Genomic DNA, 57,537 nt, shown 5'->3' with positions numbered 1-57,537 from the left:
TACCTTTTGTTTCCGTACGTAATCACACGTTCGTGAGCATGCAAGTGATCACAATGTATTTAATCATTGTAAATAGGAAAAGACTACTTGCACTCATTCCATTTCCTGCTTAAGAGTAGCTCATATTATTCACTTACTTCCCTAAAGCGTATAATTTCTTTTCAAATGCGGTAATTGTTGTTTCGGCAACATAGATTGTACCATCAGGTCCAATTGCAACAGGAGTGTTGAATTGGGAATGTCTATGGGACTCTAATTTGTACATCACCTTACCTTTAGGATGTACTACATACATTGCAGAGTTGATATTATTCCTATCCCCTGGTGTGGTTAAATAAATGCGATTATTTGCATCAACAAGTGGAGTATTAAACTCGAACTCTGAATATTCATTGAAAAGCAACTCCCACACTTGCTTACCAGCTGAGGATACCGCAAATAATTGACTTTTATCTGTGCCAAAGTAGATCGTGCCGTCTTTGCCTCTTACAGGTTGAGATATGTTTGAATCAATATGTTCTATTTTAAAAGACCATTTGTCTTTTCCACTTTTGTCCAATGCCAGTAAATAGGTATATGACCCTTTATCATCTTCGATGTAGATGGTACCATCAGCGCCTAGTAATGGAGTATGTTTCTGATCAATATGCATTGGACGATTCCATTTTTCGGAACCATCTGAATTTAATGCGTACAATCCAGGGATATCTCCGAATCGTCCCATAATATATATGGTTCCATCATTACCTATTGCAGGATTGCCCCCATCAATAATTTTTTTAGTCCATATTACTTTACCCTTAGAATTGATGGCTATAAGTTTGTAATTATTATAATTAATCTCTGAGATAGTATACATCGTTCCATCCTTACCAATTACAGGGGGAGTCAAGATACGTGATAAAGGTTCCGAAGTCCACTTTAGCTTACCATCGCTATTATAAGCATGAATGTTGCTATTACTAGTGACGTAAATGTTTCCTTTGGAATCAATAAATGGAGCATTTCTAAGGATGTTCTTTATTTCTTTTTTCCATATGATCTTTCCATTAGCATCTACACGATAAAAATTGTTTTTGTTGGGGCGGTCCCCATAATGAGTGTCATGTACATAGTAGATTTCGCCTTTCGATCCAATAACAAAAGGGGTATTAATGGAAGCATCTAACTCCCACTTCACTTTCAGATTGTCCTTGCCTTTAAATCGAGTATTACCCTCCCAATTGTGGGCTGTTGGTTGGACTGCTTTTGCATCATATCCATTGAAGTACCCTTTTCCTGAAGAAAATATTCCGCTGGCATGCGCTATATTTCCTATAAAAAAAATAATTGCTATTGAAGACCAAATAATAATTTTTTTCACAAGAGTTCCTCCTCTATTTAATCTCAGCACTGCCAGTAAGCAGAGCATATTACCCGTAATCTCTTTGATTTACTTAGTGGTTTTATAAACGTATTCGTTGAAGAGGGATGACACCTATAAGTGCCTATGCTTAATTTAGATCTAGTTGCCCTGCCTGTTCAGTGACAGAAGCAAAACTCTCCCCCTGAGATAACGTAAGCCTAAGTAAATGCTATCATCACTGCCTTCCTACTGGAGACAATGAGAATCCCAAGCACAAACCGTTTCAAGATATGTCTAACAATTCGAATATACAGCCCTATTAAAATTGAAATATTTACCATTTTTCTATAGTGGACTCGAATTATTAAATTTTCCCAGGCCCAAGTATTATGTAATAAAAAGAACGCTTAGCTTTCAAAGTGGCCACCCGCTCTATTCTCATGAATTACATTTCGGTTTGAATAGGTGTCCTCCAATTGATTGCCTTCCAAACCATAAACCAATCCCTATAAACCTCTTAACAATAAGACAACAAGCATTAGTATTATTACTACAATGATTACTACGGCAATTAGGCAGCCTCCCAAAAAAGATCCTGCTGAAGAACTGTCAGAGGCACTCTTTTCCTTAGACAAACTATTGATGACCCAGACGATTAGTGGTGCTACCACTAGAAAGACTATACCTGAGGCGATTCCTGCGAACATACTTTTTCCTCCTATAAGTAATAAAATAAGCTAAAGGTGCAAGCACGAACAGAATATGTGTTGATGTTTATATCATTCAGATTGATCTATATCGTTTATGTAAAATAAAGGCCTACTATAGCATCCTTTCTCCACAGATTGGTAGTTCTTCCAGACTATCACCAAAGTCACGCACTGTATATATTTATACCACAAACTATCTATATACGGTATATTTCGATCAAATTAATCCATTCATAATCTTGGTTATGTTGATTCTCTGCACTATCTTTACCATTAGGGGTGATGTTATGAATAACCTAATGGAGATTGTCGGAAATAAAATACGGGATATTAGAAAGCAAAAGCGATGGAGCCAAGAGGAACTTGCCAATTCGTCAGGTCTGCACTTTACATACATTGGAAAGTTAGAACGCGCTGAACACCAGATTACTCTGGAAAGTCTAGAAAAGGTCACAAGTGCTCTAGGCGTAACTCTTGAGGAATTCTTTCATCTTATACAGCCTGTCGCAGGTGGAAGGTTTGATAGCACCCTCGACCAGATTATCAGCAGACTACAGAACAGAAGCATTGAGGATCAAAAAAAGGCGCTTCAACTGCTAGACTTGGTTTTTGATTGGAAAGACGAATAGCAACATTGTGGAATCTGACCCGCGTTTATCCGAAAGGATAGACTGCGGGTCTTTTTGTGTTCAATGACATGACAGCGATAAAAAATGGGGAATGTGAGATGAACCCTAAAAAGGAGGTGAACTAGACATGATAATTTCTGATGGATTCTTACTGCAATCGTATAAGATGGCTCTGGAATTAAAGCTTGATGATGAATTCATTGAGCAACTAAGAAAGGAAATCTCAAGAAGACAATTAGGGATTGAGCCTGAGGGAAAAGAATAGCGAGAAAGGGTGATCTCCCTGCAAAAGAAACAGGTATTCAGAAAGACCAGTCCGTTTGTCAGAACGGATGAGTACGGCAAGGTTAGCTATTACGAGTTTATAGGCTACTATGACAGTAAGGAATACTTTGTCCCATCATTAGTCATTGGGAAAGAAACGCATTGCGGAAACGCTGTGGTCAAGGGATGGGGTTTAGTCGTCAAGGAGTATATCAGCTATCGAGGTACCAAAGTTAATTTATTCGATATGGGTTTATTGAATACTAAATCCTATTTTCTCAAAGATTTGGTGCATAAGCTATGTCAGATTGATCTTCAAGGTATACCTCATATTCATTGGGTTATTGATGAACAAGTCACACATTGGATTCAACACCATGGAAGCCCCTTTCGTACAGTCGCGGAACAGCGATTGAGAGAACAGATTCGTAAGAAAAAATGGTCAGAAATCAATCTTGATGAAATGACAAATCGAGAACGAAGGCTGTTCCTAAATAATCCATTTAGACCGAAGTAGCTCTGTGTCCGCCATCAACGGATTCAGAGCTCTTTTTGTTTGACAGGGATATTCGGCGGAGTGAGATCACCGCCAACAAGGAGGAGATTATCATCAAAGATTTTAAATTAAAATTGATAGTAGCAACTAGTGCGTTAATTCTGTTAAGTAGGGAATTCGAGCGACTGGAAGTAGATTATTCTGATCTGCTTGCGATGAACTATCCATTCGATAGCGATTTGCATGAAATAATTCGCAAAATGATGGAATGGGAAGAAAAGATTACAGAGGATTGTGAGGTTGCCCAATATGGAGAAAACACAACTAATTGCTAACGAGATGACAGTACTGCTTCGTCAGCTTGTAATGCAGAATCAGCTTATTATGGCGGCACAAGTGCTTAAAGCTTACTTCCTTCGTCAATGGAAAATCGATGAGGAACTGGCTACTCGGTATGTGCGCTATTATTTTTCCAAGCACTATCCAAAGCAGTTAGAACGGCATATTGAGCGTCAAAATCGAGCCAACTAAGGGGGTTTAACACGCAATGCTGAAGCAATTACAAGAACGCAAAGAGGCGCTACAACAGGTCAAGAAGCGTCTAAACGGCAAAGCATCAATTCGAGCACATCAGAGGATTCAGTATATCCGTTGCCTGGCACTGCTCGTAAGCACGGAAATGCAGATCATAGAGATAAACGGCCGCTCTGCGAAAGCGACCGCACGTAACACTACTTCGATTCAATAATAACCCAATATCTATACCTATTCAATGGGGAGTAGCTTCGGTTGCTCCTCTATTTCATATTCCATTAAACCATTTGGAGGTAACTAACCATGACGAAAATGTATTCATATAAGAACCTATTAGCTGCTTCTCTTTGTGAAAAACCAGGAAGCTACACTATCGAAGAGATATTTAAACGCTTCTCCTCACCGCACGAACTGCTTCAAGCTTCAGAGCATGAATTGATGGAGATCAAAGGAATTGGTAGGGCAAAGGCAAACCAGCTCCTCGCTTCATTACGGCTCGCCAAGATGCTTAATACACCTAGACAAGCACCTACAATAATAAGGTCACCTCAGGACATTTACGACCTTCTGAGAGACGAATTGGAGTACCTACAGCAGGAATTTTTTAAAGTAATCTTTCTTAACACTAAGAACCATATCATTGCAGTTGAAACCCTGTCTCAAGGGAGTCTAAACGCTTCAATTGTGCATCCAATGATAGTTTTTAGAGAGGCCTGCAAGCGCTCATCAGCCAGTATTGTGTGCGCCCATAATCACCCGAGTGGCGATCCTACTCCAAGTCCAGAGGATATTTCTTTAACAAAACGTTTAGTAGAGGCGGGCACTCTCATTGGAATTGAAGTGCTTGACCACATCGTCACAGGACATCAACGCTTTGTGTCTCTTAAAGAAAAGGGATTGATGTAGTACCAACGAGGAGTCGAATCATGACTCCCTCTCATATTTACTCAAATAGGAGGCCAAAACATGCTATTTTCATTGATTGATTATGATAATCCATCGAACTCATATGATCGTTATTACATTTGTGTTCGTGGTTATAAGATCGGTTGGATTTATATCCTAGGTTTTGTCGGTAATCACCTGGCTCTTATCAACGATCTTATTCCAGGCGATTACATCCCATATATGAAAGGTAATCATGGGTTCCAAGAGATTACCTGCGAGCAGTACAAGTCTATCTATGATGCATTATGTGATGGCAGAGATCAAGCCGCTGACATTCAGAGAGTTCTACAAGATTTAAAACCAGTAGGTGCTGACCACAAGAAAATGATATTACATGAGGTTAATGAGGCACTCACCCATCTATTAAATGACAGCAATCAAAGTGTCATAATCGAAGACACTGATTCAGCTTATGCGGAGGAGGTAATCCGCTACTTATCTCAGATGTTTGACGGATTGAAGTGCCCTTATCGTGTCGCTCGGCTAACAGATCACTCATATGAAGTCATCTTATATCACTGATTTTGGCATGAGGAACTCTGCCATGCCCCATTAAAATAATCGGAGGAATATACCCATGAATAACGCAGCTTGCATCGGATATGCGCTTATAGCCTGTAAGAAACTCGGTATGAAACAGCAAGAATTGCTGGAACTGGAATCGATCATGCGTTCTGTTCTTGATCAATATACGATTGACGAAGCCACGGAAAACTACAGGAAGAATTAATAGCACTTTCGGCGGCGCTCAGGTGGATTGACCTGCAACACCAAACAATGGTTGGGGAGGAATGAAATGTTGTCTCCCCTTCCAGTAGGATATAATTTAGAGAGGTTAGGAAAATGACACATACCCGTTGCAAAAGATGCCAAAACGATGTATCCGACAATGAAATCATAATCCTTACTGACAACATAACCAAGGAAATCATTTGTAGTGAATGTCATAATCGTGAATGGCTGACATTATGGGGATATAATTAGACCCTGTTTGGACCAAAGCAATAAGTATACATGACACGGATGTCATTGTACATCAATTCAACATTCGTCGTACGATCTATCCCACTGGGATTGGATTGGATGCTATAGAAGTAATGGAAGACAACGAGTCTGGATACCATTTCGCCGTACTGGGGGAACATGAATGTAATCAGGTGGAGCTTTATAAGAGATTAAACCGTAAGGTAAAGGAGCAATTGTCCATGATGTACATTGGTCAGGAAATATTTCAAGGAAGAAACTATCTGACCATTAAAGGAAATATCGTCGTTGGGAGGATAACATAGATCCTTAGCCTGAACAGCACCACTTTGCTTGTTATTGATGGCTAGGAATATACATGGGAGGAGTTCGGCAGGCTACTAATAAACTTCAAATGATGAATATCTCTGTGGCATTATATAAGAAGTGTGCATGACTCTATAATATGCTTTAATCGTAATAATTACACATAGACGCCTTGGAATAATCTTAGATGTGGTGTAAAACCCGTGCCACATAAGGACTTTTCATAACTCTACTACTTGCTGCAAATCAATGTTTTCATTGTTCACCCCTAGTGGGAGAAGCTATATCCCCCTCACCTTCGGCTAAGGTTAGGCAGCCCGCTATCGCATCGCTGCCTTCTGCCTACGGCATCCCAAACTCAGCTAACTTCTCCATCGTCTATTCATCCTCCCTAGTATCGAATTCTGCAAAGATAGCGTCCACGGCTTGTTGGGTACGCTCAATTTGCTCTTGTGTTGGAGGCTTCCATCCTATCTCTCTCTGTAGCTCTATAAGGTGCATCGCCTTACGCTTTGCTGCTAGCTCTTCCTTCGTAGGCTGATCAGCATCCATATTTGCTTTCATTACTAATGCCTGTTCCTTCTGACGAATCTTAAGTGCTCGGTAGTTGCATTGACGTTCAAGCAGGGTAGCTCGTACCTCGGATAGATTCAGCGTCTGTAGGAAGTGGTGACGAGCGTAGTTAATGTCTGCACTCATGTTATCTGTCGTGAACGTTTTCTTCGCCACTCGGTAGTAGTCTACATCCAGCTTCTCCTTCATTCCGAAGCTGTACAACGCATGCCTCTCTTTGTAAATCAGCTTCGCGGGCACCTCAGTGGCGCTGGGCTCGATCTCTTTGTAGACACTTAGCTTCTCATGGAAGAAGCGGTACCAGTGTTCACGCGCTTGCTTATCGTACAGGAGTGCCTCGGTTCCAGTCACCCAGCTCTTATCCAGTACCTTCTTGACTCGGTGCGTCTTCTCCGCACTCTGTACTTTCAGGCATATATAGTCACACTCACTCAGATAGTTACGTATGCGAATACATGTAGCTTCTACCGCCTCGTACTTCGCACCAAACTGTGTAGCTAATTCAGCATACATCTCACTACCGAACTTAACTAGGATCCCTTCTGCTGTATTCAGCCTGTCTTTGCCATCCAGCAACATATTGATGTACTCAGCACCGATGAGAGAATAATTCATACCATCTATAAGTAGCATCCTCCAGAATCCAGATGGTATACAGATAATGTACTGAGCACTCTTACCTTTACCCTGTACAGTGACGGACTGCGCACCCATCTTCTTTAACTTGCCTACTCTATCTGTAACTGTCTGCTTCATACAGTGGCTGTCACTCCACCCCGTAAAGCTAAGGTACTGCTCATGATTCAATGTAACGGTATCCATCTATGTTCCTCCTATTGTATGTGCTGAATCGTTACTGTCTGCTCCCCCCCCTCTGATTGCAAGTTATAAATAAAAGTAGCTAAGCCCAGCTGATTCGTTACTATACATTATAATAACTTGCAAAGTGAGGGGTTCTGCTAAACTCATCCTATGTGCATCATCCATGGGATAAATAAACCCCACGCTTGTAACTGTGGTCTATATCACTACATAGCAAGGGACTAGTCGCCTAAAGACTAGTCCCTCTATATATATTCCAATGTATCTTACTTAGTATTACTTAGTATTACCTATGCACTAAAGTAACTTCGCAGTGGTGTAAGGAGCTCAACTCAGGATAGTTAATATCTATGCTTGAAGTAGCTTCTTAAAGCCACAATAGGTACTAATAGCTACTTAGCATCTATTGTGGGTTCTCTTGTCTACCTGTTCTGCTTCTATCTATATAGCAAAGGGAAGGGTTTTCCCCCGCCCGTCGTGGCAACCATTATACCCCGATATCTGTGACTGGTAGGCACAAACTGCTAACGGTGGACGTTGGTTGTTAGATGGCGTGCGCGAACGGTTTGCTACTGCCTCGCAGGGTAATGGCTTTCCTTCATCTTGGTAACTAGAACGATTGGTTCTAATATGTAATTTGTGTCAAGTGACAACGTTCATAGTCCCCGTGTCTTCTTTGCACCTCTACATGAGCTGCATAGTATCTCTGAAACTTATCGTGCCAATCTGTGGAACTCCTCACGTAATGATATAAGTCCAGCATCGGTTAGCACTTGATTTGGTAGGGGCCGAGGTGTCCACTTGATCCATTCCCTTACCTTGTTTCTGACCATTACATCTGCATTCCTAAAGATTTTGGCACCGTTTCCTTTACAGTAGTAATTCGCCCAACCCCTAATGATGGGGTTGATAAGAATGACTACCTCTTCCAGCGCGAGGCTACCCTTCTGATGGATTCCGAAATTCTTCCTAAGTTTCAACTCCATTCCTGATAGGAGTTTAATAGGCGTTTTGTTAGAAGGTTTGATACCTTCTTTATAGAACGTATAGCCTAGGAAGTTGAAACCTCCACTCAAGTGGGTGACGCCGCCGTGACCATCCTTATCCTTGGACTGAAGACTTAGCTGATTGGTGAGGAAGGACTGACTAATTAGTGAACATGCCCGCGCCTCATCCTCATTCTTAAATAGAATAACGTAATCATCTGCATACCTTACAAGGTTAGCTCCAGCTGAGAGCATGTACTTGTCGAACTCATGAAGGTAGATGTTCGCAAGAAGGGGACTAATGACGCTGCCTTGCGCTAAACCCTCCAAGCATTCACCGTTTAAGGGAATGTCATACCCACCTAACATTTTCTCTATGAGACAAAGGATATTCTCATCCTTGATAACTGTATCTACCTTTGCCATGAGTTTATCGTGGGGAATCGTGTTGAAATAATTGCTAATATCCCCTTTGACCACCCAGTGATAACCCTCTCCAATGTATTGGAGGACCTGTTTGATTGCATCGTGCGGCCCCCTTCTACTCCTAAATCCATAGCTGCAGTTCATGAACATGTTTTCGAATGGAGGTTCTACAATGTTTAGCACCGCTTGTTGTGCTACTCTATCTATGACCGTGGGTATCATCAGTGTTCTGTACTCGTTATCACCTTTAGGAATGTTAACCTTCTTTGTTGGCTTAGGCGTGTAACTTCCCGTAACGAGATCCTGCTGTAACATGGTAAGGTATTCGTCGAGATTGGATTTCAACATCGCTACGGTGACATGATCGGAACCGTGTATTCCTTTATTAGCGATTACCTTCAGGGCAGCTTCTTGCAGGTTATCCATAGCATAGACGTCTCTAGCCCTCGGATGATGAGCTGGGATCGCGTTTAGGCCGCTCTCCAGTTTATTCCTTAGTACCGATCTCGTCATTCCTGTCTCCTCCTTACTGGATTTGAGGGGTTTGATAAGATGGGCCCCGTTCTTGTGAAGCGCCTGAGTTGGTTCCGTAAATCCCCTCTTGCTGCTCATACTGTCTAGGTCACCTGCGGTTATTCCGTCTGGTGCCTCTTACTGCATCGAGCTGATGTCGTGTTTCTATAATGAGTATACTCTGTCCGAATAATTAAATCAAGAACTATATTTATATTTATGGTCATTTATTTTAATTCTAAATTGTGATATAATAAATACGAGGTGATTGATATGAATGGCGGAAGATTAATCCATATTAACGAACTAGAACAGTTGTCTAGAATGAACAACGCTCAACGATTAAAGACCATTAGGGAACTACTGAATGGTATTTGCCCAAAGGAATACACAAAGAAAAGGGTTGCAGAGAAATGCAACGGAATAACATATCAAGGTCTTCATTTCCTAGAGGAACAGGGAGCAGAACCAAGAGCAATGACGATTTCAGTATTAGCTAATTTTTATGGCGTTCCAATTGAAGTGTTTTCTGACGATTATTACGAAGGTTCTCCAAAACAATTCATTTTAGGAAAAGAATCATTACACATAAAGTCCGATGAACTAGATATATTCGCACCACACTACGAAGTTGAAGTCACAATCCGTGTAACGAGAAGGACCAACGAAGCAAACGATTACAATGAGACAAAAAGCAAGAGATTAATTAAAGCTACTGCTAATGACATAGAAGAACTCGATAAGCGTATTGATCAAGAGATTCAACATATGGTAGCAAGGAATGAATGGAACAAGCGAGCGCGTGACGCCTTCTTACTATTAAAAGCAAAATCAACACAATCAGGTGACCAATGATCGACTTAACAAAAGGCGTAGATTTATCTTCACTACAAATAGAACAGATCGTCTGTTCCCACCCTCCCCGCTTCATTGAGATTAAAGACGATTCAGTGGAATACGCATTTGGCTTTCCAAACATGATGAACTCATTGTGGGCCTATATTTGTACCTTCCGTCGCTTCCCAACACAATCTGAATTTCTTGAGCATTACATGCGAGTCCATGATTCAGTAATACACAATTTCGATCAAACGGGTGTGATGGCTAGGGTTTTAAGATCATATCCATCCTTAGCTCGTGAAATTCACTTCTATTCACTAGCAAAGGAATCGAATATATTCTCTTCAGTGGCTTATTCTGCATATCACGATGTGGAGTTGGGCGTTGATGTTCGAGTCGGTTTAGGGGGACAGATCTATAATGTCTCATGCTTCATATTGACCAAGCGGGCCGTTCAATTTAGGAAGAGTAAGCGGACACATCGACATGCTCCTCAATTCAATGCAATTGACAGCACTCTAGATTTAAAAACAGGTAAGCATATTAATGGATGGATATTCTTTGATCAAACACACGTTAATAAATTGTTCAACCAAATCTTAAATTATGCATGGGTACAACATGGTCAACATCCGTTGGATTTACTAGGATAAAAAAGGGGGGGCTAAGCTGTGTCAGTGAAAGTTTATTCATTAGCCGACAAGAGACTACTTAATGAAAAGGAACTGGAACAAATCCAAAAACAGATTGTTAGGGAACTTTTAGCGACTGGTCAGAAAACGTTAGCAAGAATGGTTAACAAATGCGAAATAAAGACACCTTGCATCATCGGTATTGATAGTACACTCTTGCGCTACGATTTTGAATTAATAACTTATAATAATTATGATTATGATTATGAACTCTTGCATGAAAACAAGGACTATCTTTCTTGTTTGATTGATGAATTTACCCCAAAGAAAAAAATAAAGCCTTATCAATTCGATATTATATTAGATGGATCAAAAGATGAGATGTGGAATGATATAATGATGATTTTATAGAGATCCCAGCAGAATAATGTTTTAAGTTAGATCATGTATGCGTAATCTACGATGATATGGAATAAATATTGGAAATACGCGTTCTGGAATACGAGGAATTTATCGAGGAAGTGAACTCCTCAATTGAAAGGTAATGATTTATCATAATACCTTGCCGTAATGGCATTTATATAGATTCTACAACTGCCTGAGTCCCTTGCTGGATTCGGGCTTTTTTGCGTTTTCTAATGCTCTACAGCGAATAAACCAGCGGTGAGATGCGCTGGAACAAAGGAAGGAGGATAGACGGCAATAACCCGTAATTCACAATTGAGAGGAGTAGCCCCAAATGAAAGTAGTTATTTACCTTCGAGTATCATCCGAACAGCAAGCAGAACGCCAATTGTCCATTCCAGCTCAAAGAGAGGCTCTAGACACCTATGCATCCGAGCGTGGATGGCAGATCATCGATGAATACTTAGATGAAGCCAGATCTGCCAAGACGGATGAAAGACCTGATTTCTTACGAATGATCGGTGCGGCGCAAAAACCAAACAGAGAATTCCAAGCCATCCTCGTGCATAAGTTCGACCGATTCAGCCGCAGTAGAGCTGATCACACCATCTATAAAGCATTGCTTAAGAAGCTGGGTATCACCGTTATCTCCGCCACAGAGCCTACAGAGTCAGATACACCGCATGGAATGCTATTGGAAGGGATGCTTGAGGTCATCTCTGAATTCTACAACGTCAATCTCAAGCATGAAACGCTCAAAGGAATGAAGGAGAACGCCATACAGGGATTCCACTGCGGCGGCCGCGCTCCATTCGGTTATCGGCTAGTTAGGACAGGCAGTAAGGTGAATTATGAATTAGGTCCAGATGAGGAGGTGAAAATTATCAAACAGATATTTAGCTTGGCGGCAAAAGGTTTGGGTGGCAAGAAGATTGCCCGTATACTCAACGAACTGAACATTCCAATTGGCCGCAAATGGCTCCCTTCAACCATCTTAGCTATGCTTGGTAACGAAGCTTATCTCGGTCATCGGGTATGGAATAAGAAGTCAGAGGTGAATGGTCGCAATAGACCACAAGGCGAATGGATTATCACAAAAGGTAGCCAAGCAGCAATTATTGATAAGAAGTTATGGGATTCGGCTCAAAAGGAATTGCAATCGCGCAAGCAGAATGCATGAGCTGATTCAATTCATAATGTTGTTCCACGCAGGTATGCCCAAGCGGTTTACCTGTTTTTTTTATGCCCAAAAACGACTATACGAGGAGATGTTCATCAATGAAAGTAGCAATCTATGCACGCGTATCATCAGACCGCCAAGCCGAGAAGGAGCTTTCCATCCCAGCGCAAGTCAAAGCCATCCAGCAATACTGCCAAGAGCGCGGACACATCATCGTCAGTGAATTCATCGAAAAAGGTAAGTCAGCAAAAACTGATGATCGTGAGGAGTTCCAGAAGATGATCGCTCTTGCCAAGCGCAGTAACCGACCATTTGAAGCGATACTCGTACATAAGTTTGATCGCTTCTCAAGGAAGCGTGATGACCATGTTATCTACAAAGCCCTGCTTGCCCAAGTCGGCGTTAAAGTCATATCCGTAACCGAACAGACCGACAAAGATATGCCTCAAGACAAGCTCCTAGAAGGTATGCTAGAGGTCATGTCTGAGTTCTTCAACGCAAACCTCGCAACTGAAGTTCGTAAGGGTATGACACAGAACGCCAAGCAGGGATACGGCAATGGCGGAACTCCCCCATATGGCTATCGGACCGAACACATTGCGTTCGGCGCACAAAAAACAAAGGCAGTATGGGTACTCGGTCCAAGAGAAGAAATCGACATCATTCGTTGGATATTCAACCAATATGCCTACGAGAATGCTGGATACAAGAAGATCTCTAGCAACCTAAACGAGAAAGGAGTACCGACGCAGAAAGGAGGTCAATGGTCGGCCAGCACCATCCGAGCCATCATATTCAATGAGTCTTATATCGGACGCAAGATTTGGAATAAGCAAGATTATCAGGTGAAGGGAAAGAAGTGGAAGGATCGTTCGGAGTGGGTAATTACTGAAAATGCCCATCCTTCGATTATCACAGAAGAATTATTCAATCTATGCCAGGAGAGAACTAAGGCGCGTAATAATGGTGGCGGGGTAGCCCATAATCCATTCCAAGTGAAGTCCAACTCCCCATTCTGGTTGCGAAGCTTCTTCTTTTGTGACAAATGCGGTTCCAAGATGCTGGGACACTCCACATCGACAACACGCAAGTATGGTGGTCAGCGTTACTATTTGTGCGGAGGCTATATGCGGAAGGGAAAGGAATTTTGTGAATACACTAGTTGGCGAAAAGAGACTATCGAAAGAATAGTAACAAACAAGCTCCGTACCACATTACTACGACTTACTTTGAATGATCAACTAGAGGATGAGATCAGTAAACATCACAACGAGGAACACAAACAGGCTCAAGCCGAGATATCCATATTGGAGAAGGAAATACACTTCCTTAGGAACAAAATCCAATCAATGCAAGCAGATATCGATTCTGGCCTCGCTAAATCCTTCTATAACGAGCTACTCCAAGAAATGAAGATTGAATTGGACGAAAAGGAATCAGAACACTCAATAGCCTTTAATGGGTACAAACCTGTGAGCCTTGAGATTGCTGAATTGCAATTAATTCAGAATGAGTTAAAACAATTGATTAGATTGCTGGATGATGAGGTGCCAAATCCAGAACTCTTGAATCAGCTTGTCGGTAAGTATGTATCGAGAATCATTATTCAGCGTGAAACTAAGACGGTGCATGTCGTATTTCAAATCAAACTTCATGATATTGTGCTGTATCAAAAGAACATTAATGCTGACTGGGATATGAATAAATAGAAAGTAGAGGGGAGTAAAGTCTCCCCTCTCTCATTAGATCAATCGCATTAGAATACTACTCAGCATGCTCCCCAGATGTTCATATATTTTTAACTGCGCCTGTTTCCACTCACTAGTGTTTCTAGGTCGAGGTTGGCCAATGAGATTCTTGAATACTGCTCCACCTTGCATCAACTTTTTTGATATATCTTTTCCATGCTCTACATCATGTCTGAAGTTCAGTCTGAGATGCTTCAAATTCCAAAGTGGTAACAGCAAATCATCATTATTTGTTAGTCCCACTAATCTTTTTGCATCTCCTGAACCTTCGTATAACATAAAGTATAGATGGTCTACTATATCAGCAAAGAGCATTTCATTGGAAGAAATTGTATTTGGGATCTTTAGGAAACCCATCATCATTTTTTGCGTCAATGTAAACAGAGCTACTCCATGAGCTGCTTGATGGATTTCATTAATGTTACAAATGAGTTCAATCAACCTACAACCAAGTTTGTGTATAACAACAGGTAGTGTATTATTTATATCGAAATCAGAAGTGCTAATCCTGCCCGCATAAAAAGGTGCTAAATGACTATTTAATGACGGAAAAAGATTAAACGTAGAATAGTTCGCATCAATATCATCATTGGTATCAGAAATATTTCCCCACGCAATACCCTCAACTAACAACGTGCTATCTTCAATCATTGTACTAGCAGATTCTAATGTATCTTCTATAACATCAATAAGAGGATGTCTTTTATCTTCAATTCTTACTAGCCTGTTTATTTGTCTTTCAGAATAACTTGCATATGCTTGAGGAAGCTTTGTTACTTCTAAAGCTATATTAGGTCTGAGTTCATAAGTTTTTATCATTGCTACCATAGATGCAAGGCTGTCTCTTAAGATAATCGAGGGTAACTTCATCGTTTCTGATAAACTAGAAAAGCTACTTTTCATGACTATCTCCATTTGAATAATTCGCTCCAAATGTCTGAATGGAGTTGTGTCAATCATGGGGAATAGTTTTCGCATGTCTTTTGTAACAGAGTATATTCCTGATAAGCTCTTCATCTGATCCTGTAGATTAAATATTGATTGTTGAAGCTGAAACGGCACAGATATAGAAGCTGCGGTAATAGAAAATGCGTTCATTTTCATTATTTTTCTAAACGGGTCTAATGAGGATTGGAGTTCTATAGAAGCAAGAGAAGATGCCACTCCCATCTGTTTTATCTGTGCCTGGACTAAAGCTGATGATAATGGTGTAATCAATTTTTTCTTATCATTCACTATCAATCCCACCCTATATAATTCTTTACTATCTAGGTTATCATGAATCCATTACATAATCTACCAATGTCAAACACACTCACATAGGTTGTGTTTATCTATGTACCCCGTGAGAGACTGTCATGCTATTTAGCAACATCGACGGCCGAAAGCTCAATGGTATCAAGGCTTTCTAACCGCCACAAACCCCCATAAAAATCCTGAACATAAAGAAAGAGAGTACCTAACACGGTACTCTCTCACATGGTTGGTGGAGGCGAGGGGATTTGAACCCCTGTCCGAAGATCACGCCACACAGGCTTCTACGGGTGTAGTCACAGTTTTGATGTCACCCGAGTATCGCCCCGTAACCGGCTATACGTTGGGTCAGCCTGATTGTCTTCTTCAGCTCACCGCAGGCGGAGATGAGACAGCGTATTCCACTACTTGTTAGCCCCTATTCCAGTCACATGGACGATGCTGGGTAGAAGCACGCACACAGTTTCTTAGGCTGCGAAAGCGTAGTTTGTTTGTTGTTTGCCGTTTAATAGGCTTTAGCGTTGATGAAGCAGACGACTCCCTGCTACCCGCAACCCGCGCTCGTACAATCCCCGTCGAATCCATAAACGCCCCCAATTTTGCATAAACGGTTAGCTGCCGACCTACACCCGTAAGAGTGACGCTCTGCACTAACGTTTAGCTCAATTGAAGCTTTAGGATTAAGGCGCAGCATCCGTCAGATTGATCATCTGTCAGGCTGTACCGATTGTCTAGCACGATTGCACTTGCTTTGTTTGTGTTGCCTTTGCTACTGCTTTAGTATACCACGAATGGACAGCACTCGTGCACAAATGTTACTGGCAGCATTGGTTGCTATCTTCCATGGCAATCAAACAGCTTAACGTGCAACCTTCTGCTTCTCGCGAAGGACACGCTGGATATCGCGCTGAGCATCACGCTTAGCTGCCGTATCCCGCTTATCGTATTGCTTCTTACCTTTACCGAGTCCGATCAACAGCTTCGCATATCCATTGCGCACATATATCTTCAGAGGCACAATTGCATAACCTTCTTGCTTGGACAAGCCAAACAACTTATGAATCTGAGCCTTATGCATCAACAGCTTGCGAGCACGCGTTGGATCAGTAGGATTATGAATGTTCCCTTGCTCGAACGGGCTGATATGCATGTTGTGTATGAATATTTCTCCGTTGCGAATCGTCGCAAACGCATCGCTTATGTTCGCTCGACCGTTACGCAGCGATTTAATTTCAGTACCCATCAGCACCATGCCTGCTTCGAACGTTTCCTCAATGAAATAGTCATGGGAAGCCTTCTTGTTCTGGGCGAGCTGCTTGCCGTCACTTTTCTTACCCATGCTAGTCACCTCGACTTTGTTAAGCTAAAATATTGTAGAAGATACACTGGTGTTCATTGTAACAACTTCTGCAGTGGAAATCAAGGCGGTGGCGGCGAGCCTTTCTATAGGCTGTATTTATCAGGATCGAAAGTATTCTTACTTGGAAAAAGCTCAAACAGCAAACAGTTATTCAAATGAACTGATTAATCAAGCAAATTAAGGACATGCTATTACTAAATAATGGAACACACCCATTGAAACACAAAAAAACCGCCTTCAACCCATAAGGTCAAAGGCGGTTTTATCAACGTTCGTAAGCTACTACAGCTTTACAACGTTTTCTGCTTGTGGTCCACGGTTGCCTTGAACAACGTTAAATTCTACGCGTTGTCCTTCTTCAAGAGTTTTGAAGCCTTCGCCAGTGATTGCGGAGAAGTGTACGAATACATCGTTGCCGCCTTCAACTTCGATAAAGCCGAAACCTTTTTCTGCGTTAAACCATTTAACTGTACCTTGTTGCATGTGTAAAAACCTCCAAAAAAATAATATTAATATGCGCCTGGTTTGTCTTTAAACAAAAAATTCACACATTGGAAAGGGTTTCATGACTATAATGACACCCTTTTCAATATGTGAATTCAGGTTCATATTATCGATTGATTTGAGTGTACTATACCCAGAATTAAAAAGCAAGTGACGAGCTTAAATATCTTTTCCCATATCATCCAGAACTCGGCGACTTCCAATTATGCCATAGAACGGAAGTCGCCGACCCCCTATTTATTTACGATTTTTGCGTACAAAAGCTGCTGTAGAATTCCCGTCTCCGCTTTTCTTCTTCCGCTTGCTCTTGCCTTGGCCGCCGCCTTCACTGCCTTCCATGCTCGGTGTTCCCGCTTTCCGCTCGCCGCCATTAAACACACCGCTCGGCGCCGCATTCTTCCGCCTCGCGCCACCATCCTCGCTCCGCCGCTTCTCGGCTCCTCCACGGCCATTGCCGCCTTGCCCGCCGCCTCCGCGGATGGGCAAGCCCCACATATCCGTGCGCGCACCGCGTCCGCTTCCGCGCGGCTGCTCACTGCCTTGGCCCGGCGACATATTCGCCTCTTGCCCCGGCCCACGCTCCGCCGACGAATGCCCGCCGTCGTTCGCGCCATCTCCGGCTTCGCCTGCGCCGCCCCGGCCGCGCCGCTTGCTTCCGCCGCGCCCGCTGTCAGGTGCATCGAGCCTCCAAGGGTTCGATTGCTCTACAATACCAACTACGCTGCGGTCCACGCCGCCGCCAAATCCACCGCGGCCGCCGCCGTTTTTGCCGCCTCGGCCCTTGCCTCCGCGATTTCCTTCGCCTGCTGCTCCTTGGCTATTCCCGCCATGGTCTTTGCCTCCGCGATTTCCTTCGCCTGGCGCTCCTTGGCTATTCCCGCCACGGCCCTTGCCTCCGCGATTTCCCTCGCCTGCTGCTCCTTGGCTATTCCCGCCACGGCCCTTGCCGCCGCGATTTCCTTCGCCTGGCGCTCCTTGGCTATTCCCGCCACGGTCTTTGCCTCCTGCACCAGCTGTACGCTCGTCCTTTCCTCCGCGACCTCCAGCTGCACCAGCTGCACGCTCGCCTTTTCCGCCGCGGCCTCCAGCGGCTGCTCCGCCTCTGCCGCCTTTGCCCCGATCGCCGCGAGAGTCGCCACGGTCGCCAGAGCCTCCGCGCCTCTTGCCGCCGCGATCACCGCCGCCAAAACCAGCTCCAGGTACACCCTTAAAGCCGCTGCGCGGCATCATATCAACAAGCTCAAAGTCGATCGTATGCTCTGTCATGCTGACGCGCGTTACACGAATCTTCACTTCATCGCCGATTCGGTACACTTTAGACGTACGCTCGCCGACTAAGATCATATGCTGCTCATGGAAGTTGTAATAGTCATCAGACATATCGCTCAAGCGAATGAGTCCTTCGACCGAATTCTCCAGCTCGATGAACATCCCGAAGCTCGTTACGCTGCTAATAATGCCCTCGAACTCCTCGCCGACCTTATCAAGCATAAATTCGCATTTTTTCAGCTGTTCCGTATCGCGCTCCGCATCTACCGCCACTCGCTCGCGCTCCGATGAATGCGTAGCGATTTCCGGCATACGCGCAGTTAAAGCCTCGTGACGAGCTTCCGTAAGCTGTCCTCTGCCATCCAGCACCTCGCGGATCACGCGGTGGATAACTAAATCGGGATAACGACGGATCGGCGACGTAAAGTGCGAATAGAATTCAGCCGCTAGGCCGAAATGCCCTAAGCTCTCTGCATCGTATTTAGCCTGCTTCATCGAACGAAGCATAACGGTCGATATAACAGTTGCTTCCTTCGTGCCGCGGATTTCCTCAAGCAGCGTCTGAAGCGCCTTTGGATGAATCGCATTGCCCTTGCCCTTCACCGTATAGCCAAAGTTTGCCGCGAACTGTACGAAATTAAGCAGCTTCTCCTGATTCGGGTCCTCGTGAATACGGTAAAGGAAAGGAACGCGCAGCCAGTGAAAATGCTCGGCAACCGTCTCGTTCGCTACAAGCATAAATTCCTCGATAATTTGCTCCGCCACCGAACGCTCACGTTTTATGATGTCAATGGCCTTGCCGTTCTCGTCGACGATAACCTTCGATTCCTGAAAATCAAAGTCGATTGCGCCTCGCTTCATTCGCTTGCCTCGCAAACGCATGGCGAGATCTTCCATGAGTCCAAACATGCCGAGCAGATCTGCATACCGCTCTTTAAGCTCCGTTTGCGGCTCCTCTTCCGTTGCCGTCAAAAGCTTCTTCACATTCGTATACGTCATCCGCTCTTTCGTACGGATCACACTCGTAAACACATCATGGCGTACACGCTTTAACGTATCCGCATCAAATTCCATCTCGCAAGAAAGCGTTAGACGATCAACCTGCGGATTGAGCGAGCATATGCCATTCGACAAACGATGCGGCAGCATCGGAATAACGCGGTCAACCAAATAAACGCTGCAGCCTCTCCTGTATGCTTCTTGGTCAAGCTGTGAATTTTCTTTTACGTAATACCCGACATCTGCGATATGTACACCAAGCAAATAGTTGCCGTTCTCCAGACGCTTCACATGCACCGCATCATCAAGATCCTTCGCATCCTCGCCGTCAATCGTTACGATAACCTCGCCCCGAAGGTCACGTCTGCCCTGCTGCACAATTTCTTCGTCCGTTATTGAGTCGGGCGCAGCTTCAGCCTCAGCCATTACTTCATCCTGGAAGCCCTCTGGCAGCTGATGCTTGCGAATAATCGACAGGATGTCGACACCAGGATCATTCTTATGTCCCAAAATTTCGACAATTTCACCTTCAGCAGCATTGCGGCCTTCTGGATACGAAACAATTTTTACGACGACCTTCTGCCCAGATACAGCCCCTTGGTAGCCACCCTTTGGTATAAAAATATCCCGGTTAATCCGTTTATCATCCGGCACGACGAAGGCATATACCTCATGGTCCTCGAACGTTCCGACGATTTGCGTAACGGCGCGCTCTACAATTCGGACGACCTCGCCCTCCATGCGCCCGCCATGCTCGCTTCTGGAAGTGACACGAACGAGAATAATATCGCCATTCATCGCGCTCTTCAGATCATTGGCATGCAAATAGACGTCGCCATGCTCCTTCTCATCCGGAATCAGGAAGCCGAAGCCCTTCGCATGGGATTGCAGCTTGCCGCGAAGCAGATTCATTCGTTCCGGCACGCCGTAATGATCATTGGGCGTACGAATGATCTTGCTCTCGTCCTCCAGCTTATTCAGCAGCTTAAGGAATTCCTTGAACTCCGCTGCATCTTCGATACCAAAATGCTTTTCCAGCTCTTGGTATGTCATCGGCTTATAAGCCGTTTCTCTCATAAAATCAAGCAGTTGCTGCTCGTAGATGGTCATTATTGTTTTTTCTCCTCATAAACCTGCGACTGAACACGATTGTCTTTTGCAACAGGTTGATAGATTATCATATACCATGTAGTATACACGAAATGTCAGTCGCGCATCCGCGAATATGATGAAAATACAAAAAAAGCGAGGATTATCCTCGCTTTCTGCTTGTGTATTGATTATTGTTTTACGAAGTAAGAGACAACAAGCGCCAATATGAAGAAGCCGATTGCTAAAACAACTGTTAAACGCTGCAAGAACAAATCCAAACCGCGCGCTTTCTGTTTGCCGAACAGGTGCTCAGCGCCGCCCGTAATTGCTCCGGACAAGCCTGCACTCTTACCTTTTTGCAACAAAACAACCGCAATCAGGCCGACAGAAAATATAACGAGCACGATCTTCAATAAGATTTCCATTTATTCCACCTCCAGCATAGGAGCTCCGTAAAAACACGTAGTCTGAGTGTACCATAGCTAGGCGCTTTTTACAATAGGACAACCTGCAAATACCATTAATTATGCAAATCCGAACGACTTTAGATATTGATAATTGTTTCCTGCGCTCTTCAGAGAGCTCACGTTAAACTGCTCTTGCTCCACGATCAGATATGCTACTCCCGCTGGCTCCAATTCTTCCATAAGCCGATCGAAGCCAACCTCACCCTTGCCAATCTCCGCATCCTTGCGACCTTTTAAGAAATCCTTCATGTGCACCAAGGGGACGCGGCCTTTATATTTCTTTAGATAATCAGCCGGCTTATAGCCAGCCAAATACATCCACCCCAAATCAAATTGCACCTTCATAAGGTCAGGTGATACCCGTGCCAGTATATGATCGATAATCGGCATTTTATCAACCAGCTTAAACTCAGCATCATGCGTATGGAAAACATACTGCATGCCCGATGCCTTTACCTGCTTGCCGCATTTCGTGAAAATATCGACCAAATGCAGCACATCATCCATCGACGGCTTCTCCGGAAGAGGTGCCCACGGTGTAATGATATATGGGATGCCAATCTCCTTCGCATATTCGATCTGCCCTGCAAAATCAGATTCCATTTGCTTGGAATCGCTATAATTAAGAGGCACATGCGCGGAGCTAGCGATAAGACCAAGCTCGTCCAGCTTGCTCTTCAGCTCAATTGCCGGTGTTTTGAAATAGCCAACAAACTCCACTGCCTTATAACCGAGCTCCGCCACTTTTTCAAGCGTCCCCAAGAAATCAATCTCGGACTGATCTCTAAGCGAGTACATCGAAATGCCTATTACCGGTTTCGCCACGCTTGCCACCGCCTAATCGCTTAATGCTTTGCTTTCTGTTAATGTGAGGCGATTGGCTGCGATCTATTCCCCATAAAAAAAAGAAGGGCGTGCCCTAATGGGACACACCCTTCTCGATAAGCCGCTAACTAGCGTCTTATTTGAAGTTTTTCAAGTTGTAGAATGCTTGTTTGCCTGCGTATTGAGCAGTTGAACCAAGTTGGTCTTCGATGCGAAGCAATTGGTTGTATTTTGCAACGCGGTCCGTACGGGACGGTGCGCCTGTTTTGATTTGACCAGCGTTTGTAGCTACTGCGATGTCAGCAATTGTGCTGTCTTCGCTCTCGCCTGAACGGTGAGAGATAACAGCTGTGTAACCAGCGCGCTTAGCCATTTCGATTGCGTCAAACGTTTCAGTAAGCGTACCGATTTGGTTAACTTTAACCAGGATCGAGTTGCCTACGCCTTTGTCGATACCATCGGAAAGACGCTCTGTGTTCGTTACGAACAGATCGTCACCAACGAGTTGTACTTTGCCGCCAAGCTTCTCAGTAAGCAATTTCCAACCATCCCAATCGTCTTCGGAGCAGCCGTCTTCGATTGTAAGGATTGGGTATTTGTCAGCCCATGAAGCAAGAAGGTCAACGAACTCAGCAGGTGTGAACGATTTGCCTTCGCCTGCAAGCACGTATTTGCCGTCTTTGAAGAACTCAGTCGAAGCAACGTCCATACCAAGGAATACGTCAACGCCTGGCTTGTAGCCTGCGCGCTCAATAGCGGAGATGATTGTTGTGATTGCTTCTTCGTTGGAACCAAGGTTAGGAGCGAAGCCGCCTTCGTCGCCAACAGCTGTGTTAAGGCCTTTATCGTGCAATACTGCTTTAAGGTTGTGGAAGATTTCAGCACCGATACGAAGCGCTTCTTTGAAGTTTTCAGCACCAACAGGAAGAACCATGAATTCTTGAACGTCGATGTTGTTGTCAGCGTGCTCGCCGCCGTTGATGATGTTCATCATTGGAACTGGAAGCGTCTTAGCGTTGAATCCGCCAAGGTAAGTGTAAAGAGGCACATCAAGCGCGTCAGCAGCTGCGCGAGCTACTGCCATCGATACAGCTAGGATCGCGTTAGCGCCAAGCTTAGCTTTGTTTGGCGTACCGTCAAGCTCGATCATTTTACGGTCGATAGCTACTTGATCAAGAGCATCTAGGCCAATGATTTCAGGAGCGATTTCAGTGTTAACATTTTCTACAGCCTTCAAAACGCCTTTACCAAGGTAACGGGATTTGTCGCCGTCACGAAGCTCAACAGCCTCGTAAGCGCCAGTGGAAGCGCCGGATGGAACGATTGCACGGCCTTTGCCGCCGGACTCAAGGGAAACTTCTACTTCAACAGTTGGATTCCCGCGGGAATCCAGTACTTCGCGTGCGTATACATCAACGATAATTGACATGAGAGAAAACACTCCTTTAATATTTTTTATTTGTTAATTAGAGTAACGCCAGTCATTTCAATCGGCTTAGCCAGCTCAAGCAAATCAAGAAGCGTCGGCGCGATATCGGCAAGAATGCCGCCTTCGCGAAGCGTTTCTCCTGCTTTCGTTACGATAAGCGGAACCGGATTCGTCGTATGTGCCGTAAACGGACGACCATTCTCGTCGAATACCATGTCTGCATTGCCGTGGTCAGCCGTGATGATGCAAACGCCGCCTTTGGCGAGCACCGCTTCAACGACTTTGCCAAGGCATTCATCCGTCGCTTCAACCGCTTTGATCGTTGGCTCCAGCATGCCGGAGTGGCCAACCATATCCGGGTTAGCGAAGTTTAGAATGATTGCATCATGCTTGTCTGATTCAATCTCGCGAACGGTCGACTCGGCAAGCTCATACGCGCTCATTTCCGGCTTCAGGTCGTACGTTGCGACCTTAGGGGAATTGATAAGCACGCGAGTTTCGCCAGGAAGCTCATGATCGCGTCCGCCGCTGAAGAAAAACGTTACATGCGGATACTTTTCGGTTTCTGCAGTACGCAGCTGTGTCTTGTTGTTTTGCACGAGCACTTCGCCAAGCGTATTGTCAAGGTTCTTCGGTGAATACGCTACGAAACCGCCAACGGTTTCACTGAATAGCGTCAAGCAGACGAAATACAGATTAACCGGATGGTTCTCGCCGCGGTCAAAACCGCGGAAGTCCTCATTCGTAAACACTTGCGACAATTGAATCGCACGGTCAGGACGGAAGTTGAAGAAAATAACAGCGTCCTCGGATTCAACAAGACCAACTGGCTTGTTTTCCCCGTCTACGATAACCGTTGGCATAACGAATTCATCATAAACCGATTTCTCGTAGGATTCAACTACCGCTTGAATCGGATCGAAATATTGAGGGCCTTCGCCGTACACCATGGCGCGGTAGGATTTCTCCGTACGCTCCCAGCGCTTGTCGCGGTCCATCGCATAGTAACGGCCTTGGACCGTTGCGATGCGGCCTACGCCAACCTCTTCGATTTTCGCCTGCAGACGCTCTAGGTAACCCTTCGCACTGTCCGGAGACACGTCGCGACCGTCTAGGAAAGCATGAATGTATACTTCCTCAAGCTCTTCCTTCTTCGCTAGATCAAGCAAAGCGAACAAGTGCTCAATGTGGCTGTGTACGCCGCCGTCCGACAGAAGGCCATACAGGTGAAGCTTCTTGCTATTTGTTTTCACATGACGTACGGCGCCAAGAATCGTTTCATTCTCGTAAAACTCACCGTCGCGAATCGACTTGCTGATACGAGTCAAATCCTGATACACGATGCGGCCTGCACCGATGTTCAGATGGCCAACCTCAGAGTTGCCCATTTGACCTTCCGGCAAGCCAACTGCTTCGCCAGATGCCGTCAGTGTCGTATGCGGATAAGTTGACCAGTAACGGTCATAGTTCGGTTTCTTTGCTTGTGCGACCGCATTGCCTGTCACATCATCGCGCAAACCGAAGCCATCAAGAATAATAAGCGCTACAGGTTTCGGAGCAGACATCTTACTTGGCCCCCTCGACCAGTGCGATGTACGATGCTGGCTCTAGGCTAGCGCCTCCGACAAGCGCGCCGTCGATATCCTTTTGACCCAAGTACTCAGCCACATTGTTAGGTTTAACGCTGCCGCCGTATTGAATGCGAACCGCGTCAGCTGTAGCTTGATCATAAAGATCTGCAACCACGCCGCGGATATAACCGATAACGTCCTGTGCATCCTCGGAAGTTGACGATTTGCCTGTTCCGATTGCCCAGATTGGCTCATATGCGATTACAACTTCAGCTGCTTGTGCTGCGGATACGCCTTGGAAAGCCGCTTCCGTTTGCACTTTGCATACGTCCTTCGTTTGTCCTGCTTCGCGCTCTTCAAGCTTCTCGCCTACGCAGACGATTGGCAGAAGGCCGTTTTTGAATGAAGCATGGACTTTCTTGTTCACGATCTCATCCGACTCTGCAAAATAAGCGCGACGCTCGGAGTGGCCGATAATCACGTATTTTACGCCAAGATCCTTCAGCATAACGCCGCTGATTTCACCTGTGAATGCGCCGTTGTCCTCGAAGTGAACGTTTTGAGCTCCAATCGCGATCGAAGTTCCTTTTGCAGCTTCAACAAGTGCCGGAAGCGTTGTGTATGGCGCGCAAATAACGCTCTCTACGCCGTCTACCTCAGCCTTGCCTTTAATTTCGGAGAAAAATGTAACAGCCTCGGATACCGTTTTGAACATTTTCCAGTTACCAGCAATAATTGGTGTTCTAGTGCTCATGCGTAATCCTCCTCATTTCATGTATAGGGATAAAGCTATTATTTATCGTTAAGAGCTACAACGCCTGGAAGCACTTTGCCTTCCATAAACTCTAGGGAAGCGCCGCCGCCTGTCGAGATGAAATCCATTTGGTCAGCAAGACCAAACTTCTCAGCTGCTGCAGCAGAATCGCCGCCGCCGATAACCGTATAGCCAGTTGTTTCTGCGCATGCGCGAGCAACCGCTAGAGTACCGTGGGAGAATGGCTCGATTTCAAATACGCCCATAGGTCCGTTCCATACGACCAATTTGGAGTTTTTGATGACATCCGCATAAAGCTCGCGTGTTTTCGGTCCGATGTCGATGCCTTCCCAATCAGCAGGAATGCTGTCAACGTCAACGATTTGCGTGTTAGCTGTTGCGCTGAAATCGTCAGTAACTACGATATCAACCGGGATCAAGAAGTTTTTGCCGAGCTTCTTCGCTTTTTCTATGAACTCAAGCGCCAAATCAAGCTTGCTGTTGTCAACGAGCGATTTGCCGATTTCATGGCCTTGTGCTTTGAAGAATGTATAAGACAAGCCGCCGCCGATGATTACATTGTCTGCAATTTCAAGCATTTTGTCGATAACCGCGATTTTGTCTTTTACTTTGGAACCGCCAACGATAGCCGTGAAAGGACGCTCAGGGTTGTTCAGCGCTTTGCCTAGTACTTCAAGCTCTCTTTCCATAAGCAGACCAGATACAGCCGGAAGAACATGCGCAATGCCCTCAGTTGAAGCGTGAGCGCGGTGAGCAGCGCCAAAAGCGTCGTTTACGAATAGGTCAGCAAGCTTAGCGAATGCTTTTGCCAGTTCCGGATCGTTCTTCTCTTCGCCCTCGTAGAAACGTACGTTTTCAAGCAAAAGCACATCTCCGTTATTGAGTGCAGCAACTTGAGCTTCTACCGCTTCACCGATTGCTTCATTTGCTTTCGTTACTTGCTTGCCAAGCAGCTCAGACAAGCGTACTGCGGAAGCCGTGTGGCGAAGCTCTTCTACTACTTGACCATTCGGACGGCCAAGGTGGCTTGCAAGAATGACTTTAGCGCCTTTTTCGATCAGGTAGTTAATTGTAGGAAGCGTCTCGCGAATCCGTTTGTCATCCGTTATCTTGCCATCCTCTAGCGGCACGTTAAAATCAACGCGAACAAATACCCGTTTACCAGCTAGCTCTGCTACATCACGTACACTTTTCTTGTTCATCAATGAAACCTCCCGAGAATGTGTTTATGGAAAGGTATAAATAGAGGACCACAAAAAAAAGAAGGGCGTTCCTTCAAAGAAGAAACGCCCCCATGATTCACGACTCCTAGAAGCCGCAAATCAAAGACCTTGTGCTCCGCATGCGCGAAAGCCGAGGTCCGTCCGCCTTCTTTGCTTACAGACCTTTGCTTGCAATATAAGCAGCAAGATCAACTACGCGGTTCGAGTAGCCCCACTCGTTGTCGTACCAAGAAATAACTTTAACCATGTTGCCTTCAACAACCATAGTCGAAAGACCATCGATTGTGGAAGAAGCAGGATCCGTGTTGTAGTCGCTTGATACAAGCGGCAATTCGTTGTAGTTCATGATGCCTTTAAGAGCGCCTTCTGAAGCTTCTTTGAATGCAGCGTTAACTTCTTCAACCGTTACGTTAACTTTAAGCTCAGCAACAAGGTCAGTTACGGAAACGTTAGGCGTAGGAACACGCATAGCCATACCGTTCAATTTACCTTTAAGCTCTGGAAGAACTAGTGAAACAGCTTTCGCTGCGCCAGTTGAAGAAGGAATGATGTTTTCTGCAGCTGCACGAGCGCGGCGCAGGTCTTTATGAGGAACGTCTAGAACGGATTGGTCATTTGTGTATGAGTGAATAGTTGTCATCATACCTTTGACGATTCCGAATTTGTCGTTCAATACTTTTGCGAAAGGAGCAAGACAGTTAGTTGTACATGAAGCGTTGGAAACAATGGTGTGTGCCGCAGGGTCGTATTTATCTTCGTTAACGCCGATAACTACTGTAATATCTTCGTTCGTTGCCGGAGCGGAAATGATAACTTTTTTAGCGCCGCCTTGCAAGTGAAGCTCAGCTTTTTCTTTAGCTGTGAAAATACCAGTTGATTCAACTACGATCTCAACGCCAACGGATCCCCAAGGAAGATCTGCAGGGTTGCGCTCTGCGAAAACTTTGATTTCGCGTCCATTAACGATAAGCGCGCCTTCTTTTGCTTCAACAGTACCGTCAAGTTGACCGTGTGTTGTGTCATATTTCAGAAGATGTGCTAGTGTTGCAGTATCCGTAAGATCGTTTACTGCTACGATTTGAACATCAGGATTGTTCAGTGCTGCGCGGAATACGTTACGGCCGATGCGACCAAAACCATTAATACCAACTTTAACCATTTTTGTTTCCTCCTAAGCATTTTTAAAAGATTAATAAATATATTTCAAGATGTTTTGCTGGTTTGCTGGTTTGCGAGTATAGCACCTTGCAAATCATCATGATTCCAATAGCTTCTTTGCTGCTTAATCCTTCTCTTGCTCGATTAAGGCTACTATTTCCATTGCTGCCGCTTCATCTGTTACGAGTACGTCATTGTGTCCGAAGCGCATAATCGCCGCTATAGCCTCGCCTTTGCTCTTGCCGCCGGCTACGCCAATAACAACCTCAGTGTTCACAATATCCTCAAGCCGTAACCCCACCGTCTGCATTTTGTGCACGACAGCGCCCTTGCGGTCAAAATAGAATCCGAACGACTCTGCAAGCACTTCTTCAGCTTCCATAGCATCGATAATCTCGCGGTCAAGCCGCCTGCGCCTTGCCATGACCATAGCATCTCCGATTCCATGTACAACGATGCGAGCACTGCGGATGACATCCACGATTTCCTTAATGTTAGGCTCCTGCATGATAGACGCGAACGCTTCCTCGCCCAAATGATCAGGTACGTGTAGAAGCCTGTATTGCGCTCCTGTACGTTTCGCCATCATAGATGCAATCGTATTGGCCTGATAGTCCAAGCTCTCTCCAAGGCCGCCTCTAGCTGGTACAAACCAGTTCGTTTTGAGCTGCGAGGAGCTTACCAATTGATTTGCTACCTGTGCGATCGTCGTTCCGCCTGTTACCGCGACCACGTCATGTGGCTGCATAACCTTGTTAAGCACCTGACTTCCTGCACGGCCAAGCTCTCGCTTCGTCTGAGCAGACGTCTCGGAATCGCCGGCTACAATGACGACCTGCGACAATCCATAATGATTGCGGATCGTTTCCTCGAGCTCGGATAGTCCGAACATCGTCTTGTAGAAAGGCTCAAGCTGTTCTAATAAAAGCTTGCCTGAATCGCTAATTCGCATGCCCCCCGAATGAATCTCGAGCAGTCCCTGCGATTTCAGAAAATCGGTCTCCGCACGAAGCATGCGCTCCGTCATCGATAATGTTGACGCCAATGTGCGACGTCCGATTAAATCCGACAGCATCACCTGATGCAGGATCGAATACCGTTTCTTCATGACGTCGAGCAGATCAGGCACAAGCTGCTGCTGCAGTTCAACGATCTGACGCATCTCTCATCCTTCACTCCATCGGCCTCTAGCGTATTCGGTTCAAATGCATTGGACTCATTATGTCCCGCGGTATCATTTCAAGTCCCACCCTTAGTTTATCGGAAATTGGTGATAGTAGCAATAGCCGATTTCCTATTGAAAACGGTTACCGTCACATTTTTCACAAATTTAATTTTTGAACGCCCCTTGCTTTAACATCTTTAATATCATATAATCATTTTTGCGACTATTTTAACCATATGCGCCCGTGGTCCAATGGATATGACGCAGCCCTCCGAAGGCTGAGATCTAGGTTCGATTCCTTGCGGGCGCGCCATTACAACTAATCAGCCGTTCAGGCTTGCAACACCTATAATGATACAGACTAACCGTTCCTATACGCAGGAACGGTTTTTTTATTGGATGGATAGAATTGTTTGACTATCTTTGACTTTTGACTATTCATCCGTTATTATGAGAATACGATTTAACCATTCATTGTTTTTGAGGAGGGGGCTTACGTTGGATATGAATTTCGTTCCTATGGTTATTGAGCAAAACAATCGAGGTGAGCGTGCGTATGACATTTACTCTCGCCTATTGAAAGACCGCATTATTTTTCTAGGATCAGGTGTAAATGACGTGGTGGCCAACTCCATCATCGCTCAATTGCTTTTCCTGGCAGCAGACGACCCAGAGAAGGACATTTCTCTTTATATTAACAGCCCGGGCGGCTCGATTACGGCAGGCATGGCTATCTACGATACGATGCAGTACATTAAACCGGACGTGTCCACCATTTGCGTTGGCATGGCCGCATCCATGGGTGCTTTCTTGCTTACTGCAGGCGCGATCGGCAAACGTTACGCGCTTCCGAACAGCGAAGTAATGATTCACCAGCCGCTTGGCGGCGCAGAAGGCCAAGCAAGCGATATTGCCATTCGTGCGAAACGCATCATCGGCATGCGCGACAAGCTGAACGGCATCTTGGCAGAACGCAGCGGACAGTCGCTGGAGCGTATCGAGAAGGATACGGACCGCGACTACTTCATGAGCGCAACTGAAGCCAAAGAGTACGGCTTGGTCGATAAAGTAATCGAGAAGCTGGCCTAATTGTTAAGTTAGCGGATAAGCAAAAAGAGCAGGTCGGAGGAATCTCCGGACCTGCTCTTTTTACTGTTTGCATTTCATGTATGACTTTTTTGTACCCTGTATACAAAAAAAAAGAGCTGTCGCCGCAAGCTCTGATCGAACCTGCGTGACTTCTCCCTTTTTCTTACTGATTCTCCAACTCTTCTTTGCTTACCAAAGCGACTAAAGCGTTTACAGCCTGTTCTGCGTCCGAACCCTCTGCACTAATGGATACTTCAGTGCCAGAGCTGATTGCTAAGCTCATAATTCCCATTATGGATTTCGCATTCACTTTTTTGTCGTCTTTCTCTACAAATACTTCGGAGGAAAATTTGTTCGCTTCTTGTACGAATAATGCTGCAGGTCTTGCATGAAGTCCCGTCTTAAGACGAACAACAACCGGAAGCCTTGTCATGGAAACCATACCCCCTATATTTTACTCAATCATTAGCATGCGGCAAAAGCGTTAACGGCTCTAATTTGCCGTCTTCTGGCTGCAAAAGCTCGTTTCCGATCAAAGATAAGTATAGCTTGGCTTCCTTATCTTTTTTAAATTAAGTCTTTTGAATTATTATATCATTATACCAGCTCATGCACTAGGATAAAAGCTCAGACCCCACGGATTTTTTCCGCAAGTTCGTCAATTTTGCGTAAACGGTGATTCACGCCTGACTTGCTGACCTTTCCACTAAGCATTTCGCCAACCTCTGTCAGATTCATATCCGGATGCAGCAGCCTGATTTCGGCTACCTCCTTCAACTTATCAGGGAGGCTATCGAGGCCAACCTCACGCTGCAGCAGCTTGATGTTCTCGATCTGACGAACAGCTGCTCCAATCGTTTTGTTCAGATTGGCTGTCTCGCAATTGACGATTCGGTTTACCGAATTTCGCATATCACGCATGATTCGGACATCCTCAAACTTGAATAAGGCTTGATGCGCGCCAATAATATTGAGAAGCTCGATTATTTTCTCGCCCTCTTTGATGTAGAAGATAAAACCCTTTTTACGTTCAATGCATCTAGCGTTTAGATCAAATTTGTTCGCAAGGTCAACGAGCGCCTCGCAATGCTCCTGGTACATCGACGATATCTCCAAATGATAAGAGGAGCCCTCCGGGTTGTTAACGGAACCTCCCGCAAGGAACGCGCCGCGCAAATAGGAACGCTTGCAGCATGGCTTGCGAATGATTTCCTTGTCGATGCCAAGATTGAACATAAAGCCTTCGGATACAATTTTGAGCTCGCTCAATAATTCCTGTACGCCTGCTGGAATACGGACAATATATACATTATTTTTTTTGAGCCTCATCTTCTTGCGGACGAGCAGCTCAACATGCAGCTCATAATGTTTTTTGAGCAGGGAATAAATTCTTCTGGCGATCGCGGCATTTTCCGTTGAGATGTCCAAAACGACTTTGCGGCTAGATACGCTAACCGAACCATTCATCCGTATGAGCGCGGATAGCTCCGCTCTCTCACAACAGCTGTCCGCTTCAATCAATGTCAGCTCTTTCTTTGTTTGTGCCGCAAACGACATTGTGTATCACCTCTTTCGTAACATCCAATTCTCTACCAGCTTATATATATGATGGCTTAAACGTTCAGCATCATGCCTTAAAAAAGTACGGAATAAAACAAGTTTATCCGCAATGACCTCATAACCCTTTTGCGTAACCGCATCTAGATCCAAATAAACGGCTTTCGCGCCCATCTCTGCATACTTGCTTTCGATTTGCGGCGGAATTTCGCCGTCATTCACAATGACATAATCAAATAAATGATGACCGATATGAGCATGAATCGCATCCAAATGATCGCCAACCGAGTAATTATCCGTCTCGCCGGGCTGAGTCATCACATTGCAAACAAATAGCTTAACTGCCTCTGATTCTACAATCGCATTCGCAAGCTTTGGAACGAGCAAATTGGGAATGATACTTGTATACAAGCTGCCAGGCCCGATCAAAATAGCGTCAGCCTGCTCAATCGCCTCAACTGCTTCTTGCAGCGGCTCCACATCGGCAGGCTCCAGAAACACCCGCTTGATTACCTTGCCCGCCTTCGGAATCATCGATTCCCCGGTAACAAAGGAACCATCGGCCATTTCCGCTTTAAGCACAATCGATCGGCCCGCTGCTGGGAGCACTCTTCCTCGAACGGCAAGGACACGGCTTAGCTCGCGAATGCCAGTGACGAAGTCACCTGAAATATCGGTCATCGCTGCAAGCATGAGGTTGCCGAGACTATGTCCCGCAAGCCCTGGCACCGTTTTGAAACGATACTGCAGCACCTCGGTGAGCAAAGGTTCCGCATCAGCCAGTGCCATAAGCACGTTTCGAATATCGCCAGGAGGAGGGATCTGCAGCTCATTGCGCAAAATACCCGAGCTGCCTCCATCGTCGGCTACCGTCACGATAGCCGTAATATCGAGCGGCTTTTCCTTCAGCCCTCGCAGCATGACAGAGAGTCCGGTACCGCCGCCAATTACGACGATCTTCGGACGTCTCAAAATTTTGTGTCTACTCTGCATTCTCTCACCCCGTCAATGCTTGTCACGTTCGGCATCGCGATGGCTGACACGCACACGTTCCGTATCACTGCTGCCGAGCATGCGTCCCAGATATTCAGCAATAGCAACGGAACGATGCTTTCCACCCGTACAGCCAATGCCGATAACAACCTGACTTTTCCCTTCTTTGCGATACAGCGGAATAAGGAACTGCAGCATGTCTAGCAGCTTTGTAAGAAACTGCTGAGTTTCGGGCCATTTCATGACGTAATCGTAAACATCGGGATTTTGACCGGTATTCGGGCGCAGATGCTCGATATAATGCGGATTAGGCAAAAAGCGAACGTCGTAAATGAGGTCAGCATCAATCGGAATGCCGTATTTGAAACCGAAGGAGGTTACGTTTATCGACAGGCTGTTTTGCTCCAAATTCGTGAAGTGGGAAATAATCCGTTCCTTCAAGTGAGCCGGTTTTAAAATACTCGTATCGATAACTTGTGACGCCCAGCCCTTCAAGTCCTCAAGCAGGCGGCGTTCATTGCGAATGCCTTCAAGCGGCATTCCGTCAGGGGCAAGCGGATGGCGACGACGGCTTTCTTTGTAGCGCTGAACAAGCACAGCATCGGTTGCATCCAAAAATAATATTTCGCAGCTAATCGTATAATGCTCTTTGATGTAAGCTAGCGATTCGGACAGCGCCGTAAAAAATTCTCGTCCGCGCAAATCAATTACAAGCGCAACGTTTCCGATTTTACCGTTCGACTGCTCTATCAGCTCTGCGAATTTAGGTATAAGAACAGGCGGCAAATTATCTACGCAGAAGAAACCGAGATCTTCCAGGCTTTGAACAGCAATGGTCTTGCCCGCGCCAGACATCCCGGTTATTATGACAAGCTTCGCTACTGTTGCTGTCGTTTCCATGAATAAACCTCCTAAAGACTTTGCGAATGCAAAGTCACTTCGTAAGGATATACTTAGACTTTGCGAATGCAAAGTCACTTCGTAAGGATATACTTAGACTTTGCGAATGCAAAGTCACTTCGTAAGGATATACTTAGACTTTGCGAATGCAAAGTCACTTCGTAAGGATATACTTAAGGTTTGCGAATGCAAACCTACTTCGTAAGGATACTAGCCTCTTAGAATAAGACCTGCTGCACCAACGACACCAGCGTTGTTGCCAAGCGTTGCCGCAACGATTTTCACGTTCTCTTTAGCTTGATCTTGCGTATACTTTTCAAATACTTCGCGAATTTGATCGAACAGGAAATCTCCCGCTTTCGATACGCCGCCGCCAATAATGAAATATTGCGGATTAAGCACGATCGCGATCATCGCCATCGATTTGCCCAAATAATAAGCTGCGCGATTAACGATACGTTTCGCTACTTCGTCTCCAGCTTTTGCTGCATCAAGAACGTCCTTCGCCATAATATCCTCTACCTGCGAGAGCGATGTGCGATCGCCGCGTTCTACAGCATCTTTCGCCATACGGATAATGCCCGTTGCCGAGGAAACGGATTCCAAGCAGCCCATCTTCCCGCAGCCGCATTGAATAGCTTCCAGATCAGGCACAATGGCCATATGACCCAGCTCGCCTGCCATGCCCATGTAACCCTCAACGATTTTACCCTCTATAATAATACCGCCGCCTACGCCTGTTCCGAGCGTGTAGCATACGCAGTGCCCAATGCCTTTACCCGCTCCGCCCCAAGCTTCGCCTAATGCAGCAACATTTGCATCATTATTAACCTTTACTGTCTTGTTCAGCGCTTGCTCCAAGTAAGCCTTCAAATTGACATTTTCAATTTTCAGGTTTGGCGCAAATTTCACAATTCCGTTTGGAATGTCCAGGAAGCCTGCAATACCGACGCCTACCCCGTCAACCTGCTCCCAATCATAATCTGATTCGACTACGATTTGCTGCGTGTATTTTGCAATATTTTGAAGGATAGTGTCCGTTCCTTTACTCGCTTCCGTCGGACCTTCATACGTATGAAGCAATTGTCCATCCGCATTGCAAATGCCAACCTTAATAGCAGTTCCGCCGACATCGACTCCAACGTAAATCTTTTCAGACATCACTAGTCCACCTCATCAATATGTTAATCTTCTCTGTAACACTATAAGCGACCTTCACACTCTGGTCAAGATAGCGCAATGCTTGTAAATCAAGCGCTCTCGGCTATTGAAAAGGCTATACCGTCAAGCGTATCGCTCTGCTGGTATAGCCCCTTCTTTATCCTATGAAGCAGGTCCGCCAATCATTAAAGCGATTTGCTCCAGTCATGCGTAACTGCGCCTTCAAGGAATCTTTCGCAATCCAGAGCAGCCATACAGCCGCTTCCCGCTGCTGTGATCGCTTGACGGTATTTGCTGTCTTGCACATCGCCGCATGCGAATACGCCCGGTATATTCGTTTCGGATGTGCCCGGTTTCACGACAATGTAGCCATGATCGTCTGTATCAATTTGTCCGGCAAGGAACTTCGTATTCGGCGTGTGACCGATTGCGATGAAAATACCGTCCGTTTCAATAACGTCCTCTTCACCTGTTGCATTGTCACGTACTTTAAGTCCCGTAACGCCCATGCCGCTTGCAACAACCTCAACCGGCGTGCGATTCAGGCTCCAGCTGATTTTCTCGTTCTCGCGAGCGCGGTCCTGCATGATCTTGGATGCGCGAAGCTCATCCCGGCGGTTAACGAGCTCAACGTTCGTGGCAAAGCGCGTAAGGAAGCTTGCTTCCTCCATCGCAGAGTCGCCGCCGCCAACAACGATGATCTTCTTGCCGCGGAAGAAGAAACCGTCGCAAGTCGCGCATGTGCTAACGCCGCGTCCGACATTTTCTTTCTCGCCTGGAATGCCCAGATATCTAGCCGATGCTCCCGTAGAGATGATAATGCTCTCCCCAACCAGCTCGCCGTGACCTTCCACTTGAAGCTTGAAAGGACGCTCGGACATATCAACGCTGTTCACCCAACCGGTAATAAACTTAGCGCCGAAGCGCTCCGCTTGCTTGCGCATGTTCTCCATAAGCTCTGGACCCATAATGCCTTCCGGAAAACCAGGAAAGTTCTCGACTTCTGTCGTTGTCGTCAGCTGTCCGCCTGGCTCAGGACCTTCAATAATAAGCGGGCTCATGTTGGCGCGAGCCAAGTAAATAGCCGCTGTAAGACCGGCAGGGCCGGTACCGATAATAATGGATTTGTACATAACCTTCACCTCGTAAAAGTTTATTCGTCCTGCATTTCCTGTGTAGCGAATACATTGCTAATTGATTTCATCTTCTCTTTGATGCCGCAAACCTCGTCAATCATCTTGACGTTCTTGCTGACTGTAGCAATCGAAGTGCCATAGCGCACCGAAACCTCGTGGTAAGAAATTGCCCGGCGATGCATCTTTGCCGTCAAATATTCCAAAGCAGCAGCCCAGCCCTCCGGCTTGGTCAGCTTCGGAACGTCCGGATACACGCGCGACAGGAACTCTACCCACAACGTCATCAGATCATGCTGCTGAACCAAGTCATATTGCTTGCTCATGCGGCCCAGTGCCGTCTCGACGACAGCTTGCCATTTATCTTCCCATACAGGCAGTCTTGAAGGTACGCGATTCGGCTCGATGACCGTTTCTTTCCCTTCGAGCACCACGCGCAAGGGCTCCTGAACGCCCATCGTTCGAAGCACGAAAATGGCTATGCGCTTTAAGTAATCATCCTCATCCCGCTCCAGCAGGAAGGTCTGAAGCACATCCTTCACTTCGCTGTCGGCAATCATGCCGAGCGCTTGAATGACCTGCAGCTTCGTATGCTGGTCGCCATGGCGCAAGGCCCAGAAAAACGACGAGCGTACAAGCGGATCGCGCTTGAGATGATCGGGAATGCCGTCCGAGGACTTCTCCCATAGCTTGAACTGCTCCTCAAAGGGCAGATGGTAGTGATAGCTGATGGACGCCGTATGCTCTCCGCTGCGGACAAGCTCCAACTGCTCCATATAATAATGTGGAATGCCCGATGTCGGATCGAGCTTGATCGTTTGCTTCCACAGCCGCTCGGCTTCCTGCAATCGCCCGATATTGCAAGCGGCGACAGCCGCATAATGATACAGGCTAGGATCCTGAGTCAGCTCCGAGTCTTTCAGCAGCCTGGTGAAGTGCTTATGAGCAGCTCCGTGCTCTCCTAAGATGCCCATAGTGGTTGCCAGTTTAAACACATGCTCCTGATGAAACGGCACCGTCTTCGTAAGCAGCTCAACAAGCGGCTGCAAGCTTTGCTCATCATTCTTATGCTGATAGAAAATAGCAAGGTTGCAAAGCGCATGCAGATTGCCGGATTCGATCTCCAGCACCTCATGAATCGTATCCATCGCTTTATCGAACATGCCCATATAGTAATAGGCTAATGCCAAATTGTTGCGCGCTGCTAGAAAGTCCGGCTGGCCTTCGATTATTTTTTCCAATATGCGAACAGCCTCGGTGAATTTGCCTTCCTCAAGAAGGGTCCGGGCCAGGTCATGCTCAACCATGCCTTCACGCGATTTAATGTTCGTCAGACGCGTAGGGCGCTCCAGCTCAAAATGCAGCAGATCCATCATATCTTCCGCTTCATCAAGAAATTGCCCTTCAGAATCCTCTTCCAAATATTTAATAAGCGAGCCCTCGGCCGCTTCATATTGCTCCATATTGGCAAAATTGTTCGCCATATAGAAATGGCACTCCGTCATGGTTGGATCAAGCTCATCCACAATCCAGCCTAAAATACGATTCGACTCTTCATAATTGCCAAGCTCAGAAAGAATGCCTGCCATATTGCAATGGTTTACCGGGTTTTCCGGCTCGTATTCTACGGCGCGACGAAAATATTTAAGTGCCTTGTCATAATGGAATCGATCAAGCGACCGAACCGCACGTTCGAAAAAAAACGTAGCGTCCCATTGAACCGGTATGACTTTCGTCTGTTGATCTACGGCAACACGATTCTTCTCTTTCACTGTCAAGGCACCTCCCGTTACTTCCGATTTTCTACGATTATACCATAGCCATACCCAACAAAACACGAAAGAAATGTGGGAAAATCGCGGATGGCAGAAGCGCCACCCGCGATTTTCGCGGCATTACTATTCATTTCGCATGCTAAGCAATCAAGCTGAACGCTTAAACGCCATTGTTTTTGAACAACGTACTGATGGAGCCGCCTTCCAAAATAATGCGAGTCGCCTCTGCAAGAAGCGGCGCAACGGAAAGCACTTTGAATCGTTCCGGCGTCGATTCAGGCAAGCTGATCGAGTCGGTAACAATGATCTCTTTAATATGGGGATGATCCAAACGCTCAATGGCCGAGCCGGAGAATAACGGGTGCGTAGCGCATACGTATACATCCTCTGCACCGCGCTCCTTCAAGCCTTCAACAACGTTGACAATCGTAGATCCCGTGTCGATCAGATCCTCGATTATAATCGGAGTCTGCCCTTCGACATCCCCTATTACGTGTGTAATAACCGATTCATTGTGTGCCGGACGTTTCTTGATCATGATCGCAAACGATGTATCCAAGTAGTTCGCTAGCTTCTCTGCAGTTGAAGCACGGCCTGCATCCGGCGATACGACAACCGGGTTCTTGATGTTTTTGGACTTCAAATAATCGCTGATTAGATCAAGCGCAGTCATATGATCGACTGGAATGTTGAAGAAGCCTTGAATAGCTGGAGCATGTAGGTCGATTGTGATAACGCGGTTCGCTCCAACTGTCGTGAGCACATCCGCCAGCATTTTCGCTGAAATCGGCTCCCGAGGTGCTGCCTTGCGCTCCTGACGCGCATAGCCGTAATACGGCATGATGATGTTGACCGTTCTTGCGGAAGCACGCTTCGCCGCATCAATCATAACAAGCAATTCGACAAAATGCTCGTTGATCGGATGCGAGAATGATTGCACGAGGAAAACGTCGCAATTCCGAATCGTTTCTTCGTAATGCACGTAAATCTCACCGCTTTTGAAACGGGACATTTTAATCGCGCCTAGCGTCAGACCAAGCTCCGCACTAATTTTCTGAGCCAATACCGGATTAGACGAACCCGAAAAAATACGCACCTTGTCGCTTAACATGATACCCTCCTGAGCGTTAAAACCAATTAATTTTACGGAACAAGTACTCGTCCTTGTCGGATCATTCGACAAAGCTTGTTTGATCATCTATATTATACATGGAATTTGCGATATTTCAAAAATCAATCATCACTAATTTTCGACAATTAAATGTCGCTAGCTGCGTATATCCGACTTCTTTGAGCACAGTGTACGCTTGATCCAGATATTGACCCAGCCTTTCGGGCTGATGAGCGTCCGATCCTACCGTCAGCGGAATGCCTAATTCCCGTGCATATTCAAGCATTCTACGGCTCGGAAACATCTCAGCGGCAGGCGTCCGAAGCCCGGATGCATTAAGCTCGATCGCAAGCCCATTCCGCTTAACCGCCTCCAGTGCAGCATTTTCCAAATGAATGACGTCGCCCTCTGGCTGATAGCCAAAACGCTTGATTACGTCAATATGCCCGATGTAATCATAGAAGCCGCTCGCAGCTGCCTTGCCTACTGCATCGTAGTACTGCTCATACACCGCCATGCGATCACGGCCTTCCCAGCCTCCGGTTTGACGGAAATCGGTAATATCCCATTCGCCTAAAAAATGAACGGAGCCGATCACATAATCCCAAGGGTAAGCATTCACGATCGATCCGATCTGCTCCTCGCAGCCTTCGATATAATCGCCTTCAAGACCAACTCGGATGTCGATTTGGCCTTTATACTTTTCTTTGAGATTTAGGCATTCTTCCACATAACGCGGGAGCTCATCCATCGGCATTGCCATTTCGGGATAGTAAGTTGCTGGATCAACATGGAGCAGCGGCATATGATCGGAGAGGCCGAGCTGCACGAGTCCGATCTCAATCCCCTTCTTTACGTATTCCTCCAGCTCGCCGACGGCATGACCGCAGCGGGCGTGGTGGGTATGATAGTCGATAAACATGTGCATACCGGCCTTTCTATATTGATATTTAATAACAAATGTATATTTATCTCATTTTGTTAGTCGTTGGCTTGCCATGGCGGCTGCTGATTTCGCTGATGACATCATCAAAAGGCAGACCGCGCTCGCGGAGCAATACCATCAAGTGGAAAATCAGATCGCCAACCTCGCTGCGAAGCTCGTCGTTATCTTGATTTTTTGCTGCGATAATGACCTCCGACGCTTCCTCGCCAACCTTTTTCAAAATCTTATCTACCCCTTTGTCGAACAGGTAGGTCGTATAAGAGCCCTCAGGGCGCTCTGCGTAACGCTCGGCAATGACGCTCTCCAGCTGGCCCAGCGTAGCGAAGCGGTCACTGGATGCGCCCGCAGCCTCTGAGGATGCTTCTGCATTGCCGCTAACTTCAACCGAATTAAAGAAGCAGCTATAACGTCCTGTGTGGCAAGCAGGTCCCTTCTGTTCTACCTTAACGAGCAGTGTGTCGCCGTCGCAGTCGTAAGCCAACGAGACGATGCGCTGCGTATGGCCGCTTGTCGCGCCTTTGTTCCAAAGCTCGCCCCGCGAACGGCTCCAAAACCACGTTACGCCGGATTCCACGGAAAGCTGCAGCGACTCCTTGTTCATGTAAGCCATCATCAGCACTTCTTTGCTCTGCGCGTCCTGCACAACGGCAGGCACAAGCCCTGCATCATCCCATTTGATTTTTGAGCTAAGCTCGCTCTGGTTGTTTTCCGTCATCGTACCTCTACTCCCTTCAACCGCAAATCATCCTTCACTTCACGGATCGTCATTTCTTTATAGTGAAAAATCGTAGCCGCCAGCGCCGCATCCGCATGAGCCTGCTGGAACACATCGTTGAAGTGCTCGACACTACCCGCTCCGCCAGAAGCGATAACCGGTATGCCAAGCGAATCCGATACCGCCTGCGTAAGCTTGATATCGAAGCCATCCTTCGTTCCGTCAGCATCCATGCTCGTCAGCAAAATCTCACCTGCGCCCAGACGCTCTACTTCACGCGCCCATTCCAGCGCCTTGATGCCCGTTGTTTTGCGTCCGCCGTGCGTGTATACCTCCCACTCGCCCCACTCCGCATTGAACTTGGCGTCAATTGCCACTACGATGCATTGTGAGCCGAATTTCCGTGAGCCTTCTTTGACGAGGGAAGGGTTCAATACAGCTGCTGTGTTGATGCCGATCTTGTCCGCTCCAGCGCGAAGCAGCCGCTTCATGTCATCGACATGGGAAATGCCGCCGCCCACCGTAAAGGGTATCGTAATTTCTCCAGCCGTCCGCTTAACGACCTCAATCATTGTTGCGCGTCCCTCGACGGAAGCCGAAATGTCCAAAAATACGAGCTCATCGGCGCCCTCTTGGTCATAGGTAGCCGCCAGCTCGACGGGATCGCCCGCATCGCGCAGGTTCACGAAGTTAACGCCCTTCACAACGCGGCCATCCTTCACGTCCAGACACGGAATGATACGTTTCGCCAGCATGTTGCCCTCTCCTTTATGCCCGTTAGTCGGGCCTCATCTATATGTCTGCCTTTTATTAACTAGTCGTTTTGGCCTTGGCTGCTTGTAAGCGCAAGAAAATTGCCCAGCAGCTGCATGCCGAGCTCACCGCTCTTCTCTGGGTGGAACTGCATGCCGTATACATTGCCGCGACCGACAATAGCCGTCACCTGCTGATAATAGTCCGTCGTCGCAAGCAGGTCGGCCTCTAGCTCCGGCTTCGCGTGGAACGAATGAACGAAATAGACATGTCCCTCAGTCAATCCGTTGAATAACGGCGACTGCTCCTGTAGGAACGAAAGCTTGTTCCAGCCCATATGCGGAATTTTGTATCCGCCTGCGAAGCGAATAACATTGCCCGGCAGCAGATTCAAACCCTCGTTCGTACCGTACTCGTCGCTTTCGCTGAAGAGCAGCTGCATGCCAAGACAAATGCCCAGCATCGGTTTGCCGGAGGCTGCATAGGCTTTGGCTACCTCATCCAACTTCGTTTCGCGCAGGTTTTGCATCGCATCCCCAAAGGCGCCAACGCCTGGAAGGATAGCGCCGTCCGCTGCAGCGATCGTTTCCGGATTATCCGTAATAACAGCCTCATAACCAAGACGTTCAACCGCCTTGCTTACGCTGTGCAGATTGCCCATGCCGTAATCGATGATCGCGATCATGCTACAGCACTCCTTTCGTAGAAGGCACTCCTTGCACGCGAGGATCAATGCTCGTTGCTTCATCAAGCGCACGTCCAAGAGCCTTGAACACCGCTTCAATCATGTGATGCGTGTTTTGGCCATAGTGCACGATGACATGAAGCGTAATGCGCGATTCAAGCGCCAGCTTCCACAGAAACTCATGAACAAGCTCAGTAGAGAAGCTGCCTACCTGAGTAGAAGGGTACTCTGCACGATATTCAAAATGCGGACGGTTGCTGACGTCGATAATGACCTGTGCAAGCGCCTCATCCATAGGTACGAATACGCTGGCGTAACGCTTAATGCCGCGTTTGTCGCCGAGTGCTTCGCGAAGCGTTTGGCCGATGCAAATACCGATATCCTCCACCGTGTGGTGATCGTCGATGTCGATGTCGCCGCGCGCTTCCACTTCTAGATTGAACTGGCCATGCTTCGTAAACAAATCAAGCATATGGTTAAGGAAAGGCACATCCGTATCAATTTTTGTTTCGCCTGTTCCGTCGACTGCAAATGTAAGCTTAATATCCGTCTCGTTCGTCTTGCGTGCCACCGATGCCTCGCGTACCCGATTTTCCGACACTTTCATTCCTTCTTTCTTGGGATGTGTTTGTTTGTGTTGCTATGTTGCTGTTCTGCAAAATAATTATCTGATTAGTTGGAGCTTAGTTGGAGCTCTTATGCTACATTGCTGTTTGTGTAACGTAAGTTTATGATTAGCTGCGTTTTCTGAGCTACGTTGCAGTTTGTGCAACAGAATCTCCTGTTTAGCTGACGTTCCTGAGCTACGTTGCAGTTTGTGCAACAGAATCCCCATTATCCATCCGAACTCCCGCACTCGAGGCAGTTTCTGCTGCATTTCTGCAACGTAGCTCCTCAAACGATGATTCATGTCAGGTTTCTATTGCACTTTCTACAATGTAGCCATGCTCAGCAGCTTCCGATGTATATCTTATAGTAGCAAATATCCGCACTGGCTTTTGGACGCAAGAGTGATTACTTTCATATTAACACTGCAACGCAATATTATAATTTATTTTCGTATATAACAGTTCCGAAGTTCATCAGGAGATGTTTATTCCCGTTCCTTCTCCAGACGAATCTCAATTGCGCGAGCGTGGCCTTCGAGTCCCTCATGGCGAGCAAGCGTCATGATTTTTTCACCATTGGCAAGCAGCGCTGCTTTGCTATAGTAGATCAGGCTTGATTTCTTCAAGAAATCATCCACGTTGACCGGCGAGGAGAAGCGTGCCGTGCCGTTTGTCGGAATGATGTGATTCGGCCCTGCAAAATAATCTCCTACAGGCTCCGAGCTGTAAGGCCCGAGGAAAATAGCACCCGCGTTCTGAATGTAGCCGAGCAGACGCATTGGATCAACCGTCAGCACCTCAAGATGCTCAGGTGCCAGCTGATTGACAACGTCGATTCCCGCTTCAAGCGAATCGACGAGCAGCACTGCCCCGTAGCTGTCTATGGAGCTGCGGGCAATGTCTTGTCGCGGCAGCGTGGACAGCTGGCGCTCCACCTCCACTGCAACCGCCTCCGCAAGCTGCTGCGACGGCGTAACCAGTATCGCCGACGCCATTTCATCGTGCTCTGCCTGCGACAATAGATCCGCGGCTACGTACGCGGGATCAGCTGAATCGTCAGCAAGCACGACGATTTCACTTGGCCCGGCGATGCTATCGATATCGACGGCACCGAATACGGCGCGCTTCGCCAGCGCCACGTAAATGTTGCCCGGTCCGCAAATTTTGTCGACCGGAGCAATGCTGGCCGTGCCGTACGCAAGCGCGGCAATGGCTTGAGCTCCGCCGACCCGGTACATCTCCTTGACGCCCGCTTCCGCGGCGGCAACGAGAATATACGGGTCGATGCCCGCAGTGCCGCCGGTTGCAGGCGGCGTCACCATGACGATCTCCGGCACGCCGGCTACCTGTGCCGGAATCACATTCATCAGCACGGACGACGGATAAGCCGCCTTGCCTCCGGGCACGTATACGCCGACCCGCTTCAGCGGCCGCATAATTTGCCCGAGCAGCGTTCCGTCCTGCTGCAGGTCCATCCACGAGGTCCGCATTTGCTTCTCGTGGAATGTCCGAACATTCACGGCTGCTTCGCGAATCGCCGTGAGGAAGTCGGCGTCGACAAGCGCATACGCCGCCTGAATTTCCTCCTGCGTCACGCGCAGCGACGCCGCATCCAGCTTAACGCGGTCATGCTGCTCCGTATATCTCAGCAGCGCCGCGTCTCCCTCGGCCTTTACGTCTGCGACGATTTTCAAGGCCGCTTCATTTTGCTCCGGTGTTCCATACTCCACCTCGCGCTTTAATCCAAACTGCTCCGCTCGCATAATGCGCATATCATCCGCTCCTTCCAAATACTCAACTTACTCATCTATGTGTTCTCAAACATCCCAGTATCTTACCCGCACTTATTCGTTCTAGCTCGACAACACAGTCGATCATCCCTGTCACTCGATCCAGCTCCCCGAGAGACTGCACTAACTCGCCACGCATTCACTCAAACTCGATATAGGTTCTTATCGACAATTCGCTGGCTACAGCGCAGTTGCTCATCGCTGCTCGATCCAGCTCTCAACCCCGCGTGTGATCACCCCGATCACCAGCTCAAGCACGTAATCGTATTCTTTCGCCCCTTAAACCCGCGCAGCCAAAGTCACCTGCAGCCGATCACACAAGCTCTGAATCGCCTCGTTCTTCATCCGGTAGCTTACCCGATTTGCAATCAATCGGCTCGTAATGCCGAAGATCGATTCCATCTCCACAAGCCCGTTCTCGCGCAGCGTTTGGCCCGTTTCCACCATATCGACGATACGATCCGCCAGTCCGATCATCGGCGCAAGCTCGATTGAGCCATTCAGCTTAATCACCTCAACCTGTTGACCAAGCTCTCGGAAATAAGCGGAAGCTACATTCGGATACTTGGTCGCAACGCGAGGATTGATCGTCGGCTTCCAATCGGGCATACCTATAACCGACATGCGGCATTTGGCTATGCCAAGATCAAGCAGCTCATAGACATCTTTATTTTCCTCCATGAGCACGTCTTTGCCGACGATGCCGATATCCGCCACACCGTATTCTACGTAGGTCGGCACGTCGACCGGCTTCGCCATAATAAACTCCATGCCTACCTCAGGCAGCTCAATGATCAGCTTGCGCGTATCGTCAAAATCACTCGGAATCGGCAGCCCCGCCTCGCGGAACAGCTTCGACGCCACCTTATAAATGCGACCTTTCGGCATCGCCACTTTCAATATATCTTTAGTTTCTCCGCTCATGTGGCGCTGCCTCCTTTAATTCCATTTCCGCTAAACGTCAGCAAAGCCGTATAATTCACGCCTTTATGCGTAAACGAGCTCTGCACCTTCGATTTCAATCCTTCTATAAGAGCGCCGGTCTTCTCATCGAACCGCTCTGTAACAACGCTAACGCCCTGCGCGCGCAGCTCCTGCGCTTTGACAAGCGCGTCTCCGCGACCCGCAGTATCATAGACAACTAGCGTACGCTTCGTTTCAATCTCCGCTTGATCACCCAGCAGCTCCAAAATACGCGTCGTCTTCAGCGCAAATCCCGTTGCAGGTGCTGGTCTGCCGAACTGAGCCAGCAGGTTGTCGTAGCGTCCGCCGCTCACAACCGGGAATCCGAGATCAGCTGCATAACCTTCGAACGTCATGCCAGTATAATAGGAGAAGTCCCCAATCATCGTCAGGTCAATGAGCACATGCTCGCAAACGCCATACGCCTTCAGCACATCCCAAATTTCGCAGAGATGGCGAATCGATGAGCGTGCGTTATCATCCACGCTTAGCTGCAATGCTTGATCACAGATCTCTTGGCCGCCGCGCAAACGCAAAATGCCTTCAAGCTCCTGCTGCACCGACTCATCAATAGACAGCTCGCGCAGCTGCTGGCGGTAACCGACAAAATCACGTCCAAGCAGGCAGCTCTTAAGCTGCTCCTGCGCTTCCACTTGCCCTGGAAGAGATTCTTCCATGAGTCCGTTCAGGAAGCCGACATGCCCAATCGCTATTTTGAAGCGTTCAACGCCAGCCGCTTTCAGTGATGCAATCGCAAGAGCAACGACCTCCGCATCCGCTTCAGCCGAAGAGTCGCCGACGAGCTCTACTCCCGTTTGGAAAAACTCCGCCTCGCGGCCTGCCTCTTCCTCAATAGCGCGGAACACGTTCGAGTGGTACGACAAGCGCTGCGGGAAATCAGCTTGCTTCAATAACGATGATACAACGCGAGCGATTGGCGCCGTCATGTCCGAGCGCAGCACCAGCGTCGTACCCCGATTGTTGAGCAGCTTGAACAGCTTCCGATCCGACGTGGAGCTGGCAACGCCTACCGTATCGTAATATTCCATCGTAGGTGTAATAATTTGCTCATAGCCCCAGCCCTGCATGCAAGCCAGTACCTGACGTTCTATGTGTCTTAGCTTCGCTACCGCGCCTGGCAAATAATCTTTAACGCCAGTCGGCTTCTCAAAAACTTTTGGTTTGGACATATATGATCACCTTCATTTACTTTAGTAGTTTAAAGCGATACCATGTTACCATGCTAACAAATTAAAGAGTTTAATCGTAATATTAGCATGAAAAGCTTAAATTCGTCAAGCCGAACGCGGCCCTTTGCACGCCAAAAAGAAACCCCGCCCAGCAGCGAAACGAACGCGTCTGGACGAGGCTTTTTTGACAGCTATTCGTTTAAAAAACTCCGTACGCTCTCTTCAATCTCGCCGCTCGCAGCCGCTTCGCTCCGCTTGATCTCCCGCATCGGATTGCCTCCTACAAATGCATAAGCAGGCACGTCCTTATGAACGACTGAGCCCGCGGCTATTACCGCATGATCACCAATCGTAACGCCGGGAAGGATCGTCGAATTTGCGCCGATCATGACATGAGAGCCGATAACCACGTTGCCGAGCCGATACTCCTTGATCAAATATTCATGGGTTAGAATCGTTGTATTATATCCAATAATCGTATTATTGCCGACCGTAATACGTTCGGGAAAGAAGACATCGACCATCACCATTAACGCAAAAGCGGTATGCTCTCCGACCTTCATGCCGAGCAAACGGCGGTAAATCCAATTTTTGAGCGGAAGAACCGGACAGTAACGCGCAAGCTGGATAAAAATAAAATTACGGACCGACTTCAATCGGCTTACTGTCGAATATACCTGCCACAGCGCATTTGGTCCTTCCACTGGATATCGATCAACTTTGCGCAAGCGTCTCCCGCTCCAATCCTACAAATGAATAAAGATCGCGCATATCATGAATAACATGATGCGCTCCGGCATCCTTGAGCTTCAGCTCGCCCTTAAGTGACCAAGCTACGCCTACCGCAATGGCACCAGCTGCAATCGCGGATTCGATATCCACCGTACTGTCGCCGACCATGATAGTCGTTGCCGGATCTGCTCCAAGCAGCCCAATCGCTTTGCTCACAGGCTCGGCATGAGGCTTAGGATTGACGACATCGTCAATCGTGACGATTGCATCCACGTAATCGAACAATCCCGTGTATTTCAAACCGCGTTCAGTCGTCAGACGCATTTTGGTCGTAACGATCCCGATTTGAATCCCATGCTTATGCAGTCTTTCGATAACCTCGTTGACGTAATCGAATGCTTTTACATACTCGTCATGCAACCGCAAATTAACTTCGCGATACGCTGCAACAAGATGAGTGACATCCTCTAGTCCTGAGAAAAGCTTCATTTGGTCCGTAAGCGGCTGTCCCATGCTTGGGATGATATGCTCCCTGCCGAAGCCCTCCGGCGTCACGCCCTGCAAAGATTCTATGAACGAGCGAATGATGAGCTCATTGGTGTCAATAATCGTGCCGTCCAAGTCGAACAGCATCGTTTTGATTTTGCCCGTCATCGTAAGACCTCCCTGAAAATTACTCTTGTCGTTTGCCGGCTTCTTCCTCTTTAACCGTAGCCGCATCTTCCAATTTAGCTGCAGCATCCGAGCCGCCGTTTCTCTCCGGCTTCGTTGTTGCAATCGGATCAAGATAACGCGCTGATGCAAGGCCTGTCTTGCGGCGTACAATAATGAGCACAATAGCCCCAATAATGAGAAGCAACGCAAACACCTGCGAGATTCTAACATTGCCGTATGAAGGATCTAGATAACCTTGCTTAAATAGAACTTCCATCGGCGTCCATAGTCCATTAATGAATGAAGCAAGCCACGCTGGTCCCATAAATGCCAAGCTGTCCGTACGCAGCGCTTCAATGAAGAAACGGCCAATGGAATACCAGATAAAGTAGCTTGCCATCAGCTCGCCCGCACGCAAAAACTTTTGGCGGCGCAGCACAAGCAATATGATAATACCGACTAAGCTCCATATCGATTCATACAAAAAGGCAGGATGGCGGTATACGCCTTGCACGAGCATTTGATCAACGATAAAAGATGGCAAATGCAGCGTTTCGCGCAGGAAGGACTCGCTAACCTCTCCGCCGTAAGCTTCCTGATTCATAAAGTTGCCCCAGCGTCCGATCATTTGGCCCGCAAGCAGTCCGGGCACACAAATGTCCACCAGACGCCAGAAGTTATAGCCTTTGTAGCGGAAGTAGAAGAATCCGCAAATAAAGGCTCCGATAATGGCACCATAAATCGCGATGCCTCCATTCCATATTTTGAACACATCAATAAAGTTGCCTTTATAATCTTCCCACTTGAACGCGACATAATAAATTCGCGCGCCAATAATGGCGGAAGGAACGCCGAGCAGCAGCAAGTCCATAAACAAATCCGGCTTAATGCCGAATCGCTTCCCTTCCTGCACAGCGAACAGCAAGCCTACTAAAGCAGCCGTTCCCAAAATAATGCCATACCAATGCACTTCAATCGATCCTAACGTGAAGGCAATTGGATTTAGTATCAATGTCTTCATTCTTTTATATCCCCTTTAGGTTCAATCGTATTCGTCCATATCATCGGCAATCGTTTCCGTCAGCTTATTCGTAAATTGCAGCGCCGCGTTGTAGCCCATCCGCTTCAAACGGAAGTTCATCGCAGCAACCTCGATAATGACTGCTAAGTTACGACCTGGACGTACAGGCACGGTAACGAGCGGAATATCCGTGTCGATAATGCGCGTTGTTTCTTCGTCCAGACCGAGGCGGTCATACTGCTTGTCCTGCTGCCAATTTTCGAGCTTGATAACTAGTCCAATACGCTTCTGCGTGCGTACCGCGCCCGCACCGAACAGCGTCATCACGTTAATGATCCCGAGTCCTCTAATTTCAAGCAGGTGACGAATGAGCTCCGGCGCGCTGCCGTGCAGCTGAGCGTCTGAGGTTTGCATGATCTCGACCGCATCATCGGCCACAAGCCGGTGTCCGCGTTTGACAAGCTCTAGCGCCGTCTCGCTCTTGCCTATGCCGCTGCCGCCTGTAATGAGCATGCCTACGCCGTAAACGTCAACGAGAACGCCATGAATCGTCGCGGTTGGCGCCAGTTTTCTCTCCAGAAAGTCAGTAATTCTGCTGGACAAAATAGTCGTTGCCACATTGCTGCGCAGCAGCGGAATTTGCATCAGGCCCGATTGCTCGATGAGCTCCTGAGGCGCTTCCAGTCCCCGGGTCAAAATAATACATGGCGTGTCCTCGTTGCATAGACGCACCATTCGATCCTTGCGTTCCTCGCTGTCCAGCATATTCAAGAACGATATTTCCGTTCGGCCAAGCAGCTGTACCCGCTCGCTTGGATGGTAATGGAAATAACCGGCCATTTCAAGGCCTGGCCGATACAAATCATCTACCGTAATGGCACGCTTCATTCCGTCCTCGCCAGCTATAATTTCGAGCTGAAATTGTTTGACGAGCTCAGATACTTTCACTTTTTTCGGCATCGTAGGGCCTCCCTCATATGACAACTGCTTGTGTGTGTATGTATGGTATTTTCCAATGTCTTCATCGTAAAGGAAAAAGGCGCTGAACGCAACGTTTCCTCCGCTGCCCAGCGCCTTTCCATTACTGAATAGGTATGCTTATTGGCTTCAATACATAGCCGGGAAACTGCTCGATGTCGATCGTCAACGGCTGCTTGTAGTCTGCCTTTGGAATCTGAAAGACATGGGTTACTTTATCCTCTAATAAATTCCACTGCACCCCGCGCTTATCCGAGACCGGATAGGATACGCCAGCCGCATCCTTAAAGGACCCCCCATGCGCAAACAGCGTGTACCCTGACTTCTTATCAATTTCATCTAATTCCAGCAAATCCAACTTTATTTCATACCCCTCCGGGATCTCCTCTTTACTAGCTAACAGAAATCTGTTGTGCGGTGAGGATATCGTCTCCATCTTATCCGTGTCAATCGTTAAGCTTAAATGATATTCCGATAAATACACTCCGTCAGCCACTAAAGTCAGCTTCTTTGGCCTCTCGAAATAGCTGCTCTTGAAATGACGCGTTAATGAGGTGTTGAGGTCGCCACGGCCCGAATTTGTTTCATATCGTCTGCCCTTCTCGTCAACTAGAGCTAGATTAATAAAGTCATTGGCGCGCAAATTATTGCTCGGATCGGCTTCAAAGGATAGCGATATTTGAAGAGGTGTGATGATGGCATCCTTCACCGTAAACCGTTGTCCACCAACCTCGAATGGCTGCTCGATAGAGATATCCTCCCGCATCCCCGCGAACCGTTCATGCTCAATCGGAAACTCAACCCTCAGCCACTGATCACCCAACAATAAGCTGAATTGCAGGCTCTCAGGCATTGGAACATCATCTCCCAATAAAACATCCAAATAATCATGTACCGGGACGCTATCGCCCTCGGCATCATCACTTGGAAAATGCGATGAGCTTATAGTAGCCATCAAATCGGCGCCATCGCTCGTTTTTAATTCGAAATCTAGGAAACCTGTATTGTTGTTTATGCCAGGCCCTTCAGCCGTATACAAAATGACTAATCGTTGATCATCTGCCAAAATATCTTCTACCGTGAATTTGTAGCCATTTCTCTCGTCAGAGAGATTTACGGGCTGAAAAAAATGATTTTCGACAGCCGACAGCAGCGACTTGTCACCTTGAATGAAATCAACATATCCGGTGAATCCCGGTATATCCTTCAGCATTCCCGCAAAAGCAGGAGATACGCGCACGAACGCGGTGAGCAGCAAAAACATACATAATGCGGAAGCCATTATACTCAGACTCATTCTCTTCCTTCTTCCGCGTACCGCTCGTTTTCGCCCCTGCTCAAGTCCTCTTCGGATCGCATCATCCAGCAGTTGATCAGGCAGCTTCTCAAGCTCCAGCTCTATTTGCTCCTTGTCACTCCGCAGCTTTTGACTGGCCAGCTCGTAGTCCGGTTCCTTTTCCACGTTCATCCCATATCTCCTCCTTCATTTCTGTCATATCCGCCCTTAAGCATTTCAAGCCTTTGTTCAGCCAAGTTCGAATCGTCCCATCAGGCTTCTCGAGCAGCTCTGCAATTTCCGTAATCGTCATGTCCCTGTAATATTTTAATACGATGACCATCCGATAGTTAGCTGGAAGCAGCTTCACCTGTGCAGCCATATCCAGCCGTGCTGCTGCGTCCACATCGTCTGCTTTCATGCCGTTGCCATACTGCTGCGTTATAGCCTCAGTCGGACGCTCCCGCGTCTGCTTCTTCCTTGCATCCATACATACGCGTATTAAAATTCGAATCGACCATGTCGTAAAAAATTTCGGTTCTCTTAAACCGCGCCGCTTCGCCCAAATCCGACATACCGTCTCTTGAATTGCTTCCAGCGCATCCGCTTCATTCCTCATATAGGAATAGGCGATGCCATACATTTGGTGCTTATCCAGCTCAACATGCTGCAGGAAAGCTTCTTCATCGCCTTTAATCGCTGCCTCAGCCAACTCCTCTTTATTCATGCTTCCACCCCCTGTGCCAAGACTGCCACTTTTTCCTTCAGCTTCCTTTCTCTATTAGACGGACGGGGCGCTCAAACGGTTTTCGATTAAACGCAAAAAAAGAACGACCGGATAATCCGATCGTCCTTCTTCTATCCTATTTATTAAGCTTCGAAAATGTTAAGTTCAGTTGCTTTGTCGAACAAATGCACTTTGTTCATGTCAAGCGCAAGCTTAACGCTTGTGCCATCACGTAGACCGGAGCGGCCGTCAACACGAGCGATAACTGTGTCAGTGCCGATACCGTTCAGGTATAGGTACATTTCGTGACCAAGGTTCTCAGCAACCTCAACATTCGCGTTCACGATTGTTTGCGGGGAAGCTTCCAAGAATACTGGCTCTTCGTGAAGATCCTCTGGACGAATGCCAAGAATCACTTCTTTGCCGATGTAGCCTTTCGAGCGAAGCACTGCTGCTTTGCCTTCTGGAACAACGACGTCAACGCCGCTAGCTTTGAAGCGAAGCGCGCCGCCTTGCTCTGTAAGGGAACCGCTGATGAAGTTCATCGAAGGAGCGCCGATGAAGCCAGCTACGAAGATATTAACAGGGTGGTTGTACAGCTCTTCAGGAGAAGCTGTTTGTTGAATGAAACCGTCTTTCATAACAACGATACGGTCACCCATTGTCATTGCTTCGATTTGGTCATGCGTTACATAGATAGTTGTCGTTTCAAGACGTTTAGTAAGCTTGCTGATTTCCGCGCGCATTTGTCCACGAAGTTTCGCGTCCAAGTTGGAAAGCGGCTCATCCATCAAGAATACTTGCGGCTCACGAACGATTGCGCGTCCTAGAGCGACACGTTGACGTTGACCACCGGAAAGTGCTTTTGGCTTACGGTCAAGCAAATGCTCGATATCTAGAATTTTAGCAGCTTCACGAACACGTTTGTCGATGTCTGCTTTTTTGAATTTACGAAGTTTAAGGCCGAAAGCCATGTTTTGGTAAACGTTCATGTGCGGGTACAACGCGTAGGATTGGAATACCATCGCGATGTCGCGGTCTTTAGGAGCAACATCGTTCACAAGGCGGTCGCCGATGAACAATTTGCCTTCTGAAATTTCTTCAAGGCCTGCAATCATACGAAGAGTTGTCGATTTACCGCAACCAGATGGTCCGACCAATACGAGAAACTCTTTGTCTTTAATATCTAAGTTAACGTCAGTAACCGATGCTTTGTCAGTACCCGGGTATTTTTTGTAAATGCCTTCTAAACGTACGCCTGCCATGATAATTTTCCCCCTAAAAAGAAATTTCGATATGCCTATATCTTATCCCACTGGGGAAGCTGTGACTATGCACATTCTTTACAAAAAAACTAATTTCTTTTCGTAACTTTGTACAATAGCAATATAATTTTGACTAATACGGCATCGCGAAACTGGCGAACATCAAGTCCAGTCTCCTGTTTGAGCTTGTCCAAACGATATAATAGCGTATTGCGATGAATGTATAATTTCTTTGCTGTTTCACTAACATTACAATCTAGCGTAAAAAAAGTGTCTAGCGTGCTTAGCATTTCCGACTCTACGAACAAATCGGCTCTTTTTAGCGATTGCTCCAAATATTTGGATCGCTGCACCTCGGGAATCGCGTTTAGTAGACGCTCCAGCTGAAGCATCCACGGCAAATGAATACTCGTTCCGACATGAAATTTGCGGCCGAGATTAACCGTCTCCCTTAGAAGCATGGTCGTCTCGACCATCCCCTTGGCTGGTGAAGTTGGATGAGCGACTGCTAGATGGCATTCCCCGATCCACTCGCTGGCAAGCATCTCGTGAAGTCCAAGCCCAATCGAAGCTAAGCTGTCCTCCAGCGTTTCTTCCTCCTGCTCGTCGAATGCATCCGAATCCTCATCTTTCAATAACGACATCGACCCCCAGATGAGCCACTCCTGGCTTTTGAGCGGAATGAGCAGTACATCATCAGACATAAACGAGCGAAGCAGCTTCTCCAGCTCGGTGTACGTGGCTTGCTTCGTCCCTGACTGTTCGGTCACGAGCAAGAATGGAATCATCTCATTGAACAATCGGCTGCCGACGGTCAAATGATCCGGTAAAGAATAGGCAGGCTCATTCGACTCCAGCTGCTTCTGTATCCAATCGCCTAGCTTAAGTGCTTGTCTTTCTGTTTCAGAAAGCGACGCTGTCTTTTTCTCCGCCAAAGCTCCGCGATTAAGCTGGAGCGTCCAGCTGATCAATTCTTTTTCGCTTGCCTGCAGTGTCTGACTCTCGATTTCTAATAGTTCAATTTCATATTCAGTAGAAGAGATGACAATCCATGTTTTCCCATCATTTTCAACGCGCTGTCCTTCATTGGAAGAAGAAAGCGTTTCATCGCCTAGCCATACCACTGAAGCATTGCTTACTAAATCGCTCCACTCTGCTATCGATTTCGAAACAGCATGTACCGGACAGTTCAAAATGTGCTGCAGAGGCTTTAACCAATCTGTCGTGCTCATTTCTCTATCTCCAATCTCCACAAGCGTTAGCGGCTGAGTGCATCCTCTTTCAGGATACGCAATTACGTTTAGCAGCTCCATAAAAGCAGGATAATGGTTTAAAAAGCTTATTCCTACTTCTATGTAGAATAACGCTTTTTTTCGTCATTGTACCATAAGAGCCAGCCTAATTCAGCCTAATGCGAGTAAAAGGATGATCGATAGCAGCGCGAACAGCGTCGCAATCAAGTAAAGAAATGATACCGTTTGTACCTGGCTTAGCCCCCATTTCATCAATATATGATGGGTATGCAGCTTGTCTGCCCGGTGCAAGCCCTTGCCGCTAATGAGCCTGCGCAGCATGACATAAGTAGTGTCGAAAATGGGCAGTCCAAGCGCCAGCATCGGGACAAGCAGCGTGATGAACGTCGCTCTCTTAAACGTTCCGTCAACCGCAATGACCGCTAACGTGTATCCCAGAAAAGTCGCCCCGGCATCGCCCATAAAAATACGCGCGGGATAAAAATTATGCACTAAAAACCCGAAGCATGCACCTGCAACAATAACAGCTAGAATAGCCGTGCTTGGCTGTCCCGTTATAAGCGCCACAGTTAATAGCGTAAGTGCAGACAACGTACAGACGCCTGAAGCAAGTCCATCAACACCGTCAATAAAATTGATCATATTAATTAAGCCAAAGACCCACAGCATCGTCGTCAGCCACGAGAACCAATCAGGAAACGAAATAAATAGATCCGTAAAGGGGTTAGCGATACCCGCTATTTCAATATGAAACAAGGTCGGGATAGAAGCAGCACCCATATAGAGAATCACGCGCGGCCATACGGGAAAGTCTCGTCCTTTCGCCTTTGCGCCATCATCAAGTAGACCGACGATAACAAGTATTGTCCCCCCAGTAACGATTGTCCAAGTGAGCGGCGCAAAGCCGATAAAAATAAACATCGCAATGACGCAGCTGGCAAAAATAGCCGCTCCTCCCATTAGAGGAATCGGCTTATTATGTATCTTCCTTTGATTGGGCCGGTCCACAAATCCATGGCGCAATGCAAGCTTCCGAAGCGGTGGTACGCTTGCAAACACAATCGCAAAGCCAATCAATGCCGCTAAACCGTATATCATTGCAATTACCCCTTTTTTTATTTATTACCGTATGTATACATTGTTCCCTTATATCGATAAAATACAAGAAACAATTCATACCTGTTTGACCGAAATGGATCATTCATGGTACGATTTATTCAAAGTACACTTATCGGATTAATGTATAATTAATCTGCCACTATTTGATTGCGAAAGAGGAGTGCTGTACATGCCTAATATCGTTATTATTTCCGGTAGTCCGAATGCTTCTTCACGCCTAAATGGGATCACGCAGTACGTTGAACAGCAATTAATCGAGAACGAGCTTTCGGTCAATCTTATTACGGTCGTTTCATTGCCGGCCGAAGATCTTATTCATGCTCGTTTTGGCAGCCCAGCTATAATTGAAGCCAATAAATTAGTCGAAGAGGCTGACGCTGTCATCATCGCAAGCCCCGTTTACAAAGCTTCTTATACAGGCGTATTAAAAACCTTCCTGGATTTATTGCCGCAAAAGGGCTTGGACGGTAAAATTATCGCTCCTTTATTCATTGGCGGCACCATCGCACATCTTCTTTCCATTGACTACTCCCTTAAGCCGGTGTTAGCGTCCATGGGTGCTAAATTATACGTGAGCGGCGTTTACGCAGTCGACTCGCAAATTAACCGTACACAAGAGCCTAATGAAGCTCCTGTATTCGAGTTGAATGAAGAGCTGACTCTGCGATTAACGGAAACGGTTAACGAATTGGTTCGCGAGCTTTCTCTCCGCAGCAAATAACGACGAATATTAAACAAATAAAGGTGTACGCGTGAAGCAACTAAGATTGCGTTCAAGCGTACACCTTTTCTATTTAGTCCGATAAAGTCAAAAAAACCGAAGATCCTAAGATCTCCGGTTACGAGTTCGTTATTAGAAAAAAATGGTGAGTCATGTAGGATTCGAACCTACGACACCCTGATTAAAAGTCAGGTGCTCTACCAACTGAGCTAATGACTCATAATTGTGTAAAGAAATGGTGGAGGATGATGGATTCGAACCACCGAACTCAGAGAGAGCAGATTTACAGTCTGCCGTGTTTAGCCACTTCACTAATCCTCCATGCTATTACCTATTTTTCACAATAACGAAAAATAAAGTGGTGGCTCGGGACGGAATCGAACCGCCGACACGAGGATTTTCAGTCCTCTGCTCTACCGACTGAGCTACCGAGCCTTACTTTAAAGAAAAATGGCGGAGCTGACGGGATTCGAACCCGCGGTCTCCTGCGTGACAGGCAGGCATGTTGGGCCACTACACCACAGCTCCAAGTGGATTCGGACAAAACCGAATAAGTAAATATGGTGGAGGCTGACGGGATCGAACCGCCGACCCTCTGCTTGTAAGGCAGATGCTCTCCCAGCTGAGCTAAGCCTCCGGGATATTACAATAAGGAAAGGTAATGGTAGCGGCGAAGGGGATCGAACCCCCGACCTCACGGGTATGAACCGTACGCTCTAGCCAGCTGAGCTACACCGCCACGCTTGTCCCCCGAATAGTTGTCGCTTGCAGCGTTCGGGGACGCATACAAAGTCAGGTAATGACAAAACCAAATGTCTTCGCAATCATGCTGTATCGGCTGCACTAGGCAACGTTCTTCAACAGAATTTGCGCCCTGAAAACTGGATACGAAAGATTAGGTTTGCTGAAAACCTCTTTAACTGTGTCTGCCGGATGTATGGGTCCATGCAAACCTTAAGCGTATGCTTACGATGTAGGTTTGACTTACAA

General features: G+C 46.9%; 57 protein-coding genes, 7 tRNA genes and 1 other RNA gene. 18 read left to right on the top strand and 47 right to left on the bottom strand.

The genetic code is table 11. From position 1 onward, the window contains the following. Positions 1 to 133 precede the first annotated feature (133 nt). Positions 134 to 1,363, bottom strand: a complete 1,230-nt coding sequence (locus AC2TDN_RS19435) for an outer membrane protein assembly factor BamB family protein (RefSeq protein WP_484689847.1) — start codon at positions 1,361 to 1,363, stop codon at positions 134 to 136. A 979-nt stretch (positions 1,364 to 2,342) separates the two neighbouring features. Here AC2TDN_RS19435 and AC2TDN_RS19430 point away from each other — a divergent pair. From AC2TDN_RS19430 to AC2TDN_RS19385, 10 genes are all read left to right on the top strand, one after another. Then, entirely contained in the window at positions 2,343 to 2,684 is a 342-nt protein-coding gene (locus tag AC2TDN_RS19430) for a helix-turn-helix domain-containing protein (RefSeq protein ID WP_484689845.1), read from the top strand. Positions 2,685 to 2,811: 127 nt separating this feature from the next. Continuing rightward, positions 2,812 to 2,949: a sporulation histidine kinase inhibitor Sda gene (gene sda, locus AC2TDN_RS19425; protein WP_484689844.1), complete on the top strand. Its 138-nt coding sequence runs from the start codon at positions 2,812 to 2,814 to the stop codon at positions 2,947 to 2,949. 9 nt (positions 2,950 to 2,958) lie between these two features. Beyond that, complete coding sequence (locus AC2TDN_RS19420) at positions 2,959 to 3,465, top strand: hypothetical protein (RefSeq protein ID WP_484689842.1); 507 nt, start codon at positions 2,959 to 2,961, stop codon at positions 3,463 to 3,465. Positions 3,466 to 3,753: 288 nt separating this feature from the next. Next, the gene (locus AC2TDN_RS19415) at positions 3,754 to 3,975 is read left to right on the top strand and encodes a hypothetical protein (RefSeq protein WP_484689840.1); all 222 of its coding nucleotides are present in this window, start codon (positions 3,754 to 3,756) and stop codon (positions 3,973 to 3,975) included. A gap of 16 nt (positions 3,976 to 3,991) precedes the next feature. Next, positions 3,992 to 4,192 carry a hypothetical protein gene (locus tag AC2TDN_RS19410; RefSeq protein ID WP_484689838.1) on the top strand — a complete coding sequence of 67 codons (201 nt, stop codon included), beginning with the start codon at positions 3,992 to 3,994 and terminating at the stop codon, positions 4,190 to 4,192. 89 nt (positions 4,193 to 4,281) lie between these two features. Then, the gene (gene radC / locus AC2TDN_RS19405; RefSeq protein WP_484689836.1) at positions 4,282 to 4,884 is read left to right on the top strand and encodes a RadC family protein; all 603 of its coding nucleotides are present in this window, start codon (positions 4,282 to 4,284) and stop codon (positions 4,882 to 4,884) included. 60 nt (positions 4,885 to 4,944) lie between these two features. Next, positions 4,945 to 5,448 (top strand): hypothetical protein, encoded by a 504-nt coding sequence (locus tag AC2TDN_RS19400; protein WP_484689834.1) that lies wholly within the window; start codon positions 4,945 to 4,947, stop codon positions 5,446 to 5,448. 55 nt (positions 5,449 to 5,503) lie between these two features. Then, complete coding sequence (locus AC2TDN_RS19395; protein ID WP_484689832.1) at positions 5,504 to 5,656, top strand: hypothetical protein; 153 nt, start codon at positions 5,504 to 5,506, stop codon at positions 5,654 to 5,656. A 113-nt stretch (positions 5,657 to 5,769) separates the two neighbouring features. Beyond that, on the top strand, positions 5,770 to 5,910 hold the full coding sequence (locus AC2TDN_RS19390) for a DUF7685 domain-containing protein (protein ID WP_484689831.1): 141 nt from the start codon (positions 5,770 to 5,772) through the stop codon (positions 5,908 to 5,910). 20 nt (positions 5,911 to 5,930) lie between these two features. Then, positions 5,931 to 6,215 (top strand): DUF7686 domain-containing protein, encoded by a 285-nt coding sequence (locus AC2TDN_RS19385; RefSeq protein WP_484689879.1) that lies wholly within the window; start codon positions 5,931 to 5,933, stop codon positions 6,213 to 6,215. Positions 6,216 to 6,594: 379 nt separating this feature from the next. On the opposite strand, the gene AC2TDN_RS19380 is transcribed toward AC2TDN_RS19385, so the two are convergent. Together AC2TDN_RS19380 and ltrA are read right to left on the bottom strand one after the other, a co-directional pair. Further along, positions 6,595 to 7,422, bottom strand: coding sequence for a hypothetical protein (locus tag AC2TDN_RS19380; RefSeq protein ID WP_484689829.1), 828 nt, complete (start codon positions 7,420 to 7,422; stop codon positions 6,595 to 6,597). A gap of 902 nt (positions 7,423 to 8,324) precedes the next feature. Beyond that, positions 8,325 to 9,536, bottom strand: a complete 1,212-nt coding sequence (gene ltrA / locus AC2TDN_RS19375) for a group II intron reverse transcriptase/maturase (RefSeq protein ID WP_484689827.1) — start codon at positions 9,534 to 9,536, stop codon at positions 8,325 to 8,327. Positions 9,537 to 9,809: 273 nt separating this feature from the next. Here ltrA and AC2TDN_RS19370 point away from each other — a divergent pair, with 273 nt between their 5' ends. From AC2TDN_RS19370 to AC2TDN_RS19350, 5 genes are all read left to right on the top strand, one after another. Next, the gene (locus tag AC2TDN_RS19370) at positions 9,810 to 10,391 is read left to right on the top strand and encodes a hypothetical protein (protein WP_484689825.1); all 582 of its coding nucleotides are present in this window, start codon (positions 9,810 to 9,812) and stop codon (positions 10,389 to 10,391) included. Further along, positions 10,388 to 11,029, top strand: a complete 642-nt coding sequence (locus tag AC2TDN_RS19365) for a hypothetical protein (RefSeq protein ID WP_484689824.1) — start codon at positions 10,388 to 10,390, stop codon at positions 11,027 to 11,029. Before AC2TDN_RS19370 ends, AC2TDN_RS19365 begins: the two co-directional genes overlap by 4 nt. Positions 11,030 to 11,047: 18 nt before the next feature. Then, on the top strand, positions 11,048 to 11,419 hold the full coding sequence (locus AC2TDN_RS19360; protein ID WP_484689822.1) for a hypothetical protein: 372 nt from the start codon (positions 11,048 to 11,050) through the stop codon (positions 11,417 to 11,419). 328 nt (positions 11,420 to 11,747) lie between these two features. Then, positions 11,748 to 12,593 (top strand): recombinase family protein, encoded by an 846-nt coding sequence (locus tag AC2TDN_RS19355; protein ID WP_484689819.1) that lies wholly within the window; start codon positions 11,748 to 11,750, stop codon positions 12,591 to 12,593. Between the two features lie 98 nt (positions 12,594 to 12,691). Then, positions 12,692 to 14,302 carry a recombinase family protein gene (locus tag AC2TDN_RS19350; RefSeq protein ID WP_484689817.1) on the top strand — a complete coding sequence of 537 codons (1,611 nt, stop codon included), beginning with the start codon at positions 12,692 to 12,694 and terminating at the stop codon, positions 14,300 to 14,302. 33 nt (positions 14,303 to 14,335) lie between these two features. Here AC2TDN_RS19350 and AC2TDN_RS19345 read toward each other — a convergent pair whose 3' ends face one another. From AC2TDN_RS19345 to AC2TDN_RS19285, 13 genes are all read right to left on the bottom strand, one after another. Beyond that, entirely contained in the window at positions 14,336 to 15,577 is a 1,242-nt protein-coding gene (locus tag AC2TDN_RS19345) for a hypothetical protein (RefSeq protein ID WP_484689815.1), read from the bottom strand. Between the two features lie 248 nt (positions 15,578 to 15,825). Continuing rightward, positions 15,826 to 16,190, bottom strand: a transfer-messenger RNA (tmRNA) gene (gene ssrA / locus AC2TDN_RS19340). Positions 16,191 to 16,454: 264 nt separating this feature from the next. Then, a complete protein-coding gene (gene smpB, locus AC2TDN_RS19335) occupies positions 16,455 to 16,934 on the bottom strand; it encodes an SsrA-binding protein SmpB (protein WP_484689814.1) in 480 nt (159 codons plus the stop codon). Positions 16,935 to 17,237: 303 nt separating this feature from the next. Further along, positions 17,238 to 17,438, bottom strand: coding sequence for a cold-shock protein (locus AC2TDN_RS19330; RefSeq protein ID WP_028609190.1), 201 nt, complete (start codon positions 17,436 to 17,438; stop codon positions 17,238 to 17,240). A gap of 258 nt (positions 17,439 to 17,696) precedes the next feature. Then, positions 17,697 to 20,837: a ribonuclease R gene (rnr, locus tag AC2TDN_RS19325; RefSeq protein WP_484689812.1), complete on the bottom strand. Its 3,141-nt coding sequence runs from the start codon at positions 20,835 to 20,837 to the stop codon at positions 17,697 to 17,699. Positions 20,838 to 21,007: 170 nt separating this feature from the next. Next, on the bottom strand, positions 21,008 to 21,244 hold the full coding sequence (gene secG, locus AC2TDN_RS19320) for a preprotein translocase subunit SecG (RefSeq protein WP_169091086.1): 237 nt from the start codon (positions 21,242 to 21,244) through the stop codon (positions 21,008 to 21,010). A gap of 99 nt (positions 21,245 to 21,343) precedes the next feature. After that, a complete protein-coding gene (locus AC2TDN_RS19315) occupies positions 21,344 to 22,111 on the bottom strand; it encodes a sugar phosphate isomerase/epimerase family protein (RefSeq protein WP_484689809.1) in 768 nt (255 codons plus the stop codon). Between the two features lie 136 nt (positions 22,112 to 22,247). Continuing rightward, positions 22,248 to 23,540: a phosphopyruvate hydratase gene (eno, locus tag AC2TDN_RS19310; RefSeq protein ID WP_482067981.1), complete on the bottom strand. Its 1,293-nt coding sequence runs from the start codon at positions 23,538 to 23,540 to the stop codon at positions 22,248 to 22,250. A gap of 26 nt (positions 23,541 to 23,566) precedes the next feature. Next, positions 23,567 to 25,105 (bottom strand): 2,3-bisphosphoglycerate-independent phosphoglycerate mutase, encoded by a 1,539-nt coding sequence (gpmI, locus tag AC2TDN_RS19305; RefSeq protein ID WP_484689807.1) that lies wholly within the window; start codon positions 25,103 to 25,105, stop codon positions 23,567 to 23,569. A 1-nt stretch (position 25,106) separates the two neighbouring features. Next, the gene (gene tpiA, locus AC2TDN_RS19300; RefSeq protein WP_053373232.1) at positions 25,107 to 25,865 is read right to left on the bottom strand and encodes a triose-phosphate isomerase; all 759 of its coding nucleotides are present in this window, start codon (positions 25,863 to 25,865) and stop codon (positions 25,107 to 25,109) included. A gap of 38 nt (positions 25,866 to 25,903) precedes the next feature. Next, complete coding sequence (locus AC2TDN_RS19295) at positions 25,904 to 27,088, bottom strand: phosphoglycerate kinase (protein WP_482067984.1); 1,185 nt, start codon at positions 27,086 to 27,088, stop codon at positions 25,904 to 25,906. Between the two features lie 175 nt (positions 27,089 to 27,263). Beyond that, a complete protein-coding gene (gene gap, locus AC2TDN_RS19290) occupies positions 27,264 to 28,268 on the bottom strand; it encodes a type I glyceraldehyde-3-phosphate dehydrogenase (RefSeq protein WP_053373234.1) in 1,005 nt (334 codons plus the stop codon). A 123-nt stretch (positions 28,269 to 28,391) separates the two neighbouring features. After that, on the bottom strand, positions 28,392 to 29,429 hold the full coding sequence (locus AC2TDN_RS19285) for a sugar-binding transcriptional regulator (protein WP_484689804.1): 1,038 nt from the start codon (positions 29,427 to 29,429) through the stop codon (positions 28,392 to 28,394). A gap of 241 nt (positions 29,430 to 29,670) precedes the next feature. Between AC2TDN_RS19285 and AC2TDN_RS19280 the strand changes: the two genes are divergently transcribed. Both AC2TDN_RS19280 and clpP read left to right on the top strand, forming a co-directional pair. Continuing rightward, positions 29,671 to 29,745 (top strand) — tRNA-Arg (locus tag AC2TDN_RS19280). 191 nt (positions 29,746 to 29,936) lie between these two features. Next, positions 29,937 to 30,521 carry an ATP-dependent Clp endopeptidase proteolytic subunit ClpP gene (clpP, locus tag AC2TDN_RS19275; RefSeq protein WP_482068015.1) on the top strand — a complete coding sequence of 195 codons (585 nt, stop codon included), beginning with the start codon at positions 29,937 to 29,939 and terminating at the stop codon, positions 30,519 to 30,521. Between the two features lie 163 nt (positions 30,522 to 30,684). Here the strand turns inward: clpP and AC2TDN_RS19270 are convergent, their stop codons facing one another. From AC2TDN_RS19270 to AC2TDN_RS19150, 25 genes are all read right to left on the bottom strand, one after another. Beyond that, positions 30,685 to 30,954 carry an HPr family phosphocarrier protein gene (locus AC2TDN_RS19270; protein ID WP_028609180.1) on the bottom strand — a complete coding sequence of 90 codons (270 nt, stop codon included), beginning with the start codon at positions 30,952 to 30,954 and terminating at the stop codon, positions 30,685 to 30,687. A gap of 194 nt (positions 30,955 to 31,148) precedes the next feature. Then, entirely contained in the window at positions 31,149 to 32,078 is a 930-nt protein-coding gene (gene whiA / locus AC2TDN_RS19265; protein WP_482067986.1) for a DNA-binding protein WhiA, read from the bottom strand. 6 nt (positions 32,079 to 32,084) lie between these two features. Next, positions 32,085 to 33,071 (bottom strand): gluconeogenesis factor YvcK family protein, encoded by a 987-nt coding sequence (locus AC2TDN_RS19260; RefSeq protein ID WP_482067987.1) that lies wholly within the window; start codon positions 33,069 to 33,071, stop codon positions 32,085 to 32,087. Between the two features lie 12 nt (positions 33,072 to 33,083). Further along, positions 33,084 to 33,971 carry an RNase adapter RapZ gene (gene rapZ / locus AC2TDN_RS19255; protein WP_482067988.1) on the bottom strand — a complete coding sequence of 296 codons (888 nt, stop codon included), beginning with the start codon at positions 33,969 to 33,971 and terminating at the stop codon, positions 33,084 to 33,086. A 210-nt stretch (positions 33,972 to 34,181) separates the two neighbouring features. Next, positions 34,182 to 35,132: an ROK family glucokinase gene (locus AC2TDN_RS19250; RefSeq protein ID WP_482067989.1), complete on the bottom strand. Its 951-nt coding sequence runs from the start codon at positions 35,130 to 35,132 to the stop codon at positions 34,182 to 34,184. A gap of 185 nt (positions 35,133 to 35,317) precedes the next feature. Next, a complete protein-coding gene (gene trxB, locus AC2TDN_RS19245) occupies positions 35,318 to 36,265 on the bottom strand; it encodes a thioredoxin-disulfide reductase (RefSeq protein ID WP_484689800.1) in 948 nt (315 codons plus the stop codon). A gap of 20 nt (positions 36,266 to 36,285) precedes the next feature. After that, positions 36,286 to 38,037, bottom strand: coding sequence for a tetratricopeptide repeat protein (locus tag AC2TDN_RS19240; protein ID WP_484689798.1), 1,752 nt, complete (start codon positions 38,035 to 38,037; stop codon positions 36,286 to 36,288). Between the two features lie 163 nt (positions 38,038 to 38,200). Then, positions 38,201 to 39,151, bottom strand: a complete 951-nt coding sequence (locus AC2TDN_RS19235) for a ribose-phosphate diphosphokinase (RefSeq protein WP_484689796.1) — start codon at positions 39,149 to 39,151, stop codon at positions 38,201 to 38,203. A gap of 115 nt (positions 39,152 to 39,266) precedes the next feature. After that, positions 39,267 to 40,073, bottom strand: a complete 807-nt coding sequence (gene hisJ, locus AC2TDN_RS19230; RefSeq protein ID WP_484689794.1) for a histidinol-phosphatase HisJ — start codon at positions 40,071 to 40,073, stop codon at positions 39,267 to 39,269. A gap of 46 nt (positions 40,074 to 40,119) precedes the next feature. Then, a complete protein-coding gene (gene hisIE / locus AC2TDN_RS19225) occupies positions 40,120 to 40,812 on the bottom strand; it encodes a bifunctional phosphoribosyl-AMP cyclohydrolase/phosphoribosyl-ATP diphosphatase HisIE (RefSeq protein WP_482067993.1) in 693 nt (230 codons plus the stop codon). Continuing rightward, a complete protein-coding gene (gene hisF / locus AC2TDN_RS19220; RefSeq protein ID WP_484689792.1) occupies positions 40,809 to 41,567 on the bottom strand; it encodes an imidazole glycerol phosphate synthase subunit HisF in 759 nt (252 codons plus the stop codon). The genes hisIE and hisF overlap by 4 nt, the downstream gene beginning before the upstream one ends. A gap of 59 nt (positions 41,568 to 41,626) precedes the next feature. Further along, complete coding sequence (gene hisH, locus AC2TDN_RS19215) at positions 41,627 to 42,250, bottom strand: imidazole glycerol phosphate synthase subunit HisH (RefSeq protein WP_482067995.1); 624 nt, start codon at positions 42,248 to 42,250, stop codon at positions 41,627 to 41,629. A 1-nt stretch (position 42,251) separates the two neighbouring features. After that, positions 42,252 to 42,857 carry an imidazoleglycerol-phosphate dehydratase HisB gene (gene hisB, locus AC2TDN_RS19210; RefSeq protein ID WP_484689789.1) on the bottom strand — a complete coding sequence of 202 codons (606 nt, stop codon included), beginning with the start codon at positions 42,855 to 42,857 and terminating at the stop codon, positions 42,252 to 42,254. 486 nt (positions 42,858 to 43,343) lie between these two features. Beyond that, the gene (gene hisD, locus AC2TDN_RS19205) at positions 43,344 to 44,630 is read right to left on the bottom strand and encodes a histidinol dehydrogenase (protein WP_484689785.1); all 1,287 of its coding nucleotides are present in this window, start codon (positions 44,628 to 44,630) and stop codon (positions 43,344 to 43,346) included. Positions 44,631 to 44,927: 297 nt separating this feature from the next. Beyond that, on the bottom strand, positions 44,928 to 45,572 hold the full coding sequence (gene hisG, locus AC2TDN_RS19200; RefSeq protein WP_482067998.1) for an ATP phosphoribosyltransferase: 645 nt from the start codon (positions 45,570 to 45,572) through the stop codon (positions 44,928 to 44,930). Next, positions 45,569 to 46,801 carry an ATP phosphoribosyltransferase regulatory subunit gene (locus AC2TDN_RS19195; RefSeq protein WP_482067999.1) on the bottom strand — a complete coding sequence of 411 codons (1,233 nt, stop codon included), beginning with the start codon at positions 46,799 to 46,801 and terminating at the stop codon, positions 45,569 to 45,571. The genes hisG and AC2TDN_RS19195 overlap by 4 nt, the downstream gene beginning before the upstream one ends. A 191-nt stretch (positions 46,802 to 46,992) precedes the next feature. Continuing rightward, positions 46,993 to 47,529, bottom strand: a complete 537-nt coding sequence (locus tag AC2TDN_RS19190) for an acyltransferase (protein WP_482068000.1) — start codon at positions 47,527 to 47,529, stop codon at positions 46,993 to 46,995. Beyond that, positions 47,516 to 48,187, bottom strand: coding sequence for a pyrophosphatase PpaX (gene ppaX / locus AC2TDN_RS19185; protein WP_482068001.1), 672 nt, complete (start codon positions 48,185 to 48,187; stop codon positions 47,516 to 47,518). The genes AC2TDN_RS19190 and ppaX overlap by 14 nt, the downstream gene beginning before the upstream one ends. Before the next feature lie 19 nt (positions 48,188 to 48,206). After that, entirely contained in the window at positions 48,207 to 49,208 is a 1,002-nt protein-coding gene (gene lgt / locus AC2TDN_RS19180; RefSeq protein ID WP_482068002.1) for a prolipoprotein diacylglyceryl transferase, read from the bottom strand. A gap of 21 nt (positions 49,209 to 49,229) precedes the next feature. Then, complete coding sequence (hprK, locus tag AC2TDN_RS19175) at positions 49,230 to 50,168, bottom strand: HPr(Ser) kinase/phosphatase (protein WP_482068003.1); 939 nt, start codon at positions 50,166 to 50,168, stop codon at positions 49,230 to 49,232. Positions 50,169 to 50,289: 121 nt separating this feature from the next. Next, positions 50,290 to 51,654, bottom strand: coding sequence for a DUF4179 domain-containing protein (locus tag AC2TDN_RS19170; RefSeq protein ID WP_482068004.1), 1,365 nt, complete (start codon positions 51,652 to 51,654; stop codon positions 50,290 to 50,292). Next, complete coding sequence (locus AC2TDN_RS19165; RefSeq protein ID WP_482068005.1) at positions 51,599 to 52,189, bottom strand: sigma-70 family RNA polymerase sigma factor; 591 nt, start codon at positions 52,187 to 52,189, stop codon at positions 51,599 to 51,601. Before AC2TDN_RS19165 ends, AC2TDN_RS19170 begins: the two co-directional genes overlap by 56 nt. 143 nt (positions 52,190 to 52,332) lie before the next feature. Then, complete coding sequence (locus tag AC2TDN_RS19160; protein WP_482068006.1) at positions 52,333 to 53,454, bottom strand: ABC transporter ATP-binding protein; 1,122 nt, start codon at positions 53,452 to 53,454, stop codon at positions 52,333 to 52,335. 89 nt (positions 53,455 to 53,543) lie between these two features. Beyond that, positions 53,544 to 54,686, bottom strand: coding sequence for a PucR family transcriptional regulator (locus tag AC2TDN_RS19155; protein WP_484689781.1), 1,143 nt, complete (start codon positions 54,684 to 54,686; stop codon positions 53,544 to 53,546). A 171-nt stretch (positions 54,687 to 54,857) separates the two neighbouring features. Then, entirely contained in the window at positions 54,858 to 55,805 is a 948-nt protein-coding gene (locus tag AC2TDN_RS19150; protein WP_482068008.1) for a glycosyltransferase family 4 protein, read from the bottom strand. A 190-nt stretch (positions 55,806 to 55,995) separates the two neighbouring features. Here AC2TDN_RS19150 and ssuE point away from each other — a divergent pair, with 190 nt between their 5' ends. After that, positions 55,996 to 56,547 (top strand): NADPH-dependent FMN reductase, encoded by a 552-nt coding sequence (gene ssuE / locus AC2TDN_RS19145; RefSeq protein ID WP_482068009.1) that lies wholly within the window; start codon positions 55,996 to 55,998, stop codon positions 56,545 to 56,547. Between the two features lie 143 nt (positions 56,548 to 56,690). Here ssuE and AC2TDN_RS19140 read toward each other — a convergent pair. From AC2TDN_RS19140 to AC2TDN_RS19115, 6 genes are all read right to left on the bottom strand, one after another. Further along, a tRNA-Lys gene (locus AC2TDN_RS19140) sits at positions 56,691 to 56,766 on the bottom strand. 17 nt (positions 56,767 to 56,783) lie between these two features. Next, a tRNA-Tyr gene (locus AC2TDN_RS19135) sits at positions 56,784 to 56,868 on the bottom strand. Positions 56,869 to 56,906: 38 nt separating this feature from the next. Further along, positions 56,907 to 56,982 (bottom strand) — tRNA-Phe (locus tag AC2TDN_RS19130). Positions 56,983 to 56,998: 16 nt separating this feature from the next. Continuing rightward, positions 56,999 to 57,075: transfer RNA gene (locus AC2TDN_RS19125), tRNA-Asp, on the bottom strand. Positions 57,076 to 57,108: 33 nt separating this feature from the next. After that, a tRNA-Val gene (locus tag AC2TDN_RS19120) sits at positions 57,109 to 57,184 on the bottom strand. Between the two features lie 25 nt (positions 57,185 to 57,209). Continuing rightward, positions 57,210 to 57,286 (bottom strand) — tRNA-Met (locus tag AC2TDN_RS19115). Between the last annotated feature and the right edge of the window lie 251 nt (positions 57,287 to 57,537).

This window comes from Paenibacillus sp. Y660, assembly GCF_057221575.1.
The sequence above is the reverse complement of the archived record's forward strand: the minus strand, read 5'-3'. Positions and strand labels throughout refer to the sequence as shown.

Excerpts from the sequence above, each read along its gene's own strand:
- AC2TDN_RS19430 (WP_484689845.1), top strand. The coding sequence starts at position 2,343 with ATGAATAACCTAATGGAGATTGTCGGAAATAAAATACGGGATATTAGA.
- sda (WP_484689844.1), top strand. The coding sequence starts at position 2,812 with ATGATAATTTCTGATGGATTCTTACTGCAATCGTATAAGATGGCTCTG.
- AC2TDN_RS19415 (WP_484689840.1), top strand. The coding sequence starts at position 3,754 with ATGGAGAAAACACAACTAATTGCTAACGAGATGACAGTACTGCTTCGT.
- AC2TDN_RS19410 (WP_484689838.1), top strand. The coding sequence starts at position 3,992 with ATGCTGAAGCAATTACAAGAACGCAAAGAGGCGCTACAACAGGTCAAG.
- radC (WP_484689836.1), top strand. The coding sequence starts at position 4,282 with ATGACGAAAATGTATTCATATAAGAACCTATTAGCTGCTTCTCTTTGT.
- AC2TDN_RS19400 (WP_484689834.1), top strand. The coding sequence starts at position 4,945 with ATGCTATTTTCATTGATTGATTATGATAATCCATCGAACTCATATGAT.
- AC2TDN_RS19395 (WP_484689832.1), top strand. The coding sequence starts at position 5,504 with ATGAATAACGCAGCTTGCATCGGATATGCGCTTATAGCCTGTAAGAAA.
- AC2TDN_RS19390 (WP_484689831.1), top strand. The coding sequence starts at position 5,770 with ATGACACATACCCGTTGCAAAAGATGCCAAAACGATGTATCCGACAAT.
- AC2TDN_RS19380 (WP_484689829.1), bottom strand. The coding sequence starts at position 7,422 with ATGCTACTTATAGATGGTATGAATTATTCTCTCATCGGTGCTGAGTAC.
- ltrA (WP_484689827.1), bottom strand. The coding sequence starts at position 9,536 with ATGACGAGATCGGTACTAAGGAATAAACTGGAGAGCGGCCTAAACGCG.
- AC2TDN_RS19370 (WP_484689825.1), top strand. The coding sequence starts at position 9,810 with ATGAATGGCGGAAGATTAATCCATATTAACGAACTAGAACAGTTGTCT.
- AC2TDN_RS19365 (WP_484689824.1), top strand. The coding sequence starts at position 10,388 with ATGATCGACTTAACAAAAGGCGTAGATTTATCTTCACTACAAATAGAA.
- AC2TDN_RS19355 (WP_484689819.1), top strand. The coding sequence starts at position 11,748 with ATGAAAGTAGTTATTTACCTTCGAGTATCATCCGAACAGCAAGCAGAA.
- AC2TDN_RS19350 (WP_484689817.1), top strand. The coding sequence starts at position 12,692 with ATGAAAGTAGCAATCTATGCACGCGTATCATCAGACCGCCAAGCCGAG.
- smpB (WP_484689814.1), bottom strand. The coding sequence starts at position 16,934 with ATGGGTAAGAAAAGTGACGGCAAGCAGCTCGCCCAGAACAAGAAGGCT.
- AC2TDN_RS19330 (WP_028609190.1), bottom strand. The coding sequence starts at position 17,438 with ATGCAACAAGGTACAGTTAAATGGTTTAACGCAGAAAAAGGTTTCGGC.
- rnr (WP_484689812.1), bottom strand. The coding sequence starts at position 20,837 with ATGACCATCTACGAGCAGCAACTGCTTGATTTTATGAGAGAAACGGCT.
- secG (WP_169091086.1), bottom strand. The coding sequence starts at position 21,244 with ATGGAAATCTTATTGAAGATCGTGCTCGTTATATTTTCTGTCGGCCTG.
- eno (WP_482067981.1), bottom strand. The coding sequence starts at position 23,540 with ATGTCAATTATCGTTGATGTATACGCACGCGAAGTACTGGATTCCCGC.
- gpmI (WP_484689807.1), bottom strand. The coding sequence starts at position 25,105 with ATGTCTGCTCCGAAACCTGTAGCGCTTATTATTCTTGATGGCTTCGGT.
- tpiA (WP_053373232.1), bottom strand. The coding sequence starts at position 25,865 with ATGAGCACTAGAACACCAATTATTGCTGGTAACTGGAAAATGTTCAAA.
- AC2TDN_RS19295 (WP_482067984.1), bottom strand. The coding sequence starts at position 27,088 with ATGAACAAGAAAAGTGTACGTGATGTAGCAGAGCTAGCTGGTAAACGG.
- gap (WP_053373234.1), bottom strand. The coding sequence starts at position 28,268 with ATGGTTAAAGTTGGTATTAATGGTTTTGGTCGCATCGGCCGTAACGTA.
- AC2TDN_RS19285 (WP_484689804.1), bottom strand. The coding sequence starts at position 29,429 with ATGCGTCAGATCGTTGAACTGCAGCAGCAGCTTGTGCCTGATCTGCTC.
- clpP (WP_482068015.1), top strand. The coding sequence starts at position 29,937 with ATGAATTTCGTTCCTATGGTTATTGAGCAAAACAATCGAGGTGAGCGT.
- AC2TDN_RS19270 (WP_028609180.1), bottom strand. The coding sequence starts at position 30,954 with ATGACAAGGCTTCCGGTTGTTGTTCGTCTTAAGACGGGACTTCATGCA.
- whiA (WP_482067986.1), bottom strand. The coding sequence starts at position 32,078 with ATGTCGTTTGCGGCACAAACAAAGAAAGAGCTGACATTGATTGAAGCG.
- AC2TDN_RS19260 (WP_482067987.1), bottom strand. The coding sequence starts at position 33,071 with ATGCAGAGTAGACACAAAATTTTGAGACGTCCGAAGATCGTCGTAATT.
- rapZ (WP_482067988.1), bottom strand. The coding sequence starts at position 33,971 with ATGGAAACGACAGCAACAGTAGCGAAGCTTGTCATAATAACCGGGATG.
- AC2TDN_RS19250 (WP_482067989.1), bottom strand. The coding sequence starts at position 35,132 with ATGTCTGAAAAGATTTACGTTGGAGTCGATGTCGGCGGAACTGCTATT.
- trxB (WP_484689800.1), bottom strand. The coding sequence starts at position 36,265 with ATGTACAAATCCATTATTATCGGTACCGGCCCTGCCGGTCTTACAGCG.
- AC2TDN_RS19235 (WP_484689796.1), bottom strand. The coding sequence starts at position 39,151 with ATGTTAAGCGACAAGGTGCGTATTTTTTCGGGTTCGTCTAATCCGGTA.
- hisJ (WP_484689794.1), bottom strand. The coding sequence starts at position 40,073 with ATGTTTATCGACTATCATACCCACCACGCCCGCTGCGGTCATGCCGTC.
- hisIE (WP_482067993.1), bottom strand. The coding sequence starts at position 40,812 with ATGACGGAAAACAACCAGAGCGAGCTTAGCTCAAAAATCAAATGGGAT.
- hisF (WP_484689792.1), bottom strand. The coding sequence starts at position 41,567 with ATGCTGGCGAAACGTATCATTCCGTGTCTGGACGTGAAGGATGGCCGC.
- hisH (WP_482067995.1), bottom strand. The coding sequence starts at position 42,250 with ATGATCGCGATCATCGATTACGGCATGGGCAATCTGCACAGCGTAAGC.
- hisB (WP_484689789.1), bottom strand. The coding sequence starts at position 42,857 with ATGAAAGTGTCGGAAAATCGGGTACGCGAGGCATCGGTGGCACGCAAG.
- hisD (WP_484689785.1), bottom strand. The coding sequence starts at position 44,630 with ATGCGCATTATGCGAGCGGAGCAGTTTGGATTAAAGCGCGAGGTGGAG.
- hisG (WP_482067998.1), bottom strand. The coding sequence starts at position 45,572 with ATGAGCGGAGAAACTAAAGATATATTGAAAGTGGCGATGCCGAAAGGT.
- AC2TDN_RS19195 (WP_482067999.1), bottom strand. The coding sequence starts at position 46,801 with ATGTCCAAACCAAAAGTTTTTGAGAAGCCGACTGGCGTTAAAGATTAT.
- ppaX (WP_482068001.1), bottom strand. The coding sequence starts at position 48,187 with ATGACGGGCAAAATCAAAACGATGCTGTTCGACTTGGACGGCACGATT.
- lgt (WP_482068002.1), bottom strand. The coding sequence starts at position 49,208 with ATGAAGACATTGATACTAAATCCAATTGCCTTCACGTTAGGATCGATT.
- hprK (WP_482068003.1), bottom strand. The coding sequence starts at position 50,168 with ATGCCGAAAAAAGTGAAAGTATCTGAGCTCGTCAAACAATTTCAGCTC.
- AC2TDN_RS19170 (WP_482068004.1), bottom strand. The coding sequence starts at position 51,654 with ATGAACGTGGAAAAGGAACCGGACTACGAGCTGGCCAGTCAAAAGCTG.
- AC2TDN_RS19165 (WP_482068005.1), bottom strand. The coding sequence starts at position 52,189 with ATGAATAAAGAGGAGTTGGCTGAGGCAGCGATTAAAGGCGATGAAGAA.
- AC2TDN_RS19160 (WP_482068006.1), bottom strand. The coding sequence starts at position 53,454 with ATGGCAGGCGTACGTTTAGAAGGCATTTACAAAAAATACCCGGGTACT.
- AC2TDN_RS19155 (WP_484689781.1), bottom strand. The coding sequence starts at position 54,686 with ATGAGCACGACAGATTGGTTAAAGCCTCTGCAGCACATTTTGAACTGT.
- AC2TDN_RS19150 (WP_482068008.1), bottom strand. The coding sequence starts at position 55,805 with ATGATATACGGTTTAGCGGCATTGATTGGCTTTGCGATTGTGTTTGCA.
- ssuE (WP_482068009.1), top strand. The coding sequence starts at position 55,996 with ATGCCTAATATCGTTATTATTTCCGGTAGTCCGAATGCTTCTTCACGC.